The sequence below is a fragment of the Pseudomonas stagnisoli genome (assembly GCF_048595745.1).
In the GTDB taxonomy this organism is placed as follows: domain Bacteria; phylum Pseudomonadota; class Gammaproteobacteria; order Pseudomonadales; family Pseudomonadaceae; genus Aquipseudomonas; species Aquipseudomonas alcaligenes_A.
In genome coordinates, this window is sequence record NZ_CP184361.1 from 780,238 (window position 1) to 837,561 (window position 57,324).

At 66.7% G+C, this 57,324-nt stretch carries 45 protein-coding genes, 2 tRNA genes, 1 pseudogene and 1 riboswitch (2 of these 49 cut by a window edge); of the genes and pseudogenes, 24 read left to right on the plus strand and 24 right to left on the minus strand.

The window, feature by feature from the left end:
- On the minus strand, positions 1-699 hold the 5' portion of the coding sequence (gene dxs, locus ACOAPY_RS03755; RefSeq protein ID WP_465155058.1) for a 1-deoxy-D-xylulose-5-phosphate synthase. The gene continues 1,206 nt to the left of window position 1, outside the view; 699 of the gene's 1,905 nt are visible here — the first part of the coding sequence; it begins with the start codon at positions 697-699; its stop codon lies beyond the left edge, outside the window.
- Between the two features lie 81 nt (positions 700-780).
- Complete coding sequence (locus ACOAPY_RS03760) at positions 781-1,731, minus strand: alpha/beta fold hydrolase (RefSeq protein ID WP_465155059.1); 951 nt, start codon at positions 1,729-1,731, stop codon at positions 781-783.
- A 184-nt stretch (positions 1,732-1,915) separates the two neighbouring features.
- Between ACOAPY_RS03760 and ACOAPY_RS03765 the strand changes: the two genes are divergently transcribed.
- Entirely contained in the window at positions 1,916-2,815 is a 900-nt protein-coding gene (locus ACOAPY_RS03765; protein WP_465155060.1) for a phosphatase PAP2 family protein, read from the plus strand.
- 121 nt (positions 2,816-2,936) lie between these two features.
- Here ACOAPY_RS03765 and ispA read toward each other — a convergent pair whose 3' ends face one another.
- The 15 genes from ispA to ACOAPY_RS03840 form a co-directional block, all read right to left on the minus strand.
- A complete protein-coding gene (ispA, locus tag ACOAPY_RS03770; RefSeq protein ID WP_465155061.1) occupies positions 2,937-3,824 on the minus strand; it encodes a (2E,6E)-farnesyl diphosphate synthase in 888 nt (295 codons plus the stop codon).
- Positions 3,821-4,060 carry an exodeoxyribonuclease VII small subunit gene (locus ACOAPY_RS03775; RefSeq protein ID WP_465155062.1) on the minus strand — a complete coding sequence of 80 codons (240 nt, stop codon included), beginning with the start codon at positions 4,058-4,060 and terminating at the stop codon, positions 3,821-3,823. The genes ispA and ACOAPY_RS03775 overlap by 4 nt, the downstream gene beginning before the upstream one ends.
- A 94-nt stretch (positions 4,061-4,154) precedes the next feature.
- A complete protein-coding gene (locus ACOAPY_RS03780; RefSeq protein WP_142136453.1) occupies positions 4,155-4,865 on the minus strand; it encodes a PqiC family protein in 711 nt (236 codons plus the stop codon).
- 85 nt (positions 4,866-4,950) lie between these two features.
- A complete protein-coding gene (locus ACOAPY_RS03785) occupies positions 4,951-5,526 on the minus strand; it encodes a PqiC family protein (RefSeq protein WP_465155063.1) in 576 nt (191 codons plus the stop codon).
- The gene (locus ACOAPY_RS03790) at positions 5,523-6,473 is read right to left on the minus strand and encodes an MlaD family protein (RefSeq protein ID WP_076580150.1); all 951 of its coding nucleotides are present in this window, start codon (positions 6,471-6,473) and stop codon (positions 5,523-5,525) included. The genes ACOAPY_RS03785 and ACOAPY_RS03790 overlap by 4 nt, the downstream gene beginning before the upstream one ends.
- A complete protein-coding gene (locus ACOAPY_RS03795) occupies positions 6,470-7,237 on the minus strand; it encodes an ABC transporter ATP-binding protein (protein WP_076580152.1) in 768 nt (255 codons plus the stop codon). Before ACOAPY_RS03795 ends, ACOAPY_RS03790 begins: the two co-directional genes overlap by 4 nt.
- 1 nt (position 7,238) lies before the next feature.
- On the minus strand, positions 7,239-8,357 hold the full coding sequence (locus ACOAPY_RS03800) for an MlaE family ABC transporter permease (protein WP_465155064.1): 1,119 nt from the start codon (positions 8,355-8,357) through the stop codon (positions 7,239-7,241).
- A 26-nt stretch (positions 8,358-8,383) separates the two neighbouring features.
- Entirely contained in the window at positions 8,384-10,645 is a 2,262-nt protein-coding gene (gene parC / locus ACOAPY_RS03805; protein WP_465155065.1) for a DNA topoisomerase IV subunit A, read from the minus strand.
- Between the two features lie 10 nt (positions 10,646-10,655).
- Complete coding sequence (locus ACOAPY_RS03810) at positions 10,656-11,177, minus strand: retropepsin-like aspartic protease family protein (protein ID WP_465155066.1); 522 nt, start codon at positions 11,175-11,177, stop codon at positions 10,656-10,658.
- Positions 11,174-12,166, minus strand: a complete 993-nt coding sequence (locus tag ACOAPY_RS03815; RefSeq protein ID WP_465155067.1) for an esterase-like activity of phytase family protein — start codon at positions 12,164-12,166, stop codon at positions 11,174-11,176. Before ACOAPY_RS03815 ends, ACOAPY_RS03810 begins: the two co-directional genes overlap by 4 nt.
- Positions 12,163-14,058: a DNA topoisomerase IV subunit B gene (gene parE, locus ACOAPY_RS03820; protein ID WP_280001870.1), complete on the minus strand. Its 1,896-nt coding sequence runs from the start codon at positions 14,056-14,058 to the stop codon at positions 12,163-12,165. The genes ACOAPY_RS03815 and parE overlap by 4 nt, the downstream gene beginning before the upstream one ends.
- A 281-nt stretch (positions 14,059-14,339) precedes the next feature.
- The gene (locus ACOAPY_RS03825; RefSeq protein WP_169921619.1) at positions 14,340-14,948 is read right to left on the minus strand and encodes a YqiA/YcfP family alpha/beta fold hydrolase; all 609 of its coding nucleotides are present in this window, start codon (positions 14,946-14,948) and stop codon (positions 14,340-14,342) included.
- 62 nt (positions 14,949-15,010) lie between these two features.
- The gene (gene cpdA, locus ACOAPY_RS03830) at positions 15,011-15,826 is read right to left on the minus strand and encodes a 3',5'-cyclic-AMP phosphodiesterase (RefSeq protein ID WP_465155068.1); all 816 of its coding nucleotides are present in this window, start codon (positions 15,824-15,826) and stop codon (positions 15,011-15,013) included.
- A 96-nt stretch (positions 15,827-15,922) separates the two neighbouring features.
- The gene (locus ACOAPY_RS03835) at positions 15,923-16,375 is read right to left on the minus strand and encodes a DUF1249 domain-containing protein (protein WP_465155069.1); all 453 of its coding nucleotides are present in this window, start codon (positions 16,373-16,375) and stop codon (positions 15,923-15,925) included.
- Entirely contained in the window at positions 16,366-16,965 is a 600-nt protein-coding gene (locus tag ACOAPY_RS03840; RefSeq protein WP_465155070.1) for an NUDIX domain-containing protein, read from the minus strand. Before ACOAPY_RS03840 ends, ACOAPY_RS03835 begins: the two co-directional genes overlap by 10 nt.
- A 220-nt stretch (positions 16,966-17,185) precedes the next feature.
- Between ACOAPY_RS03840 and ACOAPY_RS03845 the strand changes: the two genes are divergently transcribed.
- From ACOAPY_RS03845 to ACOAPY_RS03880, 8 genes are all read left to right on the plus strand, one after another.
- On the plus strand, positions 17,186-18,064 hold the full coding sequence (locus tag ACOAPY_RS03845) for a PAS domain S-box protein (protein ID WP_061905467.1): 879 nt from the start codon (positions 17,186-17,188) through the stop codon (positions 18,062-18,064).
- A 223-nt stretch (positions 18,065-18,287) separates the two neighbouring features.
- Positions 18,288-20,027: a HesA/MoeB/ThiF family protein gene (locus ACOAPY_RS03850; RefSeq protein WP_465155071.1), complete on the plus strand. Its 1,740-nt coding sequence runs from the start codon at positions 18,288-18,290 to the stop codon at positions 20,025-20,027.
- 2 nt (positions 20,028-20,029) lie between these two features.
- Entirely contained in the window at positions 20,030-21,244 is a 1,215-nt protein-coding gene (locus ACOAPY_RS03855) for an acyl-CoA dehydrogenase family protein (RefSeq protein ID WP_465155072.1), read from the plus strand.
- A complete protein-coding gene (locus tag ACOAPY_RS03860) occupies positions 21,241-23,766 on the plus strand; it encodes an efflux RND transporter permease subunit (protein WP_465155073.1) in 2,526 nt (841 codons plus the stop codon). Before ACOAPY_RS03855 ends, ACOAPY_RS03860 begins: the two co-directional genes overlap by 4 nt.
- A complete protein-coding gene (locus ACOAPY_RS03865; protein ID WP_465155074.1) occupies positions 23,759-24,646 on the plus strand; it encodes a hypothetical protein in 888 nt (295 codons plus the stop codon). Before ACOAPY_RS03860 ends, ACOAPY_RS03865 begins: the two co-directional genes overlap by 8 nt.
- Before the next feature lie 10 nt (positions 24,647-24,656).
- The gene (locus tag ACOAPY_RS03870; protein ID WP_465155075.1) at positions 24,657-25,439 is read left to right on the plus strand and encodes an outer membrane lipoprotein-sorting protein; all 783 of its coding nucleotides are present in this window, start codon (positions 24,657-24,659) and stop codon (positions 25,437-25,439) included.
- On the plus strand, positions 25,439-26,641 hold the full coding sequence (locus ACOAPY_RS03875) for a DUF1302 family protein (RefSeq protein WP_465155076.1): 1,203 nt from the start codon (positions 25,439-25,441) through the stop codon (positions 26,639-26,641). Before ACOAPY_RS03870 ends, ACOAPY_RS03875 begins: the two co-directional genes overlap by 1 nt.
- A gap of 112 nt (positions 26,642-26,753) precedes the next feature.
- Positions 26,754-27,503, plus strand: a complete 750-nt coding sequence (locus ACOAPY_RS03880) for an RsiV family protein (protein WP_465155077.1) — start codon at positions 26,754-26,756, stop codon at positions 27,501-27,503.
- Positions 27,504-27,558: 55 nt separating this feature from the next.
- Here ACOAPY_RS03880 and thiC read toward each other — a convergent pair whose 3' ends face one another.
- Positions 27,559-29,442: a phosphomethylpyrimidine synthase ThiC gene (gene thiC / locus ACOAPY_RS03885; RefSeq protein WP_465155078.1), complete on the minus strand. Its 1,884-nt coding sequence runs from the start codon at positions 29,440-29,442 to the stop codon at positions 27,559-27,561.
- Positions 29,443-29,525: 83 nt separating this feature from the next.
- A riboswitch (TPP riboswitch) is annotated at positions 29,526-29,632 on the minus strand.
- Positions 29,633-29,840: 208 nt separating this feature from the next.
- Between thiC and ACOAPY_RS03890 the strand changes: the two genes are divergently transcribed.
- From ACOAPY_RS03890 to ACOAPY_RS03900, 3 genes and pseudogenes are all read left to right on the plus strand, one after another.
- On the plus strand, positions 29,841-31,283 hold the full coding sequence (locus ACOAPY_RS03890; protein WP_465155079.1) for a TolC family outer membrane protein: 1,443 nt from the start codon (positions 29,841-29,843) through the stop codon (positions 31,281-31,283).
- 952 nt (positions 31,284-32,235) lie between these two features.
- Positions 32,236-32,496, plus strand: a pseudogene (locus ACOAPY_RS03895) (HAMP domain-containing protein); the annotation flags it as partial.
- Complete coding sequence (locus tag ACOAPY_RS03900) at positions 32,470-33,354, plus strand: methyl-accepting chemotaxis protein (RefSeq protein WP_465156702.1); 885 nt, start codon at positions 32,470-32,472, stop codon at positions 33,352-33,354. The pseudogene ACOAPY_RS03895 and the gene ACOAPY_RS03900, both read left to right, overlap by 27 nt.
- Positions 33,355-33,460: 106 nt before the next feature.
- On the opposite strand, the gene ACOAPY_RS03905 is transcribed toward ACOAPY_RS03900, so the two are convergent.
- A tRNA-Leu gene (locus tag ACOAPY_RS03905) sits at positions 33,461-33,547 on the minus strand.
- 108 nt (positions 33,548-33,655) lie between these two features.
- A tRNA-Leu gene (locus ACOAPY_RS03910) sits at positions 33,656-33,742 on the minus strand.
- Between the two features lie 433 nt (positions 33,743-34,175).
- Between ACOAPY_RS03910 and rnr the strand changes: the two genes are divergently transcribed.
- The 8 genes from rnr (at position 34,176) to alr (ending at position 42,352) form a co-directional block, all read left to right on the plus strand.
- A complete protein-coding gene (rnr, locus tag ACOAPY_RS03915) occupies positions 34,176-36,680 on the plus strand; it encodes a ribonuclease R (RefSeq protein WP_465155081.1) in 2,505 nt (834 codons plus the stop codon).
- Positions 36,677-37,429: a 23S rRNA (guanosine(2251)-2'-O)-methyltransferase RlmB gene (gene rlmB, locus ACOAPY_RS03920; RefSeq protein ID WP_280001849.1), complete on the plus strand. Its 753-nt coding sequence runs from the start codon at positions 36,677-36,679 to the stop codon at positions 37,427-37,429. The genes rnr and rlmB overlap by 4 nt, the downstream gene beginning before the upstream one ends.
- A gap of 169 nt (positions 37,430-37,598) precedes the next feature.
- Complete coding sequence (rpsF, locus tag ACOAPY_RS03925) at positions 37,599-38,012, plus strand: 30S ribosomal protein S6 (RefSeq protein WP_021701046.1); 414 nt, start codon at positions 37,599-37,601, stop codon at positions 38,010-38,012.
- A gap of 28 nt (positions 38,013-38,040) precedes the next feature.
- A complete protein-coding gene (rpsR, locus tag ACOAPY_RS03930; RefSeq protein WP_021701047.1) occupies positions 38,041-38,271 on the plus strand; it encodes a 30S ribosomal protein S18 in 231 nt (76 codons plus the stop codon).
- A gap of 36 nt (positions 38,272-38,307) precedes the next feature.
- Positions 38,308-39,177, plus strand: coding sequence for a hypothetical protein (locus ACOAPY_RS03935; protein ID WP_076426836.1), 870 nt, complete (start codon positions 38,308-38,310; stop codon positions 39,175-39,177).
- Between the two features lie 21 nt (positions 39,178-39,198).
- Positions 39,199-39,645 (plus strand): 50S ribosomal protein L9, encoded by a 447-nt coding sequence (gene rplI / locus ACOAPY_RS03940; protein ID WP_076580192.1) that lies wholly within the window; start codon positions 39,199-39,201, stop codon positions 39,643-39,645.
- A 152-nt stretch (positions 39,646-39,797) separates the two neighbouring features.
- Positions 39,798-41,192: a replicative DNA helicase gene (gene dnaB / locus ACOAPY_RS03945; RefSeq protein ID WP_280001845.1), complete on the plus strand. Its 1,395-nt coding sequence runs from the start codon at positions 39,798-39,800 to the stop codon at positions 41,190-41,192.
- Between the two features lie 83 nt (positions 41,193-41,275).
- On the plus strand, positions 41,276-42,352 hold the full coding sequence (gene alr, locus ACOAPY_RS03950; protein ID WP_465155083.1) for an alanine racemase: 1,077 nt from the start codon (positions 41,276-41,278) through the stop codon (positions 42,350-42,352).
- Between the two features lie 6 nt (positions 42,353-42,358).
- Here the strand turns inward: alr and ACOAPY_RS03955 are convergent, their stop codons facing one another.
- Positions 42,359-44,275 (minus strand): diguanylate cyclase domain-containing protein, encoded by a 1,917-nt coding sequence (locus tag ACOAPY_RS03955; protein ID WP_465155085.1) that lies wholly within the window; start codon positions 44,273-44,275, stop codon positions 42,359-42,361.
- Positions 44,276-44,460: 185 nt separating this feature from the next.
- On the opposite strand from ACOAPY_RS03955, the gene ACOAPY_RS03960 reads away from it, so the two are divergent.
- Complete coding sequence (locus tag ACOAPY_RS03960) at positions 44,461-46,764, plus strand: YgiQ family radical SAM protein (RefSeq protein ID WP_465155087.1); 2,304 nt, start codon at positions 44,461-44,463, stop codon at positions 46,762-46,764.
- Positions 46,765-46,806: 42 nt separating this feature from the next.
- On the opposite strand, the gene ACOAPY_RS03965 is transcribed toward ACOAPY_RS03960, so the two are convergent.
- On the minus strand, positions 46,807-47,211 hold the full coding sequence (locus ACOAPY_RS03965) for a bacteriohemerythrin (RefSeq protein ID WP_465155089.1): 405 nt from the start codon (positions 47,209-47,211) through the stop codon (positions 46,807-46,809).
- Between the two features lie 130 nt (positions 47,212-47,341).
- Between ACOAPY_RS03965 and ACOAPY_RS03970 the strand changes: the two genes are divergently transcribed.
- From ACOAPY_RS03970 to ACOAPY_RS03980, 3 genes are all read left to right on the plus strand, one after another.
- Positions 47,342-50,653 (plus strand): transglutaminase family protein, encoded by a 3,312-nt coding sequence (locus tag ACOAPY_RS03970; RefSeq protein WP_465155091.1) that lies wholly within the window; start codon positions 47,342-47,344, stop codon positions 50,651-50,653.
- Positions 50,654-50,765: 112 nt separating this feature from the next.
- Positions 50,766-53,261, plus strand: a complete 2,496-nt coding sequence (locus tag ACOAPY_RS03975) for a circularly permuted type 2 ATP-grasp protein (RefSeq protein WP_061905449.1) — start codon at positions 50,766-50,768, stop codon at positions 53,259-53,261.
- Positions 53,258-54,172, plus strand: a complete 915-nt coding sequence (locus ACOAPY_RS03980; protein ID WP_465155094.1) for a transglutaminase family protein — start codon at positions 53,258-53,260, stop codon at positions 54,170-54,172. The genes ACOAPY_RS03975 and ACOAPY_RS03980 overlap by 4 nt, the downstream gene beginning before the upstream one ends.
- A 436-nt stretch (positions 54,173-54,608) precedes the next feature.
- Here ACOAPY_RS03980 and ACOAPY_RS03985 read toward each other — a convergent pair whose 3' ends face one another.
- Both ACOAPY_RS03985 and ACOAPY_RS03990 read right to left on the minus strand, forming a co-directional pair.
- Positions 54,609-55,520, minus strand: coding sequence for an FAD:protein FMN transferase (locus ACOAPY_RS03985; RefSeq protein WP_465155096.1), 912 nt, complete (start codon positions 55,518-55,520; stop codon positions 54,609-54,611).
- Positions 55,510-57,324, minus strand: the 3' portion of a protein-coding gene (locus ACOAPY_RS03990) for a PepSY domain-containing protein (protein WP_465155098.1). Its footprint extends 366 nt past the window's final position; 1,815 of the gene's 2,181 nt are visible here — the last part of the coding sequence; the start codon falls outside the window, past its right edge; the stop codon is at positions 55,510-55,512. Before ACOAPY_RS03990 ends, ACOAPY_RS03985 begins: the two co-directional genes overlap by 11 nt.

A 57,324-nucleotide genomic window follows, 5' to 3' on the forward strand; every position in this document is an offset into this window, starting at 1 on the left:
CGCGATCTCCCAGGCGCCGGGCAGACGCGAGAGGATCTTCTTGCTGCCCTCGCGCATGCTCGAATAGGTGCGACTGGAAATGATCTTGGCCAGGTAGTTGGACAGGCCGCCGACGTTCTTGGAGATCGACATGTCGTTGTCGTTGAGCACGACCAGCATGTTGGCCTTGACGTCGGAGGCGTGGTTGAGCGCCTCGAAGGCCATGCCGGCGGTCAGCGCGCCGTCGCCGATCACCGCCACCGCCTTGCGCTTGCTGCCCTGCAGGCGCGCGGCGATGGCCATGCCCAGCGCGGCGCTGATGCTGGTGCTGGAGTGGCCGACGCCAAAGGTGTCGTACTCGCTCTCGCTGCGGCGCGGGAAGGCGGCCAGGCCGTCCTTCTGGCGCAGACTGCCCATGCGCTCGCGACGGCCGGTGAGGATCTTGTGCGGGTAGGCCTGGTGGCCCACGTCCCACACCAGGCGGTCATCCGGCGTATCGAAGATGTAGTGCAGGGCGATGGTCAGCTCGACCACGCCGAGGCCTGCACCGAAGTGCCCCCCAGTCTGCCCGACGCTATACAGCAGGTACTGGCGCAGCTCGTCGGCAAGGCTTTCCAGCTCGCCTTCCGCCAGGCGACGCAGGCCTTCCGGGGTGTCGGCGCGGTCAAGCAGCGGCGTGGCGGGCCGCTCGCGAGGAATTTCGTGGAAGGTGGTCGGCATCAGGCTGATCGTTATAGGTGTACAAGAGATGCGGCAGTTTACCCGAAGCGCCGGGAACAGCCCAAACGACCTGTAAGGTGATCAGGCTGTGGGGTAATGGCGGCCGAGGAAATCCAGCAGCAGTGCATTGACTCCAGGGCCGTCCTCGCTCTGTAGCCAGTGACCGCAACCGGGTAGCAGGTGCTGCTCCAGCTGGGGCACCTTGGCCGCCATGCGTGCCAGGGTCGGCGCCTCGAAGCGGCCGACCGGGTCGTGCTCGCCGAGCAGGAACAGGGTCGGCTGGTGCACCTGCAGCTCTGCCAGCGCTTCGGTGCGCTGCCAGTTGCGCTCGAAGTTGCGGTACCAGTTGAGGGCGCCATGGAAGCCGCGACCGGCGAAGGTGCGTTCGTACACGGCGAACAGTTCGGGCGAGCACCAGCTCGGTAGCGGGACGTCGGTGAGACCGTCGAACAGCCTGGCGTCTGCCGCCTTGTCGGCCAGCAGCGCGCCGCCCAGGCCGCCGAGCAGCAGGCGCAGGCTGCGGCCGATGTCGGCGTCCAGCTCGGTCTCGGCCAGGCCCGGCTGCTGGAAATAGAGGATGTAATGGAAGCGCCCGGCGTAGGCCGTGCGCATCATCTCGATGGCCGGGCGTTTCGGGCGCCCGCCGAAGGGCACCGACAGCGCGCCGAGCGCCTGCACCCGCTCGGGCTCCAGCAGGGCCAGGTGCCAGGCCACCGGTGCGCCCCAATCGTGGCCTACCACGGCGACGCGGGTGTGGCCGAGGGCGTCCATGGCGCCCTGGATATCGCCGCACAGGGTCAGCAGGTCGTAGGCGGCAGGGTCGCGCGGCGCGCTGCTCTGACCGTAGCCACGCATCTCCGGGGCGAATACCCGGTAACCAGCCCGGCTCAATGCCTCGATCTGCGGCTGCCAGGCATACCAGCACTCGGGAAAGCCATGCAGCAGCCAGACTGGACGGCCATCGGCCGGTCCGGCGCTGTAGAGGCTGAGATCAATGCCGTTGACGACCAGCAGTTGATGTTCCAGGTCCATGCTCGTGCGCCTTGAAGGGTGGGGATAACAGGCAGCTTAGGGGCTGTCTGCAGCCCGTGCAGCCAACAGTCTCAGGCCGAATACCCGGTACTCAGATCGGTGAATCATTTGTCCGAATCGGCCCTTGCCGGCAATCCCTGCGGGCATTATCAGTAACCTTTCGCCGCGTATCGCAAGGACCGTCATGAACGAATTGCTCCACAGCCTGGATTGGGTGCTGCCGCTGCGCAGCGATGAGCTGACCCCGCTGATGCGTTTCTTCACCCTGCTGGGCTACGAGAAGTTCATTCTGTTCTTCCTGCCGCTGGGCTACTGGGCCTGGCATCGCGGCGTATTCCTGCGCCTGCTGGTGCTGGTGGCGTTCACCGCCCTGCTCAATGCCTGGCTCAAGGACTTCTGGCAGGACCCGCGGCCGCCTGTCGCCCTGCGCATGGATCATCAGGTGGGCGACAGTTTCGGCCTGCCCAGCGGGCATGCGCAGATCGCCATCGTCATCTGGCTGTGGCTGGCCTGGGAGCTGCGCCGGGCCTGGGCCTGGCTGGTCGCCGGAGTGATTGCGGCGGGTATCATTTTCAGCCGTCTGTACCTGGGCGCCCATGATGTCGAGGACGTACTCGGCGGCGCGCTGCTGGGTATCGCCACGCTGCTGGTGTTCGAGTGTGTGCGCCGCTGGGACTGGTGGCGCGAGGCCCATGCCGGTTGGCACCTGGTGCTGATCCTGCTGGCGTTCTCCTGCGCCTGGCTGAGCTGGCCGGGCGCGGCGCCCGGTTACGTGCCGCTGCTGGCGGGCATGCTGCTCGGCGTGCTGTTTGGCTATCGCCAACTGGCCTTTTCCGCCGAGGTGGTGCTGTGGCGCCGGCTGGCGGCCGCGGTGCTCGGCGCGCTGGCGTTTATCCTGCTGCAGAAGGGCTTGAAGCTGGCCGGAGCCGCCTGGCCGTGGGAGTCGCTGGCCTGGCAGGGCCTGCGTGGCCTGGCGATGGGGCTGTTCGTGGCCTGGCTGATGCCCTGGCTGCTGGTGCGACTGGGGCTGCTGGTGGCGGTGCGGCGGGATGCGTCGGCGCTGCCGGTCGGGGCCGCCGTCTGATATTCGTGGGGCGGATGAACCCCTCGTTTTCTGTCGCGCGGACTGCAGCCGCCCTACGCTGTGTTTTCGCCGGACCATGAAAAACGCCGGGTCGATGCCCGGCGTTTTTCATGGCGGCGGCTTAGCTGCGCCGTTCGACGATGTAGCGGGCCAGTTCGCGCAGCGGCTCGGCGCTGTCGCCGAACGGGCGCAGGGCATGCAGGGCCTGATCGCGCAGTTCCAGGGCGTAGGCCTTGGCCGCCTCCATGCCGAGCAGGGCGGGGTAGGTGGGCTTGTCGTTGGCCTCGTCCTTGCCCTGGGTTTTGCCCAGGGTGGCGGTGTCGCTTTCCACGTCGAGGATGTCGTCCTGCACCTGAAAGGCCAGGCCGATAGCCCTGGCGTACTGTTGCAGTGAGCGCAGTGCCTGTTCATCGGCGTTGCCGCTGGCGAGCGCACCAAGCTGCACGCTGGCCTCGATCAGGGCCCCGGTCTTGTGCCGGTGCATGGTTTCCAGGGCCTGCTGGTCGAGCTGGCGACCAACCGACTCGAGGTCGATGGCCTGGCCGCCGACCATGCCGGCCGGGCCGGCGGCGCGGGCCAGGCCCATGACCATGGACAGGCGCAGGTGGGCATCCGCCGGGTTGCGCCGGGCATCGGCCAACACCGCGAAGGCCAGGCTCTGCAGGCCGTCACCGGCGAGAATGGCGCAGGCCTCGTCGTAGGCGATGTGGGTGGTCGGCTGGCCGCGGCGCAGGTCATCGTCGTCCATCGCCGGCAGGTCGTCGTGCACCAGCGAATAGGCATGAATCAGCTCCACCGCGCAGGCGGCGCCATCGGCGCGGTCGAGGTCGCCATCCAGCGCCTCGCAGGCGGCGTAGACCAGCAACGGGCGCACACGCTTGCCACCGTTGACCACGCTGTAGCGCATGGCCTGGTACAGGCGCGCCAGCTCGTCGCGCGGGGCCTCGAACAGTTCAGCCAGGAGCGCGTCGACGCGCGCGGCGCAGCGCTGCTGGTACTCGCCGATCATGCCTGGTCTTCCGCGTCGAACGGGACTTCCTGCAGCTCGCCGTCGCGTTCGAGCAGTTGCTGCACCTTCTGCTCGGCCTGGGCCAGAGAGGCCTGGCAGTCGCGGGTCAGGCGGATGCCCTGTTCGAAGGCGCCAAGGGAGTCTTCCAGCGACAGCTCGCCGCTCTCCAGGCGCTCGACCAGGGTTTGCAGCTCGGCGAGGGAGGTTTCGAAGTCGGCGGCTTTCTTGCGGGCCATGTGCAGGGTCTCGGCGGGGTTGGAACGGGCGCGACACTAGCAGAGCGGCGCGCGGCGGGGCAAATGGACGGCCCCGCGATGGCGGGGCCGGTGATCAGAAGCGCAGCACTTCGCCGCCGCCCGGCGTCGGGCCGACCATGGGGATTTTCGGCCCCGGCTGCTGCGGTGCGCGCGCCGGGCGCTTGGGCGTTGGCGCCGGTTTGCTCGCTTCGGCTATCGGCTGGTCGCGCAGCGGTTCGATGGCCGCGGCCAGTTGCTGGGTCAGCTGGCGCAGCAGGCGGCTCTGTGCCTGTACCTGGTCGGCGACGGTGCCGCTGTGCGCCTCTTCCAGGCGCAGCAGACGGCTGTCGCGCAGCTGGCCGTTGCGGTCGAGCAGGCGCCATTGCGCTTCCAGCACCGCCGGCAGCTGCGGGCCGGAGTCCAGGCGGATGATGTTCAGCAGCACCTGCACGTCGGCCTTGAACTCGGCATTGGTCGGGGCCAGCACGGTGCGCTGGCTGTCCAGGCGCGAGGCCAGCTGGCGCAGCAGCACCTGGTCGATGTCGGTGGCCAGGCTGCCGGCCCAGCGCGCGTCGTCGGCGACCAGCAGGCTGCCGTCGGTCTGGCGCTGCAGGAAGGCTTCGCGCTGCAGGTAGTCGGCGATCGACACCGGGCCGAGCAGCACGGCCACGCCCTGGGCCTGCGTCGGCAGCGGCGCGTTGCCGTTGTCCAGCTGGTACAGCGGCACCGGCTGGTGCACGGTACAGCCCGTCAGCCCGAGCAGGCCGGACAGCAGCAGGACGGAAACGAGGTACAGCGGTTTCATTCTCTCTACCCTGGGCCGCCGGGGCGGCCGGAAACGTGTGCGAAACGGCCGCGTATCATCCGTCAAAGCGCGTGTGGACTCCAGCTCAGCTGCCGGCTGGCAGCTTCCGTACGGCGTCGGCCAGGCGCTGGCCGAGGCGTTCGACCAGGCGGCCCTGGGCGGCGACCTGGCTCTCCAGGCTGCCGTCGTGCTCTTCGCGCAGCTGCAGCAGGTCGCCGGCACGCTGCTGGCCCCGGGTATCGAGCAGACGCCAGCGCGCTTCCAGTACCGCCGGCTGTTGCGGGCCGGAGTCCAGGCGGGAAATGTTGAGGATGATCTGCGCCTGGGCGCTGAAGCCGACGCGGTCGGGGTAGAGCGCCAGGTCGCTGCTGCGCAGGTGCGTGGCCAGGGTGGCGAGCAGCAGGTTGCCGATGTCGTCCTGCAGGCTGCCGGCCCAGCGTCCGCTGGCGCTGACGCTGAGCCGCTGATCGCTCTGCCGCTGCATCAGGTTCTCGCGCTGCAGGTAGTCGGCCAGCTGCAGCGGGCCGAGCAGCACCGCCGGGCCGGCGGCGTTGGCCGGCAGCTGGGCGGCGGGCGCGGGCAGCTGGTAGAACGCCTGCGGCGTGCTGGCGGCGCAGCCGCCCAGCAGCAGAAGGGCGAGAGGTAGCAGGTAGCGGCTCATGGTTTGGGCTTCCCGAAGATCAGCGATTGTGGCTGCTGTTCCAGGCTTTCGGCGGTGCGTTGCAGCGCCTTGCTGGCGCGGCTGAGTTCCTGCAGCGCGCTGCCCAGCTGGTATTGCAGCTCGGATTCCGGTCCCAGGCTGCGGCGGCTGTCACCGAGCAGGGCGTTGGTCTGCTCCAGCGTTTGGCGCAGGCCGGCGGAGGCCTGGCGGATCTCGCCGAGGGTGGCATCGAGTTCGCCGCTGCTGCGCTGCGCCGAGGCGAGCAGCGCCGGCAGTTGGGCGTCCAGGCGCTGGCTGAGACGGTCGAGGTTGGCCAGGGTGGCTGCCAGGCTGTGCAGGCCGTTGTTCAGGTCGTCGGAGCGGCTCAGGCGCTCGATGCCGCGCATGGCCTGGGTGGCCGAGTCGATCAGTTCGAGCAAGGGCAGTTCGCGGATTTCGGCGACCAGGTCGTTGAGCAGGTTTGCCGCCTGGTCGATACGCGAGGGTACGCTGGGGATGGCCGGCAGCTCGATATCGTTGGGTTCGCGCACGTAACCCGGGGTGTCGGGGAACATGTCCAGCGCGACGATGGCCTTGCCGGTGAGCAGGCTGGGTGTCTGCAACTGGGCGCGCAGGCCGCGCTGCACCAGTTGCTCCAGTACCTGGTCGACACTTCGCTTGCTGCTGGCCTGCTGCGGGTCGATGCGCAGGATCACCGGCATCACCACGTCCTTGATGTCGCGGTCGTAGGACAGGCGGATTTCGCGCACGCTGCCGACCTTGACTCCGCGGTAGGTGACGTCGGCGCCGACGTCGAGGCCGTCTAGCGCGCCCTTGAAGTACACCACGTACTCGCTGGGCTGGCTGAACCAGCTGTCACGCGACAGCAACAGGGTGCCGGCGACCAGCAGGAACAGGCCGCCGAGCAGGAAGCTGCCGATCAGCAGCGGCTTGCGGGATTCACTCATGGGGCCTCCTTGGCCGGGTGCCGGCTGCGGCCGAGGAAGCGGCGTACCGCCTCCGGGCCATGGGCGAGCAATTCGTCTGGCGGGCCGAGGGCCAGCTGGGTGCCGGCCTGGCCGTCGAGGAACAGGCAGGTGTCGGCGACGGTGAAGATGCTCGGCAGCTCGTGGGTGACCAGCACGATACTGGAGCCGAGGCTGTCGCGCAGCTGCAGGATCAGTTCGTCCAGGGCCATCGAGCTGATCGGGTCGAGGCCGGCCGAGGGCTCGTCGAAAAACAGTACCTGCGGGTCCAGCGCCAGCGCGCGGGCCAGCGCGGCGCGCTTGCGCATGCCGCCGGACAGCTCGGCCGGGTACAGCTCGTCGCAGCCGCCAAGGCCGACCAGCGCCAGTTTGAGTGCGGCCAGCTCGTCCAGCTCGGCACGGCCGAGGTTGGGGCGGTAGGTTTCCAGCGGCAGGCAGATATTCTCGCGCAGGGTCATCGAGCCCCACAGCGCGCCGTTCTGGTAGAGCACGCCGAACTCCTGCTGCAGCTCGGCGCGGCGCGCCTCGGACTGCGCCCAGAACTCTTCGCCGTTGAACAGCATGCGCCCGGCCAGCGGCGCCTGCAGGCCGATCAGGTGGCGCAGCAGGGTGCTCTTGCCACAGCCGCTGCCGCCCATGATGACGAACACCTCGCCGCGCGCGATGCGGAAGTTCAGGTCGCGCTGGATCACCCGCTTGCCGTAGCCGGCGGCGAGGTTTTCGGCGATCAGCACGGCATCACTCATCTCAGATTCCCAGCTGTGTGCAGATCAGCGTGATCAGCGCATCGCTCACCACCAGCGCGACGATGATGCTGACCACCGCGCGGGTCGTCGCCTGGCCCACGGCCTGCGCATTGCGGCCGCAGGCCAGGCCGTAGTGGCAGCCGATCAGGCCGATCAGCACGGCGAATACCAGGCTCTTGAAGATACCGAGGAAAAAGTCAGTGAGGTTGAGCATCTCCAGGCTCTGGTTGAGGTACTGCGCGGCGGAGATGTCGAACAGGCCGGCGCCGATGATGAAGCCGCCGAGGATGCCGAGGGCATCGGCGAACACGCACAGCAGCGGCATGGCCACCAGCAGTGCCAGCAGGCGCGGCAGCACGAGGAATTCCAGCGGCGGGAAGCCGAAGGTTTTCAGCGCATCGATTTCCTCGTTGGCCTGCATGCTGCCCAGCTCGGCGGCATAGGCGGCGCCGGTGCGCCCGGCCATGATCACTGCGGTCATCAGCGCGCCCATCTCGCGGGTCATGCCGATGGCCACCATGTTGGCGATGTACAGCTGGGCGCCGAAAGCCTCCAGCTGGGCGGCGCCGACGAAGGCGAGGATCAGGCCGACCAGGGTGGCGATCAGCGCGACGATGGGCAGGGCACCGGGGCCGCACTGCTGCAGGGCCAGCCAGAAGTCGCCACCACGCAGGCGCGCGCGACCGCGCAACAGGTTGAGCAGTGCCAGGCAGACTTCGCCGAGGAAGGTGGCCGCAGTGGTCAGGCTGGCCAGGGTCGCCATGACCATCAGTCCCAGGCGGATCAGCGGCCCGCCGCGCGCCTGGGCGCTGCTGCCGGGCTGGATCGGATGGGCGCTGCCCATCTGCAGCAGGCGCTCGACGCCGTCCGGCAGTTCCAGCCAGCGCAGTTGCAGCTGGCGTTCCGTGGCCAGGCGTTGCAGGCGCCGCAGCAGGGCCAGCAGGCTGCTGTCCCAGGCCGCGACCGTTACCCGTACCGGCAGCTCGGCGTTGTGGCTGGCGAAAGCCTCGAACACCGCCTGCAGGTCCGGCTTGCGCGTGGCCAGGGTCCAGTGGCCGCTGACGCAGAGATGCGTGCGGCCCTGGGTGTCCTGTTGCCAGCGCAGTTCGGCGGCGTCCATGGTGCGTCTCCTTGCCGGCCGCGCGGTCAGGCGCCAGGCACCTCGACCAGCAGCTGGTCGACCCGCTGGAAGCCACGCGGCAGCTTGTTGCCACGGCGGCCACGCTCACCCTTGTAGTGTTCCAGGTCGTCGGCCTTGAGCGTCAGGGTGCGCTTGCCGGCCTGCAGCACCAGCGCCGCGCCGCTGGGCAGCACGGCCAGATCGGTGAGGTATTCCTCGCGGCTGGCCACGCGCTCACCGGGGATGCCGATGATCTTGTTGCCCTTGCCTTTGCCCAGTTGCGGCAGGTCGCGCACCGGGAACAGCAGCAGGCGGCCCTCGGTGGTCACTGCCGCCAGCCAGTTGTCCTCGACGCTGGCCACCGGCTTGGGCGGCACCACCAGCGAGCCGTTGGGCAGGGTCAGCAGGGCCTTGCCGGCCTTGTTCTTGGCCTGCAGGTCCTCACCCTTGACCACGAAACCGTAGCCGGCGTCCGAGGCGATCACGTACAGGGCGCTGTCGTCCGGCAGCAGCACGCAATCGAAGGTCGCGCCCGGTGGCGGGGTCAGGCGGCCGGTGAGCGGCTCGCCCTGGCCACGTGCCGACGGAAGGCTATGGGCGGCGAGGGAATAACTCCTGCCTGTCGAGTCGATAAAGACCGCGTACTGATTCGAGCGGCCCGGCGCGGCGGCCTTGAAGCCGTCGCCGGCCTTGTACGACAGGCCGGTGGCGTCGATATCGTGACCCTTGGCGCAGCGTACCCAGCCTTTTTCCGAGAGCACCACGGTGACCGGCTCGGTCGGCATCAGCTCGGTTTCCGACAGGGCGCGGGCTTCGGCGCGGGCGACGATCGGCGAGCGGCGGTTGTCGCCGTATTTCTCTGCGTCGTCGAGGATTTCCTGGCGTACCAGTTTTTTCAGCTTGGCTTCGCTGCCGAGCAGGGCCAGCAGCTTGTCGCGCTCCTTGGCCAGTTCGTCCTGCTCGCCGCGGATCTTCATCTCTTCCAGACGCGCCAGCTGACGCAGGCGGGTGTCGAGGATGTAGTCGGCCTGCACCTCGGTCAGACCGAAGCGCGCCATCAGCACCGGCTTGGGCTGGTCCTCGGTACGGATGATATGGATCACTTCGTCCAGGTTGAGGAAGGCAACCAGCAAGCCTTCCAACAGGTGCAGGCGCTTCTCCACCTTGTCCAGGCGGAACTGCAGACGGCGGCGCACGGTGCCGACGCGGTACTGCAGCCACTCGGTGAGCAGGGTGCGCAGGTCTTTCACCTGCGGCTTGCCGTCCAGACCGATGACGTTGGTGTTGACCCGGTAGGAGCTTTCCAGATCGGTGGTGGCGAACAGGTGAGTCATCAGCTCGTCGGCATCCACGCGGTTGGAACGCGGGATGATTACGATGCGGCAGGGGTTCTCGTGGTCCGACTCGTCGCGCAGGTCGGCAACCATCGGCAGCTTCTTGGCCTGCATCTGCGCGGCGATCTGCTCCAGCACCTTGGCTCCGGAGACCTGATGCGGCAGGGCGGTGACCACGATATCGCCGTCCTCGACGCGGTACACGGCGCGCATGCGCACCGAGCCACGGCCGGTTTCGTAGATTTTCAGCAGGTCGGCCTTGGGCGTGATCACCTCGGCTTCGGTGGGGAAGTCCGGGCCCTGGATGTGCTCGCACAGCTGCTCGACCGTGGCGCCCGGCTCGTCCAGCAGGCGGACGCAGGCGCTGGCGACTTCGCGCAGGTTGTGCGGCGGCACGTCGGTGGCCATGCCCACGGCGATGCCGGTGGTGCCATTCAACAACAGGTTGGGCAGGCGTGCCGGCAGGGTCGCCGGCTCGTCCAGGGTGCCGTCGAAGTTCGGCACCCAGTCCACCGTACCCTGGCCCAGTTCGGACAGCAGCACTTCCGAATAGCGCGACAGGCGCGCCTCGGTGTAACGCATGGCGGCGAAGGACTTGGGATCGTCCGGCGCACCCCAGTTGCCCTGGCCGTCGACCAGGGTGTAGCGGTAGCTGAACGGCTGCGCCATCAGCACCATGGCCTCGTAGCAGGCGCTGTCACCGTGCGGGTGGAACTTGCCGAGCACGTCACCGACGGTACGCGCCGACTTCTTGTGCTTGGCGTCGGCATCCAGGCCCAGCTCGCTCATGGCATAGACGATGCGCCGTTGCACCGGTTTCAAGCCATCGCCGATATGCGGCAGGGCGCGGTCCATGATTACGTACATGGAGTAGTTGAGATAAGCCTGCTCGGTGAAGTCCGCGAGGGAACGGCGTTCCACGCCTTCCAGGCTCAAATCGAGGGAGTCGCTCATGCGTGCCTCATTATCGTGTTGATTGGCGCAGCACCAGGGTGCCGCCCTTCTGAGTGAATTCGAGTTGCTTGAGGGCGCTCATGCCGAGCAGCACCTCGTGGCCTTCCATGCCGGGGGTGATCAGTGCCGCCACCTCGCGCAGCTGGATATCGCCGAGCTGCAGCAGGCCGAGGCGGGTGCGCCAGCCGGTCACGGTGCCGTTGGCGGTGCGGATCTGTACGGGAGCGCCGGGCTGCAGGCCGAGTTCCTTGGCCAGCTGCTGCGGAATGGCCACGGCGCTGGCGCCGGTATCGAGGAGGAAGGTCACGGTGTGGCCGTCGATCTTGCCGTCCAGCAGGTAGTGGCCGCCGCGGCTGCTGGCCAGGCTGACTTCGATGTAGCCGTTGCCATGCACCGACTGTGGCTGGCGATTGGGATTGGCCTGTTGCTCTTCCCAGTTGCCGAACCAGTGGGTGGCCAGGGCCAGGGCGGCGACCCAGGCCAGGATCAGCATGACACGGGCGGCGCGCTGGCCGGCGGGGCGCTCGCTCATGGCGCGCTCCAGCCGCCGGCCGGGGCCTTGAACTGCCAGAGCAGCGGGCGGCGCTCGCCGTCGGCGCGCGCCAGGTCGTTGTTGTCCAGGCCCAGCCAGGCACCCTCCTGATCCAGCCACAGGGCTTCGGCGACGCCGTAGGGTTCGGGGTAGGCGCGTCCCTCGGCCAGGGCGGCGGCGACGAACGACCAGCATTTTTCTTCCGCACCGGTCGTCGGGTTGCGGCGGCAGATACGGTGCTCCAGGCGTTCCAGGCTGAACAGCTTGCCGTCGAAGTAGGCCAGGTCGCCAAAGCTGCGCGGGTAGCGCGCATCGCTCTGCGGGGTGAGCGGTGAGCGTCGCTGGCCAGCCTCGGACATCAGGATGCAGCCGCCGGTGCACCGCCAGCGGCCCTTCTCCAGGTGCAGCACCAGCAGGCCACGGCGCTCACGCTCGGCAGCCAGCCACAGGCGTGTGCCGCTCGGGTCGATGGCCAGGCCCTCGAGCAGGGCGTTGTGGCGCAGCAGCATGCCGCTGGCGCGGGCCTGGCGGATCAGGCCATCCGGCAGCGCCAGCCATTCGGCCATGCCGCTGGGACCCACCTGCAGCAGGGCGACATGCGCCTCGCTGAGCAGGTAGCGGTTGCCCTTGGCATCGCAGCTGATGCTTTCGAAGTCGAGCTTGCCGCCGCGCACCAGGTTGGCGGCCCAGGTGCGCATGCGCAGGCCCCAGGGCAGGGCGCTGGGCGGCACTGGCGGGGCATCGAAGGTCTCGGCCTCGGCCTGCCAGGCGCCATCGCCCGGCTGCAGGCGGTACAGGCGGTCGTCCTCGCGGTCGGACAGCGCCAGCCATTCACTGCCGCAGCGGGTCAGGCCGGACAGGTTGCCGGCGGCCATGCCGGCTACCGGGTGCTCGGCGAGCAGCTCCAGTTCCGCCAGCGCGGCAGGCTGGTCGGCGGCAGCGGCCGTACCGGCCAGCAGCAGGCCGGCCAGGGCGAGGCTCAGCCTCACGCCAGCACCTCGGCCAGGTTGCCCTTGCTTTCCAGCCAGCTCTTGCGGTCGCCAGCGCGCTTCTTCGCCAGCAGCATGTCCATCACCTCGTGGGTGGCCTGGAAGTCGTCCAGGCTCAGCTGCACCAGGCGGCGGGTGTTGGGGTCCATGGTGGTTTCGCGCAGCTGCGGCGGGTTCATCTCGCCAAGGCCCTTGAAGCGGGTGACCTGCGGCTTGCCACGGCGCTTCTCGGCCACCAGGCGATCGAGGATGCCGTCGCGCTCGGCCTCGTCGAGGGCGTAGAAGACTTCCTTGCCCAGGTCGATGCGGTACAGCGGCGGCATCGCCACGTAGACGTGGCCGGCTTCCACCAGCGGGCGGAAGTGACGAACGAACAGGGCGCAAAGCAGGGTGGCGATATGCAGGCCGTCGGAGTCGGCGTCGGCGAGGATGCAGATCTTGCCGTAGCGCAGCTGCGACAGGTCGCTGGAGCCCGGGTCGATACCGATGGCCACGGCGATGTCGTGGACTTCCTGCGAGGCCAGCACTTCGCCGCCGTCCACTTCCCAGGTGTTCAGGATCTTGCCGCGCAGCGGCATGATCGCCTGGAACTCCTTGTCGCGCGCCTGCTTGGCCGAGCCGCCAGCGGAGTCACCTTCCACCAGGAACAGCTCGGCGCGCATCGGGTCCTGCCCCGCGCAGTCGGCCAGCTTGCCGGGCAGCGCCGGGCCCTGGGTGATCTTCTTGCGCTCGACTTTCTTGCCGGCTTTCAGGCGGCGACCGGCGTTGCCAATGGCCTGCTCGGCCAGCAGCAGACCGGTTTCCGGGTGGGCATTGAGCCACAGGCTGAAGGCGTCCTTGACCACGCCCGAAACGAAGGCGGCTGCCTCGCGCGAGGACAGGCGCTCCTTGGTCTGCCCGGAGAACTGCGCTTCCTGCATCTTCATCGAGAGGACAAAGGCGATGCGTTCCCAGACGTCTTCCGGGGCGAGCTTGACCCCGCGCGGCAGCAGGTTGCGGAATTCGCAGAACTCGCGCATGGCGTCCAGCAGGCCCTGGCGCAGGCCGTTGACGTGGGTGCCGCCCTGCGCGGTGGGGATCAGGTTGACGTAGCTTTCCTGCAGCGACTCGCCGCCTTCCGGCAGCCACAGCAGGGCCCAGTCCACCGCTTCCTGGTTGCCGGCCAGCGAGCCGCAGAACGGCTCGTCGGGCAGGCGCACGTACTCGCTCACCGCATCGGTGAGGTAGGAGCGCAGGCCGTCCTCGAAGTACCAGCGGGTGGTCTCGTCGAGGTTCTTGTCGGTGAAGGTGACTTCCAGCCCCGGGCAGAGTACGGCCTTGGCCTTGAGCACATGCTTGAGGCGGCTGATGGAGAACTTCGGCGAGTCGAAGTACTGCGGATCGGGCCAGAAGCGCACGCTGGTGCCGGTGTTGCGCTTGCCGACCGTGCCGATCACTTCCAGGTCGGTGGCCTTGAAGCCGTCGGCGAAGGTCATGCGGTGCTCGTTGCCATCACGCTTGACCTTGACCTCGACTTGGTTGGACAGGGCGTTGACCACCGAGATGCCCACGCCGTGCAGGCCGCCGGAGAACTGGTAGTTCTTGTTGGAGAACTTGCCGCCGGCGTGCAGCTTGGTGAGGATCAGCTCGACGCCGGGGATGCCTTCTTCCGGGTGGATGTCCACCGGCATGCCGCGGCCGTCGTCGATCACTTCCAGCGAGTTGTCGGCGTGGAGGATCACCTGGATGGTCTTGGCGTGGCCGGCCAGCGCCTCGTCGACGCTGTTGTCGATGACTTCCTGGGCCAGGTGGTTGGGCCGCGCCGTGTCGGTGTACATGCCCGGGCGCTTGCGCACCGGGTCCAGACCGGACAGTACTTCGATGGCATCGGCGTTATAAGAGCTTGCGCTCATACCCATTTCTCCCCCGCGTTGCAGCCAGAAATTTCGCCAGGCAAGGCGCGGGACGCTGGCAATGGCATTCCCTTGGCAAGTCCCGCAACACCGCATGGCGAAATTTCTGGCGCAAACCTTAGGGACGAGGCCATTTCGCTACGGCGCGGTGTCAGTCGTCGTTCATTTGGAGCACCAAACCTCACTCCTCCTTCCTTGCTCCGTAGCGAAATGGCCTCCGTCGCGGGGGGGAAATGGGTATGAGCGCAAGCTGTCTGCTGGGCCATGGTGTCTCTTGTCGATTAAAGGGTGGAAAAGTCGAAGTCTGCCCACAGGGCCGGATCGAAGCCGGCCAGCGTGAGGATTTCCGGTATGCGTCGGGCAAAGCCCTGGTAGCTGTGGTCGCCGCCTTCCTGGATGTCCAGGCTGCAGCCGGCGTAGAAGGCCTCGGCCTGGCGGTAGTCGAGGGTCTCGTCGGCCGTCTGCAGCCATACCCGGTAGCGCTTGGCGTCACGCGGCTCGGGCATTTCCAGCTCGGCCAGGGCGGCGGCATGGTCGTGGGTCAGCAGCCAGGTTTCGCCGGTGTAGTAGTTGGTCTGCAGCTCTTCCTTGCCGCCGAACAACCGGTGCGGGCGCACGGCCGGGTTGATCAGCAGGGCATCGAGGCCATGCTGCTCGGCGAGGTAGGTGGCGTAGAAGCCGCCGAGAGAGCTGCCGACCAGCAACGGCCGGCCCAGCTCGGCGACGGCTGCCTGCAGCTGAGCCATGGCCTGGCGCGGGTGATGGTGCAGGGCCGGCACGCGCAGCTGTTGGGCGATGCCACAGTGTTCGGCCACCTTGAACAGCTGGCTGGCCTTGGTCGAGGTCGGCGAGCTGTTTAGACCGTGGATATAGAGGATGCTGGGAGTCATGGAGCGGGAGGCTACAAGCTAGGCGGCGCCAGCCGCAAGCATTGACATCCGGCGGTGCGGAGTTAGTAGCCTTTGACGCTGTAGTCGACTTCGAAGTGGATGCCGGTGACCCGCGACACGCCGGTCTCCAGCCGTCCGTCGGCGTGCAGGCGCAGCCAGCGGTAGCCAGGGGCTGTGGTATCGACCTGGAATTCCTCGCTGCCGGGGGCGAACTGCACGCAGGTCGAGGGCGAGGCGAGCAGGCGAATGCCGCCGCGCTGCTGGTCGAATTCCTGATGGATATGGCCCCAGAGCACCGCGCGCACCTGCGGATGGCGCTCCAGCACGGCGAACAGGGCTTCCGGGTTGCGCAGGCCGATCGGCTCCATCCAGCGGCAGCCGATGGAGACCGGGTGGTGGTGGAAGCACACCAGATGGTGGCGTTCGGGCGCTTCGCTCAGCGCGCGCTCCAGCAGCTCAAGCTGGTCGTCAGCCAGGTAGCCGGGCACGGCGCCGGGAATCGAAGAGTCGAGCAGGATGATGCGCCAGTGGCCCAGATCCACGACTGGCTGCAGCAGATCGCTGCCGGCGCAGGCCTGCTGCATGGCCGGTAGTTCGTCGTGATTGCCGGGGAACCAGCGCGTCGGCGCGTTGAGCTGCGCGCTGAGGTCGCGAAAACGCTGGTAGGAAGCCAGGCTGCCGTCTTGCGAGAGGTCGCCGCTGGCGAGGATTAGGTCGATCTGCGGCTGTTCCGTCTGCACCCGCTCGATGACCTTGGTCAGGCTGTCGCAGGTGTCCATGCCGAGCAACTTGCCGTCTTCCTCGGCAAATAGGTGACTGTCCGAGAGCTGAACCAGCAGCACCGGGCGATCGGAGGCAAGAGACGACGGGCGCGACAAGGGCCAACTCCTGAACAGGGTTTCAGGATTATGGTGGGTGAAATGCGATTCGGTAAACCCGGCAAACGTGAACCCGTCACATTTGCGAGGTTGTGATCACAACACCGGCGTCAGCTCGTGGCCGCAGGCGATGCAGTGGCTCAGCCACTCACCGAGGAACAGGTTGAGCTGGGTCTTCTCGTCCGGCTGGTGCATGGCGGCATTGGGGTAGGGATAGATGCCGCGAAAACGTCGCGCGTTCTCCGCGCCAGTGACCTCGGCCATGCGGGCGTCGTGGTAGGCGCGCACTTCCAGGCGCGGTACCGGCAGCCACGGCAGGCTGTGTTCCTGGCGCACTTCCAGGGTGGTGGTGTAGGGGCAGTTCTCGGTCACGCGGATCAGCAGCACGCCGAGCAGCAGGTCGCCCTGGCTCAGCGCCACGCGCCGCTCGCCCTGGGCCTCGCGCATATCCGGCAGCAGGCGCAGCAGGCGCGCGTAGTTAGCTTCGCAAGCGGCCTGCAGTTCGACCAGGTCGACCCGGTAGCGCTCGCGCAGCAGGTTCATGACCACAACCCCCGCACTTCGGCACGGTTCAGCGCCAGCCATTGCAGGGCGATGATGCTGGCGGCGTTGTCGATGCGACCGTCCTTCACCGCCTGCAACGCGTCCTCCAGCGGCCAGACATGCACGCGGATATCCTCGCCTTCCTCGGCCAGACCATGCACGCCGCCGGCGCCCTCGCTGTCGCAACGGCCGATATAGAGGTGCACGCGCTCGTCAGAGCCGCCGGGGGAGGGGTAGTACTGGGTGATCGGCCACAGTGCGGTCAACTCCAGATCGGCCTCTTCCACGGCCTCGCGACGCGCCACTTCCTCGGGTTTCTCGTCCTTGTCGATCAGCCCGGCAACCAGCTCCAGCAGCCAGGGGTTGCTGCTCTTGTCCATGGCGCCGATGCGGAACTGCTCGATCAGCACCACGCTGTCGCGTTGCGGGTCGTACGGCAGTACGCACACCGCATCGTGGCGCACGAACAGTTCGCGGCTGAGCTGCGGGCCCATGCCGCCGGCAAACTGGCGATGGCGCAGCTGCAGGCGATCCAGGCGGTAGAAACCCTTGAAGCAGGTTTCCCGCTGCAGCACTTCGACATCGGTCTGTGACATGCAATCCCCCTCGTGGCGCGGCAAAGCTCCGCGCAGAATCCGTTGTGGTGTTGATGAATGTGCGCGTCGCCGCCTTGCTTTGGCAAGCGCTGGCGCCCGTCCCGGAGAGGTTGGCGCCGTCGCTGTGCGACGTTATCTATCCTAAATAGCAGCCTATTTCATTGGCTGCCGCTGAGTATACTCGGCACGTCTGTTACGACTTAACAGGGAGGTAGGGTGGATGCGCGCTGCAGAGCTGATCGATCTGCTTCGGCAGTATGACCCGGACACGGATATCCCGGTGGCCTACACCGACGCCGATTTCGGCGGCCAGCCCGGCGTGCAGGTAGCCAGCTGCTATAGCACGGGCGACACGCGCTGTTACCAGAATCTGGTCGAGCAGGCGCAGGAGGGGCTGGTGGTGCTCGACCCGCGCGGGCGCATTACCTACATGAATCCGTTCATGCAGCATTTTCTTGGCTATGCGCCGGCTGAAGCCCTGGGCCGGCCGCTGGCTCAGGTGATCTCCGCCGACCTGGTGGAAGTCGTGCTCAAGCAGCGCTGCCAGGGCCCGACGGCCGAGCGCTACCCAATGCGCATCCAGGCCCGCGATGGCCAGGTGCGCTGGGTGCAGATGAGCGCCGCGCCAATTCCCAGTATCGACGGCAGCGACCGTGGCAGCCTGCTGACCATCACCGACATCTCCCACCGCGAGACCCATGCGCACAAGCTCGCTGACCAGGAGAGCCTGGGGCAGAAGGTCTGGCGCATCTCCGAGCAGCTGGACAGCCTCAAGTCGCTGCGGGTCAACCTGCTGGCCGAATTCGAGGTGCTGCAGGATTCCCCGCGTATCGCCGCCACGCCTTACTGGCACCAGCAGCGCTACCTCTACCTGGTGCGCCCGCAAAAGGATGGCAAGCGCGTGCGCGAATACATCGGCGCCCAGCCGGAGCGGATCAACGAGGCGCTGGCTGCCGTGCGTCGCGAGCAACGCTACCAGGAAGTGTGTCGCGAGCTGCAGGACATCGAGGAGAAGATCCGCACCTCCACGTTCAAACTCGACAGCTTTCTCTGGGAGCTGGCCAGGGTGCCGCAGGACCAGCGCAAACTGGTGGGCTAGAGCCGTCAACAGGCTTTTCCCAATGACAATTCCATGACAGGCCGCCCCATTTCGGGGCGGTTTGCATTTGAGAACTCACTGGTCTGTGATCACATATAAAAAATATATGGAAATCAAATAGTTATAGTTGCTTTGATTAATGGCAGCGAGGCCGGATTGGTCCTTGTTGTGCCATTAAAGCGCTGAATAGGATGCCCGCCTCCCTACTCAGCAGGACGCAACCATGACGCCTCCCCAGGATCACGATCAGTTTTATCGCGAACTCACCCTGCGCAATGCCGGGTTCATCAGCAACGACGACCAGTGCGGCCTGCGCGAGGCGGTGATACTCATCGCCGGCTGCGGCTCTACCGGCGGCAGCGTGATCGAGCTGCTGGTGCGCAGTGGCGCCGAACACCTGATCCTGGCTGATAACGGCAGCTACGAGCTGAACAACGCCAACCGGCAGAACATGGTGGTCAGCGATGTCGGCCGGGCCAAGGTGGATGTATTTGCCGAGCGCGTACGGCAGATCAACCCCTATATCAAGCTGGAGCTGCACGGCCACGGCGTCACCCCGGACAACGTCGAGGCCATGGTTGCCCAGGCCGACGTGGTGGTGGACGCCATCGACGTCACCGGCCGCGCCGGCCTGGAGATGAAGTACCTGCTGCACCGTGTCTGTCAGCGCCAATACAAGCCGGTGGTGTGCGGCTACGACATGGCCGCCGCGCAATACATTCCGGTCTTCGACTACCGCAACCCCGATCTGCAGGTGCTGGAAGGCCAGCTCAGTGCCGAGCAGGTCGCCACCCTTGATCCGATGCAGGCCTGCTCCTACCTGATCCCGGTGGAGTGCGTGCCGCTGGAAATGTACGCCGAACTGGACCGCCACCTGGCCGGCAAGGACTACACCTCGCAGCTGGGCATCGCCGCGCACCTGTTCGGCACCCTGGCCACTGCGCTGATTATTGACCTGGTCAATGGCCGCCCGGTGCGCGACGCCGTCTATGTCGATGTCTGGGAACTGACCCGGCGCCGTGACGCCCAGGCCGAGCGCGAACACCAGCGGCTGCTCGATCAGGGGCGTCAGGCCCTGGCGCAGTGGCGCCAGCTGCCGCCGGAGCGGCCCGATGCGTTCTTCCTCGAGCGTTCGGTGAAGCACTACCAGGCGCCGTTGCTGAATGGTCTGCAGGGCTACCAGCAGTTTTGTATCGACCGCCGCGCCGACGTCGCTACCTACGCGATTGCCAACTACCAGCTGGACAACAACCTGACCCGTCAGCTGCTGCGTTTCGCCTTCGTGCATTACGCCAAGGTTGGCTTCATCAATCCGCAGACCGCGGCAATGCGCCAGTTGCACGCCGAACCGCTGGAGCATCTGGCCCCGGAAGACGTGCACATCGTCCTGGTGCGCGACAGCGACCAGCAGTTGCTGGCCTATTCCACCCTCAAGGCGCCGATCGCCCGCGGCAAGCGCTTCGACGACAGCCAGCGGCCGTCCTTCGGCGTGGAAACCGCCTTCGGTCGTGACCTTTACGCGCAGATAGGCGAACTGCAGGACCTGCCGGTGGAGCAGGTGCGCGAGATCGGCCGGGTGACCAAGGCGCAGATCGGCGATCCGGTACTCGAGGCCAAGGCCGGCATGCTCCTGCTCAGCGCCTACGGCCGCCTGCTGTGCCAGGCCGACAGCGGCGTGGCGGCGATGGTCGGCGACGGCGAGCGGCAGGTCACCCTGCGCAACCTCAGCTTTTTCGGCTTCCGCCCGCAGATCCTGCCGGCGCGTATCGCCTGTATCCCGCCCCAGCACCTCTATGCCAATCGCTACCAGGGCCGCGAGGTGCATCCGTTCTGGCTGCGCCTGGACGCCATCGACCACGAGCGGGTGGCGCAGATCGAGGCGCTGATAGAGCTCGACGGCGACGAACTCCTTTCCCGGCTGCGTGACGCCAAGCAGCAGAACACCCTGCACATAGGAGCATGAACATGAACGGTATCTGGAACCAACAGCAGCAAGCGATCCGTGCCCACTACCTGGCCGTCGGCCGCGACCTGGTGCGCCCGACCTCGGCTGAGCGCGACCAGGCGCTGGGCTTCGACCGCGAGCTGTGGCGCGCCCTGGGCGCAACCGGGCTGTTCGGCGTGCACATGCCTGAGCGCTTCGGCGGCCAGGGGCTTGGCGTGTGGGAGTTCTCCGCTGCGCTGGAGGGGTTCTCCGAGGGCTGCCAGGACATGGGCGTGCTGGTCTCCTTCGTCGCCCAGGTGGCGCTGGTGCAGGCCGCGCTGCTCAGCTACGGCAGCGAGGAGCAGCTGCAGCGCTGGCTACCGCCGCTGATCAGCGGCGAGAAGATCGGCTGCTTCGCCATCACCGAGCAGGGCTGCGGCTCCGACGTGCGCTCGCTGAAGCTGGCGGCCAGCCGCGATGGCAGCGGCTACCGCCTCAACGGCATGAAATGGAACATCACCAACGCCCCGGTGGCGGACATCTGCATGACCTTCGCCCGCCTGGAGGAGGCCGGCCCCAACGCCATTTCCTGCTTCATCACTGAAACCGCTGCACCCGGCCTCACCCAGTCGGTGCCGTTCGACCTGATGGGCAACCGCGGTACGCCGATCGGCAGCCTGACCTTCGACAATGTGGCGCTGGCCGCCGACAGCCTGGTCGGTGCCGAGGGGCAAGGCCTGCGCGTGCTGTACTTTGGCTTCCTGGTCGAGCGCATCTTCACCGGCGTGTCCATCGTCGGCTGCATGCAGCCGGTGATCGACGAGTGCTTGCAGTACAGCCTCAAGCGCGAGGCCTTCGGCCGGCCGATCAGTGACAACCAGTACGTCCAGGGCCACATCGTCCAGGCCTACACCCAGCTGGAGCTGCTGCGCAGCGTGGTGGTGCGCGGCCTGGCCGCCCTGGAAAAAGGGCAGGACTGCTCGACCCTGGCGTCGATCATCAAGATGCTCGCCAGCGAGGCGATGCACGAGGCCTGTCTCAACGCCATGCGCATCCACGGCAACTATGGCTACCGCCGTGACTTCCACTTCGAGCGCCTGCTGCGCGACTCCATCGGCCTGTTCTTCGCCGGTGGCACCAGTGAGATCCACAAGACGGTGATCTGGGCCAACCTGGTGGCCGAGGCGCAGAACCGCAGCAAGGCCAAGGACGACCTGCGTCTGGACGCCTACACCGGCGCGGGAGCCGCCGCATGAAGCCCCGCGCCGTCGCGCTGCTCTCCTGGATGCTGCATCGGCCCTGGCTGATGCTCGCCCTCCTGCTGCTGATTACCGCCGCGGCGGTGGTCGCGCTGGGCCGCCTGGAGATCAACAGCACCCCCTACATGATCGACAAGAGCCACCCCAGCCGGATGGCCGATGCCGACAACAAACGGCTGTTTTCCAACACCGGCGAGCAGGCCTTCGTCGCCCTGGAAAACCCCCAGGGCAATATCTTCAACCCGGGCAGCCTGCAGCGGGTGGCCGAGCTGACCCGTGCCTTCCAGGCCATCGAGATGGTCCTGCCGGGAGACAGCGACAAGCTGCGCACCCTGGCCGAAGACCCGCGCCTGCAGGCCGACGTCGAGGCCATCCTCGAAGGCGACCTGACCCCCGCCGACCAGCCGCGCCTCGCCGCGCTGAAGCAGCGCCTGGCTGAGCTTGGCGAACTCAGCCATACCCGCGAAGCCTGGCTGGACAGCCTGCACACGCGCCTGGTGCCGATCCGCAAGGTGCGCAGCCTGGTGACCATCGAGAACCTGCTGACTATCGACGAGGCGCTCGACGTGCACGCGCTGATGCCGCAGGTGCCGACCGACCAGGCCGGGCTCGACGCCCTGCGTGCCGAGGCCATGGGCAACCCGCTGTTCCTCGACAGCCTGGTCTCGCGTGATGGCAGCGCCACCACCATCCAGGTCGAGTTCAACATCGCCCAGGATGATTCGCCGGCCATGCTGCAGGTGTACCAGGCCATCGTCGACATCACCGACAAGGTGCAGGGCGACGACCGCATCTACCTCAGCGGCCCGCCCATGATCGCCGCGCAGACCGCGTCGAACATGGAGCAGGATAACCAGACCCTGCTGCCGGCGGTGTTGCTGGTGATCCTGCTGGTACTGTTCGTCAGCTTCGGTCGTGTACAGGGCGTGGTGGCGCCGCTGCTGATCGCCATCTTCAGCCTGATCTGGACCCTGGGCCTGATGGCCGCCTGCGGGGTAAAGCAGAACATCATCACCTCGATCATGCCGGTGTTCATCATCTCCATCGCGGTGTGCGACGCCATCCACTTCCTCGCCGACTACTACCGCAACCTGCCGCCGAACCCGGATCGCCAGGCGCGCATCGACACCGCCTTCACGGTGATGCAGCAGCTGTTCTGGCCGATGTTCGTGACCTGCATGACCACCCTGGTCGGCTTCTTCTCGCTGATCTGGACCGACGTCACCTTCATCCGCGAGTTCGGCATATTCACCGGCTTCGGCATCTTCTTCGCCTGGCTGATCACCATCGTCTTCCTGCCGGCCATCGTCATCCTGTGGAAGGCCGAGCCGCCGCGCCACGGCCTGCTGGTCAGTGACCGCCTGGACCGCATGATCGCCGCCCTCGGCCACTTCGCCCGCTACGGCAGGCGCCTGGCCTTCGGCATGCTGGTGGCCATCGTGCTGTGCAGCTGGTACGTGGTGGAGAACCTCAGCATCGACAACCAGGTGATCGGCTACTTCGAGGAGGACAGCCGCATCCGCCAGGACGACGCGGCGATCAACGCCAAGTTCGGCGGCACCACGCCGATCAGCATCATGATCGAGAGCGACAGGGCCGACGCCTTCAAGGACCCGGCGGTGATCCAGGGTGTGGCCAGGCTGCAGGAGCATCTGCGCCAGCAGCAGCTGGTCGGCTTCACCTACTCGCCGGCCGACTTCGTCAAGCGCCTGCACCAGGTGACCCGGGATCAGTTCGCCGCCGAGCAGTACCGCCTGCCGGACGACATCAGCGCCAGCCTGCTGGCGCAGTATTACCTGCTGTACGAGAACGCCAACGGCCGCGATCTGTTCGATGTGGTCGACCGCCGCTTCCAGAACGGCCGGGTCCTGGCCATCTTGCACACCGACCGCTCCTCGGAAGTCGGCGCACTGATGCGTGATGCTCTGGACTATGCCCGTGAGGTGCTGCCGGTCGGCATGACCGTGCGTGTTTCCGGCTATGGCGAAGTGCTGGTGGCCACCACCGACGCGGTGGTGTGGGGCCAGGTCAACAGCATCCTGTCGTCGCCGGCGCTGATCGTGCTGATGGTCATGGCCATGTTCCACTCGGTGCGCCTGGGCTTCGTCGCCCTGCTGCCGCTGCTGTTCACCCTGGTGGGCATCAGCGCGCTGATGGCGCTGAGCGGTACCGACCTGGATATCGGCACCTCGATTATCGCGGCGATCTCCTTCGGCATCGGCATCGACTACGCGATTCATGTGATCGCCGCCATGCGCCACAGTCCGGGCACGGCCCAGCAGGCCACCCAGTACGCCCTGCGGCATACCGGCAAGCCGATCCTGATCAATACCCTGGCGCTGGGGCTGGGCTTCCTGGTGCTGTGCCTGTCGGGCTACCAGTCGCTGGTCAACCTGGGCATCTTCATCTCGCTGACCATGCTGTTCTCCGCGCTGTTCGCCCTGCTGGTGCTGCCGGTATTCGTGCGCACCCGCCAGCAGCCAGAGGCCGCCGCGCAGCTGGAGCCGGCCAATGCGTAAGCACCTGCTCTGGCTGCTCTGCGTGGCCCTGCCGGTCAGTGCCCAGGACTGGCTGGCGCTGACCCTCTACCCGGGCGGCGAGCTTTACCAGGCCGAGCACCTGCAACGTCTGGTCGGCGCCACGCAGAATCTGTGGCAAGTGAAGGATGGCCAGGGGCGCACGCCGATCCAGTCCCTGGACAGCCTGGCCAGCACCAATGCCATTGCCGTCCAGGGTGACGACGTGCGCTTCCGCCGGCTGATCGAGACCCGCGAGCTCACGCCTGCGGGCCTGCAGACCCTGGCCGTGCTGGTCGAGCGGCACCCGCTGCTTGGCCCGCGCCTGGTCACCGCTGCCGGCGACGGCACGCACTTCTGGCTGCGCCTGGCGCGGCCCTACGCGGAAGCCGACAAGGCCGAACTGCTGCTGAGCTATGCCAAGCGCCTGGCCGTCGATTTCGCTCCCGGCTGCCAGGTAGCCAGCGGCGCCCAGGGCGCATTGCAGGGATACACCCTGCAGGAGTGGACGCTGCAGGCCAGCGGTCCGGTGCCGCCGCGTACCACCACCCTGCAGGGCCTGCAGCAGGCCGCCGCGACGCTGCGCCAGCGCACCCTGCAGGCCTATTCGGCCGCCGACATCCTGGTCTACCTGCGCCACGTACTCAACGGCGAGTCCGGTCTGCCGGCCAGCGATGACGAAGTGGCTCAGCTCTACCTGATCGCCGAGAGCCTGCGCAGTCGCGACCTGCAGGATCTGGCACGGCCCGACTTCCAGCGCCTCAAGTTGGTCGCCCTGGGGCGCCAGCGCAGCAGCGCGCCGAATCTGCCCGGCTACCGCCTGGAGACCACCGCGCAGTGGTCATCCACCCCGAACAGCTACCTGACAGTCGACTGTCGTTAAGGAGTTTCCCATGCGTATTTCCCTGCTTGCTCTCGGCCTGCTGCTCAGTTTCCCGGCTCTCGCCGAGGCTCTCGACCCCGCCGCCATCATGCGCGCCGTGCGCGACCGCGACGAAGGCCAGGACCGCCGCTCCGAAGTGACCCTGGTGCAGACCATGGCCGATGGTTTCGTCCGCGAGCGCAAGCTGCTGATGCTGGAGAAGGAGTACGGCGAGGAGCGCAAGGCCACCCTGTACTTCACCGCGCCCAGCGACACCGCCGGCACCGGCATCCTCATGCACAGCTACGCCGAGGCCGCTGCCCGCGAGGACGACCAGTGGCTGTACCTGCCGGCTCTGCGCAAGACCCGGCGCATCGCCACCAACTCCAAGGAGGGCCCGTTCCTTGGCACCGACTTCTCCTTCGCTGACATCGAGCGCATGCGCGTCGACGACTACCAGTACCGGCTGCTGCGCGAGGAGGAGTACAAGGGGCGCCCGGTCTACGTGATCGAGGCGCGCACCGTCAACGGTCTGGAGAATCCGCGCACTGGCTACAGCCAGCGCCTGGTCTATGTCGACCGCGAGCGCCAGCTGATCCTGCGTGACGAGTTCTTCCGGGGCGGCCGGCAGATCAAGACCTTCGAAGTGGTGGATGTGAGTCAGGTGGAAGGCTTCTGGACGGTCAACGAGTCGCTGATGAGCAACCTGGTCGAGGGTGGCCAGACCCGCCTGCTGCGCACCGCCGCTGACTACAACCTGGACCTGGGTGACCAGAACTTCAGCGAGCGCGCCCTGCGCAACGGGATTCGCTGATGCGTGCAGTGCTTATCGGCCTGCTGGGCCTGACCAGCCTGCCGCTGGCCGCGGCGACCCTCAGCAGTCGCGGTCACGTGGAGGACGGCTACCACCACGACACCACCGGCGCCAGCAGCTCCGGCCATCGCGTCGAAGCACTGCTGGAGAGCCGCATCAGCCAGGGCAACTGGACCCTCGACAGCGTGCTGCTAGGCCGCTACCGCAGCCAGTACGACGATGCCGGCGGCAAGCTGGAGGATCGCATGGAATCCGACCAGGACCTGCGCGAGCTCTATCTCACCTGGGCCGGCGACAACTGGCAATGGCGCCTCGGTCAGCAGCAGATCGCCTGGGGGCGCGGCGACTACTTCCGCCTGGTCGACGTGCTCAACCCGCTGGACCTGCGCGAGTTCCTGCTGCCCTACATCGACGACTACTCCCTCGGCCGGCAAACCCGGCCGATGGCGGTGGTGGAAATCTATGGCGACAGTCTGGAGCAGCAGTTCGTCGTCGCGCCCAAGGCCAAGACCACCCGCTACGCGCCGGCCGGCGCCGATTTCGCCGTGGCCGGGCGACCGGAGGGGCTGGGCGAGGACGACGAGCACGAGCGCCCGGATATTGGCTGGCGCGGCAAGATGCTGGTCGACGGCACCGACCTGGACTTCTACCTGTTCGACGGCCTCAGCCCCGATCCGCTGTACGTGGTGGAGGAGGGGCAGATGGTCGAACAACAGCGCCGGCGCAGCCTGGTCGGCGCCTCGTTCGCCCGCCCGGCCGGTGACTGGGTGGTGCGTGGCGACCTGGTGCACCTGTTCAACGAGCCGCTGCAGACCCCGGAAGGTGCGGAAAACGTACCCAAGTCGGCGGCGCTGCTCGGCCTCGATCTGACCCGCAACGAATGGACGGTCAACCTGCAGGCCACGGTCAGCCATCGCCACGGCGCACCGGACAGCCTGCCGCGCGAGACCGGCTGGGAGGCGTCGGTGGCGCTGCTCAAGGACTGGTCCAAGCAGCGCCTCAATGCCGGCGTCCTCTGGCTGTACAACCGCGAGGTGCAGAGCAGCCACATGGTCAAGGCCAACCTCGGCTACCGGCCCTGGAACCAGTGGTACCTGGAGGGTGGCTACATCGCCTTCAGCGGCGGGCAGAGCACCCAGTACGGCCAGTTCGACAACCGCGACCGTCTCTACCTGCAGGTGCGCCGCGACTTCAGCCTGTGATTCGGCCCACTTGGATGGCGCCGCGCGGGCGGCGACAATGGCCGCCGCCGCACCCGGGAACGCCCGGGGCGGCGCGCAGTCGAAACGCCCGTCGCCGTCCCGAGGAGAATCCATGCGTGCCATCGCCGTTGCCGGCCTGCTGTCCCTGTCGCTACTGCTCAGTGGTTGCCAGGCCTTGCTGCTCGCCGCCAAGCCCGAATCGGGGCTGGCCGTCAGTCGCCAGGCCTGGGAACATCGCGCGCCGGGCTGTGAGGGCAAGGACTGCGCGCTGATCAATATCGACCTGCAGACCTTCGACGAGCTGCCGGAGCTGAATGCGCGCCTTGAGCAGGAGCTGCTCAAACTGACCATCGAGCTGCCGGGCGATCCGCCGCCACCCTCGTTGGCGGTCTACGAGCGGGAATTCCTGGCCGGCGCCCAGCCGGGCTGGATGAGCTACCTGCAGTCCAAGGTGCTGCAGCAGCACGGCCGCCTGGCGGTGATCGAACTGTCCAGCTATCGCTTCAGTGGCGGCGCCCACGGCGTTCCCGGACGTGCCTATCTGAACTACGACCGCGACAAAGGGCGCCTGCTGAGCCTGGACGACCTGCTGCTGCCGGATGGCGAGACCGCCTTCTGGCAGCAGGCCGAGCTGGCCTACCAGGCCTGGCTCAAGGCCAATGGCCTGGATCAGGATCTGCAGTACCAGGCCGAGTGGCCGTTCGTGCGCACCGCCAATGTCGCCCTGCTGCGCGACTCGGTCATGCTCAAGTACGAGGTCGGGCGTATCGCCCCCTATGCCAGCGGCCACCCCGAGCTGCGCATTCCCTACGCGCGGCTGAACGGCATCCTCAAGTCCATCTACTTTCCCTCGTCGCGCTGAACGGCGCACATGAAAAAGCCGGGCATGCCCGGCTTTTTCAACTCTGCAGCGCGGCTCAGACCTGCTTGTAGATCACCGCGCCCTCTTCCTTGAAGCGCTCGGACTGCTCGGCGAAGCCGGCCTCGATGGCCTTCTGCTCGTCGGTCAGGCCATGCTCGGCGGCGTACTCGCGCACCTCCTGGGTGATCTTCATCGAGCAGAACTTCGGCCCGCACATGGAGCAGAAGTGCGCCACCTTGGCCGACTCCTTTGGCAGGGTCTCGTCGTGGTAGCTGCGCGCGGTATCCGGGTCGAGGCCGAGGTTGAACTGGTCTTCCCAGCGGAACTCGAAGCGTGCCTTGGACAGGGCGTTGTCGCGGATCTGCGCGCCCGGGTGGCCCTTGGCGAGGTCGGCGGCGTGCGCGGCGATCTTGTAGGTAATGATGCCGGTCTTCACGTCATCCTTGTTCGGCAGGCCCAGGTGCTCCTTCGGAGTCACGTAGCAGAGCATGGCGCAGCCGAACCAGCCGATCATCGCCGCGCCGATGCCGCTGGTGATGTGGTCGTAGCCCGGGGCAATGTCGGTGGTCAGCGGGCCGAGGGTGTAGAACGGCGCCTCGTCGCAGCATTCGAGCTGCTTGTCCATGTTCTCCTTGATCAGCTGCATCGGCACGTGGCCGGGGCCTTCGATCATGGTCTGTACGTCATGCTTCCAGGCGATCTTGGTCAGCTCGCCGAGGGTCTCCAGCTCGCCGAACTGCGCGGCGTCGTTGGCGTCGGCAATCGAGCCCGGACGCAGGCCGTCGCCCAGCGAGAAGCTGACGTCGTAGGCCTTCATGATTTCGCAAATTTCCTCGAAGTGCGTATAGAGGAAGTTCTCCTTGTGGTGCGCCAGGCACCACTTGGCCATGATCGAGCCGCCACGGCTGACGATGCCGGTGACGCGCTTGGCGGTCAGGGGCACATAGCGCAGCAGCACGCCGGCGTGGATGGTGAAGTAGTCCACGCCCTGCTCGGCCTGCTCGATGAGGGTGTCACGGAACAGCTCCCAGGTCAGGTCCTCGGCAATGCCGCCGACCTTCTCCAGCGCCTGGTACACCGGCACGGTGCCGATCGGCACCGGCGAGTTGCGGATGATCCACTCGCGGGTCTCGTGGATGTGCTTGCCGGTGGACAGGTCCATGACGGTATCCGAGCCCCAGCGGATGCCCCAGGTCAGCTTGGCCACTTCTTCTTCGATCGAAGAACCCAGCGCCGAGTTGCCGATGTTGCCGTTGATCTTCACCAGGAAGTTGCGGCCGATGATCATCGGCTCCAGCTCCACATGGTTGATGTTGGCCGGGATGATGGCGCGGCCGCGGGCGATCTCGCTGCGGACGAACTCGGGGGTGATCTCTTTCGGGATCGAGGCGCCGAAGCTCTGCCCCGCATGCTGTTCTTTCAGCAGACCGGCCTCGCGGGCCTCGGTGAGCTTCATGTTTTCGCGGATGGCAACGTATTCCATCTCGGGCGTGATGATGCCCTTCTTCGCGTAGTGCATCTGGCTGACGTTCTGCCCGGCCTTGGCGCGGCGCGGGTTGCGCACGTGGGCGAAGCGCATGGCGGACAGCTCGGCGTCGTTCAGGCGGCGCTGGCCGAACTCGGAGGACAGGCCCGGCAGCTTCTCGGTGTCGCCACGGTCATCGATCCAGGCGCTGCGCACGTCCGGCAGGCCCTGGCGCACGTCGATCTGCACGGTCGGGTCGGTGTAGGGGCCGGAGGTGTCGTAGACGGTGACCGGGGCGTTGATCTCGCCACCGAAGGCGGTGGGGGTGACGTCCAGGCTGATTTCGCGCATCGGCACGCGGATGTCCGGGCGCGAGCCCTGCACGTAGATCTTCTGCGAACGTGGGAAGGGCTGGATCGACTGCTGGTCGACCTGGGCGCTCTCACTGAGATTCTTCTGTTGTTTGACACTCATCGGCACGGCTCCTGGCTGAATGTCGGAGCGAACCTGATGGCGCAAGGTGCACCATGGCTGGTGCGAGAGGACTCGCCACAAGGAGGCGAGGACATCTTGTTCCCTACGCAGGCCTTAACCTGATCAGGTTCAACGGGATCCGGAACTCTCCGATCTCAGCCCACGACTCTGGGCACCCCGACAAGAACTGCCGGCAGTCTAATCAAGCGTGCCGAGGAACACCAAGCGCTATCCGGTGGTCGAGCGACGTTTCGTCGGGAATCTGTCCGGCACCGGGAATTGTTGCGGCGAAGAAACAAAGCTTGTCGCAGACTGACCCGTTGTTGCGCCGCGGCCGCCTTGACCGCTGCCGGTCGCAGCCTTAGCCTTGCCCGATTACCCCGCATCTAGGACTGATCATGCTACGCAGACTCTCTCTGGCGCTCGCAGTAGCTGCTGCCACCACAGGAATGGCCTGGGCCGAAGAAGCTCCCCTGGCAAGCAAGACCGATCTGGTCACCGTCTACAACGAAGCGGTGAAGAACAACGCCGACCTCGCTGCCGCGCGTGCCAACTACGCGGCGATTAAGGAAGTGGTGCCGCAGGCTCGAGCCGGACTGCTGCCGAACCTGTCGGCCGGCGCCGACAGCACCAATACCGATACCAAGGTGGACACCCGCACGGGTGACATCGACAGCTCGCGCAGCGGCCTGTCCTATCGTGCCAATCTGAGTCAGCCGCTGTTCCGTGCCGACCGCTGGTACCAGTTCCAGGCGGCCAAGGCCACTGATCAGCAGTATGCCCTGCAGCTCTCGGCCACCGAACAGAGCCTGATTCTGCAGAGCGCCGAAACCTACTTCGCCGTGCTGCGCGCTCAGGACACCCTGGCCTCGACCAAGGCCGAGGAAGCAGCGTTCAAACGCCAGCTGGACCAGGCCAACGAGCGTTTCGACGTGGGTCTGTCGGACAAGACCGACGTGCTCGAAGCCCAGGCCGGTTACGACACTGCGCGCGCCAACCGGATTCTTGCCGAGCGCGCCGTGGATGACGCGTTCCAGGCCCTGGTCACCCTGACCAACCGCGAGTACGCCTCCATCGAGGGCATTCTGCACAGCCTGCCGGTGCTGGAGCCGACGCCCAACGACGCCAAGGCCTGGGTCGATACCGCTGCCCAGCAGAACCTCAACCTGCAGGCCAGCAACTACGCGGTCAATGCGGCCGAGGAAACCCTGCGCCAGAATAAGGCCGGCCATGCGCCGACCCTGGATGCCGTCGCCCAATACCAGAAGGGTGACAACGACAACCTCGGCTTCTCCAATAACGATGCCCTGTCGCCCTATAACGGTGATGCCGAGCAGACCAGCATCGGCCTGCAGCTGAACATCCCGATCTACAGCGGCGGCCTGACCAGCTCGCAGGTGCGCGAGGCCTACCAGCGTCTGAATCAGAGCGAGCAGGAGCGTGAGAGCCTGCGCCGCAAGGTGGTGGAGAACACCCGTAACCTGCATCGCGCGGTGAACACCGACGTGGAAACCGTGCAGGCCCGTCGCCAGTCGATCATCTCCAACCAGAGTGCCCTGGAAGCCACCGAAATCGGCTATCAGGTTGGTACCCGCAACATCGTCGACGTGCTCGATGCCCAGCGTCAGCTGTACAGTTCGGTGCGCAACTACAACGATGCGCGCTATGACTACATCCTCAACAACCTGCGCCTGAAACAGGCCGCCGGTACGCTGGCGCCCAGCGACCTGGAAGCGCTGTCGCGCTTCCTCAAGCCGGACTACGACCCGGATCGTGACTTCCTGCCGCAGGACCTGGCCAAGGCCGCGGAAGCGCAGCTCAAGGGCAACTCGAACTTCTGAGTCGCTCGCCAAGAAAACCCCGCAGCTGCGGGGTTTTTTTTATGCCGGCAAATGACCTATACCTTGCTTAGCTACAGCTTTACGCCATGCGGCCGATGCACTGACACATGGTCGCCCGACCGGAAGGAGTTTCGTTGTGTCCGTCCTGTTTTCACTGCTGCGCAGCCGCCTGCTGCGCCCTGTCTTCATCGCTCTCGGCCTGGCCATGCTGGTTCAGGTCGGGCTTGCCGTCTGGCTGACGCGCGCTACCGTCGACGGTCTGGTCAACGACCTGACGCAGCGCCTTGGTGGCGAGAGCCAGCGTCTGGCGGCTGAGCTTGGCAGTGCCGAGGAGGAGATGAGCGCCGGTCTCGCCGCACTTTCCGCCAACACCCGTGAGCGCCTCTCCGGCGGCCTGACCGGCCAGCTCAAGGACGAGCAGGCTCAGCTGCGCAAAGTGCTGGAGGAGAATCTCAAGCAGTCCGGCAACTCCATGGCCCAGCTACTGGCCGGTGTGGCGCCCAAGGCCATCTGGGACAACGATACCCCGGCGCTGACGGCACTGACCCGCATCGTTCAGCGTGATCCGGCGGTGCTCTTCGCCGTGTTCTATGACGCCCAGGGCCAGCGCCTGACCCGCAACTTCAACCGCAGCAGCCCGCGGGTGCGTGAGCTGGTGGCCGCCGGCCAGGGCGATACGGCGCTGGCCAAACTGGTCGATGCCGCCTCGCGTGATCCGAAGGTGCACATGGTCGAGGTGGACATCAATCCGATGGGCGCCTCCATCGGCAAGGTGCAGCTGGGGATGTCGCTGGACGGCGTGGAGCAGAAGCTGGCCGCGCTGGACAGCCGCTTCGCCACTCTGGTCGGCAGCGCTGGCGAGCTGGTTGACAAGAGTCTGTCGGGGGCTGCACAGGAAAGCACCCAGGCCCTGCAGCAGCGTCTGCAAGTGGCCGAGCAGGCTACGGCCGATATGGCGCGCAATGGCAGCGAGACCGTGCAGCAGGCGGCCGACAGCCTGCGCTGGCAGATTGCCTCTGGTCTGCTGGTGGTCGGCCTGCTGACACTTGCAGTGGTGGCCCTGGTGCTCGGTTGGCGGGTGCTCAGCCGTCTGCAGCTGCTGATTGCCGCCCTGCAGGATCTGGCGGCGGGTGAAGGGGATCTGACACGGCGGGTGCAACTGGACAGCGACGACGAGGTCGGCGAGATGGCCGATGCGGTCAATCGCTTCATCGCCAAGCTGCAGCCGATCATTCGCGAGGCCGGTGAGGTGGCGCAGCGTACTGGCGAGGAGATTCGCAGCCTGGCCACGCGCAGTGCGGCGGCAGAGGCCGCGGCCGGCCGTCAGCGTGACGAGGTGGCTGGCAGCCTGCAGGCTCTGGAGGAAATGGCGGCGGCGGCCCAGGCGGAAAGCCAGGCCATGCATGACGCCCAGCAGCGAGTCACGGCCATCCGCCAGGCGGCGCACGAGAATGCGGCGATCGCCGCCAAGGTCGGCAGCCTGATCGAGGCGCTGGTGGCCAGGGTCGACAGCGGCTCGGCGGTGATCGAGAGGCTGGCCAAGCAGAGTGAGCAGATCGAGGTGGTCTTGACGGTGATCCAGTCGATCGCCGAGCAGACCAACCTGCTGGCACTGAACGCCGCCATCGAGGCGGCGCGGGCCGGGGAGAGCGGTCGCGGTTTCGCCGTGGTGGCCGACGAGGTGCGCGCCCTGGCCAGCAAGACCCAGCAGTCTACCGGTGACATCCAGGCCCACATCACCGCCCTGCAGCAGGGGGCGCGTGAGGCGGTGGCGGTGATCGGTCAGGCCGGTGGTCAGGCGGCCGAAGGGCTGCAGGCGCTGCGCGACAGTGCGCGCCTGCAGCAGTCCGTACAGGCTTCGGTGGACGAGGTGCATGGCGCCATCGATATCGCCACTCGCTCCGCCGCCCACCAGGCCGATGGCGCTTCGGCGGTGCGCGGTCGGGTCGAGGTGATTCACAACGAGGCCCAGCGCGCGGCGCAGGCGGTCAGCGAGACAGCGGCCAGTGGTCGCGTGGTCGATGGCCTGGTCAGTCAGCTCAAGGCCAGCTTCGCCCAGTTCAAGGTCTGACAGCCGGATGCGTCGACCGCAGCCCTATGGGCTGTGGTCGGGGCAAGGATTTTCGGAAACCAGAAAAGACAAAACCGAGCCATTGGCTCGGTTTTGTTTTGAAGAGTGGTGCCCAGGAGAAGACTCGAACTTCCACGGTGTTGCCACCGCTAGGACCTGAACCTAGTGCGTCTACCAATTCCGCCACCTGGGCACATTGCGACGATTGCTCGCCGACTTTTTGCAGCATTTACCGTTTTTGGCGGTACGGAAGCTGCTCCGTTAAAAGCGAAACCGAGCTTTCAGCTCGGTTTCTGAAGAGTGGTGCCCAGGAGAAGACTCGAACTTCCACGGTGTTGCCACCGCTAGGACCTGAACCTAGTGCGTCTACCAATTCCGCCACCTGGGCACGGGAAACAATGATGAATCAGTCGTTTCCGTGTTACAACGTCTCAGCAACGTTGTGGCCGCGAACTATACGGATGCGGTTTTTGCTTGTAAACCCCTGACGGCAAAAAAATTATTGTGCCGCTATCGGGTTGCTGACGTTCAGTTATGGCGGCTTCCAGCCGTCCGCCAAGGGGACAGTCTTCTGGCCGGCTGAGCAAAAACTGGCCCGTTCCTATGGGTTGCGTGCACAATCGCACCATGCGTCGTTGCGGGACTTGCCAGCGGATCTACTGTTGCCTGCATTTCGCGCCTAGCGGATCGCAGCCCGAACGGGTGCCACTGGGCACCTTGGCGTGGCACGAGAGCGAAACGGGAGCAGACCCAACCGCCGTTTCGCGCTTCAATAGGCATATGGCAAGCCGTCTATATATGAGTAAAGGTGATTTCACTTAATGGCCGATTGGCAATCCCTCGATCCTGAGGCCGCCCGCGAGGCGGAAAAATACGACAACCCCATCCCCAGCCGTGAGCTGATTCTGCAGCACCTGTCCGAGCGTGGTTCGCCCGCCGCTCGCGAGGAGCTGGTGGCCGAGTTCGGCCTGACTACCGATGAGCAACTCGAGGCGCTGCGGCGCCGCCTGCGCGCCATGGAGCGCGACGGTCAGCTCATCTACACCCGTCGTGGCACCTACGCTCCGGTGGACAAGCTCGACCTGATCCGCGGCCGCATCAGCGGTCACCGGGATGGCTTCGGCTTCATGGTGCCGGACGACGGTAGTGACGACCTGTTCCTCAGTCCGGCGCAGATGCGCCTGGTGTTCGACGGCGACCGTGTGCTCGCCCGCGTTTCCGGTCTCGATCGCCGTGGTCGCCGTGAAGGTGCCATCGTCGAGGTCATCGAGCGTGCCCACGAGACCATCGTCGGGCGCTATTTCGAGGAGGCCGGTATCGGCTTCGTCGAGGCCGACAACCCGAAGATCCAGCAGGAAGTACTGGTCACGCCGGGACGCACCGGTGGTGCCCGGGTCGGCCAGTTCGTCGCGATCAAGATCACCCACTGGCCCACTGCACGGTTCCAGCCGCAGGGCGATATCGTCGAGGTGATCGGCAACTACATGGCGCCGGGCATGGAGATCGACGTCGCCCTGCGCAGCTACGACATTCCGCATGTCTGGCCCGAGGCCGTGGTCAAGGAAGCGCGCAAGCTCAAGCCCGAGGTGGAGGAGAAGGACAAGGAGCACCGGGTCGACCTGCGCCACCTGCCGTTCGTTACCATCGATGGCGAGGATGCTCGCGACTTCGACGACGCCGTCTATTGCGAGAAGAACAGTGGTCGCTGGAAGCTGTTTTCCGGCGGCTGGAAACTCTATGTCGCCATCGCCGACGTGTCGCACTACGTCAAGGTTGGCTCGGCGCTGGACGAAGAGGCGCAGAAGCGCGGCAACTCGGTGTACTTCCCCGAGCGTGTGGTGCCGATGCTGCCGGAAGAGCTGTCCAATGGCCTGTGCTCGCTGAACCCGCATGTCGATCGCCTGGCCATGGTCTGCGAAATGAACATGTCCAAGTCCGGCGAGCTGCTCGACTACCAGTTCTACGAGGCGGTGATCCACTCCCATGCGCGCCTGACCTACAACAAGGTCAGCTACATGCTGGAGCAGCCCAAGAGCAGCGAGGGCAAGGCCCTGCGCGAGGAGTACAAGGAAGTCCTGCCACATCTGAAGCAGCTCTATGCGCTGTACCAGGCGCTGCTGGCGGCTCGTCACGAGCGTGGTGCCATCGACTTCGAGACCCAGGAGACGCGCATCGTCTTCGGCGCCGGGCGCAAGATCGCCGAGATCCGCCCGACCCAGCGCAACGACGCGCACAAGCTGATCGAGGAGTGCATGCTGGCGGCCAACGTGGCGACTGCGCGCTTCATGCTTGATCACGACATGCCGTCGCTGTACCGCGTGCACGATGGCCCGCCGGCCGAGCGGGTGGAGAAGCTCAAGGCCTTCCTCGGTGAACTAGGCCTGGCGCTACACAAGGGCAAGCTGGGGCCGGTGCCGAAGGATTACCAGAAGCTGCTGGCGAGCATCCAGGGGCGCCCGGACTTCCACCTGATCCAGACTGTGATGCTGCGCTCGCTGAGCCAGGCGGTCTACAGCGCCGAGAACAACGGCCACTTCGGCCTGAACTACGAGGCCTACACCCACTTCACCTCGCCGATCCGGCGTTATCCGGACCTGCTGGTGCATCGTGCCATCCGTAGCGTGATTCGCTCCAAGCGCGAGACCAAGCATGTGCAGCGTGCCGGTGCGGCGAGCATGCCCAAGGCGCGTATCTATCCCTACGATGAGGCGGCGCTGGAGAAGCTCGGCGAGCAGTGCTCGATGACCGAGCGGCGTGCCGACGAGGCTACTCGTGACGTGGTGAACTGGCTGAAGTGCGAGTTCATGCAGGATCGGGTCGGCGAGATTTTCGAGGGCGTGATCACCGCGGCAACCGGCTTTGGCATCTTCGTCGAGCTGAAGGACATCTATGTCGAGGGCCTGGTGCATGTCACCGCGCTGCCGGCTGACTATTACCACTTCGATCCGGTCCATCATCGCCTGGCTGGCGAGCGCAGCGGGCGCAGCTTCCGTCTGGGCGACAGCGTGGCGGTGAAGGTCATGCGCGTCGATCTCGACGAGCGCAAGATCGAGTTCGAGCTGAGCGAAGGCAAGGCCGATCAGGCTTCTACGGGGCGTGGACGTGGTGGCGACAGTCGCAAGAAGTCGCCTGCCAAGTCAGCCGGCCCTGGTAACACCGATGTGCGGAAGAGCCGCGATGTGAAAAAGGCTCTGCTCGACGGGGCCAAGAAGGGCGGCGGCAAGGCGCCGGCAGGCAAGAAGCCTTCTTCGCATCGCAAGGGCGCGCCCAAGTCCGGCTCTGCGCCGGCGGGCAGCAAGCCGAGCGGGCGTAAGGCCAAGCGATGAGTCAGCTGGAGAAGGTCTACGGCGTGCATGCCGTCGAGGCACTGTTGCGTCATCACCCCAAGCGGGTCAAGCAGCTGTGGCTGGCCGAAAGCCGGCAGGCTCCGCGGGTGCAGGCGTTGCTCGAGCTGGCTGCGCAGAACCGCGTTGCGGTCGGCCACAAGGAGCGCCAGGAGCTGGACGAGTGGGCCGAGGGCGTGCATCAGGGCGTGGTCGCCGAGGTCAGTCCCAGTCAGGTATGGGGCGAGAACATGCTCGACGAGCTGCTGGAGCGCAGCGAGGGGCCGGCGCTGTTGCTGGTGCTGGACGGTGTGACCGATCCGCATAACCTCGGCGCCTGCCTGCGCACCGCTGACGCCGCCGGCGCCCATGCGGTGATCGTGCCCAAGGACAAGTCCGCCACCCTCAATGCCACCGTGCGCAAGGTGGCCTGCGGCGCCGCCGAGGTGATTCCGCTGGTGGCGGTGACCAACCTGGCGCGCACCCTGGAAAAGCTGCAGAAGAAGGGCCTGTGGGTCGTCGGCACCGCCGGCGAGGTCGACCAGGAGCTGTATCAGCTGGATATGACCGGCCCCACGGTGCTGGTCATGGGAGCCGAAGGCAAGGGCATGCGCCGCCTGACCCGCGAGCACTGCGACTACCTGGTGAAGCTGCCCATGGGCGGCAGCGTCAGCAGCCTGAATGTCTCGGTCGCCACCGGCGTCTGCCTGTTCGAGGCGGTGCGCCAGCGCCGTGCGGCGGGCAAGGTCTGATCAAATAATCGCCAATTCGCCTTGCGTGCGGCCAGGGGCTTCTCTATGATGTCGCCCCTTGCTGTGACGGTAGGCGTATTCGCGCCTTCGCTTCGGCAAGCTCAAACGAGTCATTCACTCCTTGCCTGACCACTTTCCGTTGGCAGGCTGCAACCCGTAAGGAGCATTCATGCGTCATTACGAAATCATCTTCCTGGTTCACCCGGACCAGAGCGAGCAAGTCGGCGGCATGGTCGAGCGTTACACCAAGCTGATCGAAGAAGACGGCGGCAAAGTACACCGCCTGGAAGACTGGGGTCGTCGCCAGCTGGCCTACGCCATCAACAACGTTCACAAGGCTCACTACGTGATGCTGAACGTCGAGTGCAGCGGCAAAGCCCTGGCCGAGCTGGAAGACAACTTCCGCTACAACGACGCCGTGATCCGTAACCTGGTCATCCGTCGCGACGAAGCCGTTACCGGCCAGTCCGAGATGCTCAAGGCCGAAGAAAACCGCAGCGAGCGCCGCGAGCGCCGCGAGCGCGTTGAAACCGAATCCGCCGAAGGCGAAGACGGTGACAACAGCGACAACGCTGACGAGTAATCCACGGATCTATTGAGGAGCCACATTCATGGCACGTTTCTTCCGTCGTCGTAAATTCTGCCGTTTCACCGCTGAAGGCGTGAAAGAGATCGACTTCAAGGATCTCAACACCCTGAAGGCCTACATCTCCGAAACCGGCAAGATCGTTCCGAGCCGTATCACCGGTACCAAGGCCAAGTACCAGCGTCAGCTGGCCGTCGCCATCAAGCGCGCCCGCTACCTGGCCCTGCTGCCCTACACCGACAGCCACGGCCGTTGATAGCGGATTGTCGATAAGCGTTAAGAGATAGATCGCATGCGTGCCTTTGCCGAGTTTGTGATGCGCGGCCGCATGCAGGCCACTCTCGGGGTGGTCGGTTCGGCGGCGTTTCCGCTGTTGTGCTGGTTAAGTGCCGCAGGGGGCAGCCTGGTGCTGCTCCGGCGGGGGCTGGCAGATGCTTCGGGCATCCTTTTCTGGGCATCGTTGCCCGCCTTGCTCTGGTGGTATCTCGGTAACTCGAGTGTCTTCCTGATCATGGCCGGTACGGTGGTTCTGGCGCAGGTTCTGCGCTCGACCGCGTCCTGGACTTGGGTGCTGTTGTCCAGTGTGTTGCTGGGTGCAGTGTTCGTCTTGGTACTGAGCACGGTGTCTGGAGAGTTCATCGAACCGTTGGCCGAGCGTATTCGGTCATCGTTGCCGCAGTTGTTGGGCAACGCGTCGGCCGAGGAACTCGCTGCGGTGCAGGAGTCGCTGATACCGGCTCTGACAGGGGCGATGGCCTCCTCGTTGCAGGTGACCTCCCTGCTCTGTCTCGCACTCGCACGCTACTGGCAGGCGGCGCTGTACAACCCCGGAGGCTTCGGACAGGAGTTCCGGGCCATACGCCTGTCGCCAGTGGCGAGTGTGGCGCTGTTGCTCGGGATGCTGTTCGCTCCGAGCCTTGGCCCGCAGGCTGCGATGCTGGCGACCGTGTTCACGGTGCCGCTGCTGTTCGCAGGTGTGGCGCTCGGGCATGGGCTGATTGCCATGAAGCGGTTGTCCAGCTTCTGGGTGTTCGGCCTGTACGTGGCGGTGCTGCTGCTGGGGAACTTGATCTGTTTGTTGGCGGTTATCGACGGGCTGTTTGATTTTCGTGGTCGCCTGGCGCGTAAAAACGGCGCAGGCCCCGCGAACGGTGAAGGTTAAAAGTTAAGAGGTAAGACCCAAATGGAAGTTATCCTGCTGGAAAAAATCGCCAACCTGGGCAACCTGGGCGACAAGGTGAACGTCAAGGCCGGTTACGGCCGTAACTACCTGCTGCCGCAGGGCAAGGCCACCGCCGCTACCGCCGAGAACGTTGCTGCGTTCGAAGCTCGTCGCGCCGAGCTGGAAGCTGCCGCTGCCGCGAAGAAGGCCTCGGCCGAAGCGCGCGCTGCTCAGCTGGCCGAGCTGGAAGTCACCATCACTGCTGTGGCCGGTGACGAAGGCAAGCTGTTCGGTTCCATCGGTACTCACGACATCGCTGAAGCTCTGACTGCTTCCGGCGTCGAAGTGGCCAAGGCCGAAGTGCGTCTGCCGAACGGCACCATTCGCCAGGTTGGCGAGTTCGACGTAGCTGTGCACCTGCACACCGACGTCGAGACCACCGTCAAGGTGATCGTGGTAGCCGCCTAAGGGCAGCGACCTGCGGGCTTGCACGAAGGTGCGAGCCTGCCGACAATCGGGCACTCACCGTTTTGCGGTGCGTGCCCGTTGTTTTTTGTAGAGCCTTTGGCCAAGCCGCCAGGCTTCGCCAAGGCCTCTGAGCTTTCGGAATCACAGGTGCCATGAACGATATCAGCGTCCCTCAGCAATACGACCTGGAAACCGCCGCACTCAAGGTGCCGCCGCATTCCATCGAGGCCGAACAGGCCGTGCTGGGCGGCCTGATGCTCGACAACAACGCCTGGGAGCGGGTCTCCGACGCAGTCTCCGATGGCGACTTCTATCGCCATGATCACCGGCTGATCTTCCGCGCCATCTACACCCTGGCCGAGCGCAACTCGCCGTTCGACGTGGTGACCCTGTCCGAGCAGCTGGACAAGGAGGGGCACCTGAGCCAGGTCGGTGGTCTGGGCTATCTCGGCGAGCTGGCCAAGAACACCCCCTCGGTGGCCAACATCAAGGCCTATGCGCAGATCATTCGCGAGCGCGCCACCCTGCGCCAGCTGATCGGCATCAGCAACGACATCGCCGACATGGCCTACGCGCCGCAGGGCAAGAGCGCCGTGGAAGTGCTCGACGAGGCCGAGCGGCAGATCTTCCAGATCGCCGAGGCGCGGCCCAAGGCCGGTGGCCCGGTAGGGATCAACGAGATCCTGGTCAAGACCATCGACCGCATCGACGAGCTGTTCAATACCAACGAGGGCCTGACCGGCATCTCCACCGGCTTCACCGATCTGGACGGCATGACCAGCGGCCTGCAGCCGGCCGACCTGGTGATCGTCGCCGGCCGTCCGTCCATGGGTAAGACCACCTTCGCCATGAACCTGGTGGAAAACGCCGTGCTGCGTACCGAGAAGGTGGTGCTGGTGTTCTCCCTGGAAATGCCCAGCGACTCGATCGTGATGCGTATGCTCTCCTCGCTCGGCCGCATCGATCAGACCAAGGTGCGTTCCGGCAAGCTGGACGACGACGACTGGCCGCGCCTGACCTCGGCGGTCAACCTGCTCAACGAGCGCAAGCTGTTCATCGACGATACCGCCGGCATCAGCCCGACCGAGATGCGTGCGCGTGCGCGCCGCCTGGCCCGTGAACACGGCGAGATCGCCATGATCATGGTCGACTACCTGCAGCTGATGCGCATCCCGGGTTCTTCCGGCGACAACCGGACCAACGAGATCTCCGAGATCTCGCGCTCGCTCAAGGCGCTGGCCAAGGAGTTCAACTGCCCGGTGATCGCCCTGTCGCAGCTCAACCGCTCGCTGGAACAGCGCCCCAACAAGCGCCCGGTCAACTCCGACCTGCGTGAGTCCGGGGCGATCGAGCAGGACGCCGACATCATCATGTTCGTCTACCGCGACGAGGTCTATCACCCGGAGACCGAGTACAAGGGCGTGGCCGAGATCATCATCGGCAAGCAGCGTAACGGCCCCATCGGCACCTGCCGCCTGGCTTTCATCGGCAAGTACACGCGCTTCGACAACCTGGCGCCGGGGCTCTACAACTTCGAAGAGGATTAACCCCGTACCAGGCTGATCCTGCTCAATGAAAACGGGCGCCCAGCGGTTAAGATGGGCGCCCGTTTTCTATTCGGAAGCCTGTCATGCGTCCCCTCGTCGCCACCATCGATCTGGCCGCCATTCGCCACAACTATGCCGTTGCCAAGCGCTGCGCTCCAGGTCGCCAGGCCTTCGCGGTGGTCAAGGCGAATGCCTATGGGCATGGCGTACGCGAGGTGGTCAGTGCGCTGCATGAGGAGGCTGACGGTTTCGCCGTGGCCAGCCTGGAGGAGGCCGCCGAGGTTCGTGCCATGCATGGCGAGGCGCGCATCCTGCTGCTGGAGGGCTGCTTTGCCGCCGACGAGCTGCTGATGGCTGCGCACCTGGGCCTGGATCTGGTGGTGCAGGGTGCAGAGCAGGTCGAAGCGCTGCTCGCCGCCGAGCTGTCGCGGCCGCTGAATGTCTGGCTCAAGCTGGACTCCGGCATGCATCGGCTGGGCTTCGCCCCGGCGGCTGTGCGCGAGATTTTCCCGCGTCTGCATGGTGCGGCCCAGGTGGCCGAGCTGAACCTGCTCAGCCACTTCGCCTGCGCCGACGAGCGTGGCCACTCGCTGACCGAGTTGCAGCTGGAGTGCTTCCTTGATCTGCTCGACCTGGACTTCGATCAGCGCAGCCTGGCCAACTCGGCCGCCGTGCTGATGATTCCGGCGGCGCACATGGATTGGTTGCGCCCAGGCATCATGCTGTATGGCGCCAGCCCTTTCGCTGAGCTGGGTGCCGCCGAGCTGGGCCTGAAGCCGGCGATGACGCTGAGCGCGCAGCTGATCGCGGTGCGCGAAGTGGCGGTGGGGGAGAGTGTCGGTTATGGCGCCGGCTGGGTCGCGGCCCGACCATCGCGTATCGGTACCGTCAGCTGCGGCTATGCCGACGGCTATCCCCGGCATGCGCCGAGTGGAACGCCGCTGTGCGTCGGTGGCCGCCGCGCGCCGCTGGCCGGGCGCGTGTCGATGGACATGCTCAGCGTCGACCTGACCGATCTGCCCGAGGCTGCCGTGGGCGACGCCGTGGAGCTGTGGGGCGCCAACCTTCCGGTGGACGAGGTGGCTGCCGCTGCCGGCACCATCGGCTACGAGCTGCTGACCAAGGTCACGGCGCGTGTGCCACGCCGCTACAAGGCCTGATCGCGTTCAGCTCAGCCCGCTGGGTACCTTGAGCACATCCAGTATCAGGCAGGTCTGCGGGCTCAACTCGCCGTCGCAGCCCTGCAGCACGAAGCCCGAGCGGCCTTTTTGCTTGGCCCGGTACATGGCCTCGTCTGCAGCCTTGTAGAGACCGGCGAACTGCAGTGCGTGCTGGGGATAGAAGGCGGCGCCGATGCTGATGGTCACGGCCAGGCGGTTGGCGCCGTAGAGCACCGGTCGCGACAGCTCGGCGAGGAGGCGGTTGGCGATCTCCTGCGTGTGTTGCTGGGCGTCGGGGCCGCAGACCAGTACAGCGAATTCATCGCCCCCCAGGCGTGCCACCATGTCATTGGTGCGTACGTGTTCGCGCAGGCGATGGCCGATGGTGCGCAGCATCAGGTCGCCGGCATCGTGGCCATAGCGGTCGTTGATCGGCTTGAAGTGATCCAGGTCGACCAGCATCAGCGCCACCGACTCCCCTCGGCGTTGGGCATCGGCCAGTGCCACTTCGGCACGCTCGATCAGGTAGCGGCGGTTTGGCAGCTCGGTCAGCGGATCATGGAAGGCCGCATGCTGCAGGCGCTGTTCGCGTTCGCATAGCTGCTGGTTGGCCAGGGCCAGTTCGGCGGTGCGCAAACGTACCGCCTCCTGCAGGTCATCGGCGCTGGCCTGCATTTGTGCGAGGCGTGCACCTTTTTCGCGGTCTGCCTGCTGCAAGGCCTCGGCCTTCTCCTGTTTGAGCATCTGGATGCGGTAGGCCAGGGCGAAGGAGAACAGGATCGACTCGGCCGCCACGGCCAACGGGAAGACATAGGCATTCCAGGTGGCCGGCTGCACCAGGCCGGTAGAGCGCATCAGGGCCAGGCTGATGCTGCCGAGGATCAGGCCGTAGCCGCACAGGTAGAGCAGGGCGGGAAAGTAGCCCTGACGCCAGCGCACCAGTGCCGAGCCGAGTGCCGCCGGGATGCTGGTGAGTGACAGCAGGGCGATCAGCCAGGCGGCCAGGTTGCGCTGGCCGAGGCCTTCCAGGGTCACGGCGATGACATAGCAGACACAGGCAAAACTCAGCAGATGGTGCGCCCAGCGCACGTGCTGGCGGGTCTGCAGCAGCGTCTGGGTGAAGCGGCAGGCACAGAAGCCCCACAGCGAAGGCAGGGTGACGCGGTCCAGCCAGAACGGCACCGGGCCCTCCGGCCACAGGTACTGGAAGCCATGGCCGCTCATGCTGACGATCATCAGCAGGGCGCCGGCGGTGGTCAGTACGTACCAGAAGTAGGCGTTGTCGCGCAGGGTGAAGTAGATGAACAGGTTGTACAGCAGCAGGGCGGCGATGATGCCGTAGATCAGGCCCAGACCCAGGTTTTCGCTGATCGCCTGGTGATCCAGGTCTTCCAGTTGCCAGACCCGCAACGGAAAGGAGTTGCCGGCCGGGTCAAAGCTGCGCAGGTAAAAGGTGGTGGGTGTCGTGCCCAACTCCGGCAGCTCCAGCACTATGCGTCGATAGGGGTGGTCGCGCCCTTCGGCGAAGCTGACCCGTTCGCCGGACTGCCGCTGTATCCAGCCGCCCTGGCCGTCGGGGCTGTACAGCTGCAGGTCGAGCTGGGTCACTGCGCCGATTTCCAGCCACCAGCGCGCAGGCGCCTCGGCGCCGCGCTGCAACTGCAGCTTGATCCACCAGGGGTTGGGGTTCTGGCCGACGCTGGCGCGGCCGTTGGCCGGGGCGAAACGCTGCTGAATGGCCGGGTCGGCCATGTCGGCGATGCTCAGCGTGCCTTCAACATCCTCCAGCAGCTCGATGTGCCCGTTCAGCGATTGCCCGCTGGCGTCACTCCGCAGCTCTATTGGCGCGGCGCGTAGCTGGCCGGCGGCCAGGCTGATGCACAGCAGCACGAGCAGCGCACGCAGAACGGGGAAACGCACCATGGTGACTCCTTGTTGGCCCTGGTGGCTGGCAATTGGCAATCATGCTGGAGTATAGCCATGGAAGTGACTGTGATCACAAATATGCGGTGACTAACGTCGATAAACACCAGAGCGTTTCGGTCGGACTCTGTATATTTTTTGTGCTATATTCCGCGCCCCCGTGAGAGTCCGCCTGATCAAAAAATATGCAAGCCGCCAAGCCGCTGTTCGACTACCCGAAGTACTGGGCCGAGTGTTTCGGTCCCGCACCTTTCCTGCCGATGAGCCGGGAAGAGATGGATCAACTCGGCTGGGACAGTTGCGACATCATCATCGTCACCGGTGATGCCTACGTCGATCACCCGTCCTTCGGCATGGCCATCATTGGCCGCCTGCTGGAAGCCCAGGGCTTCCGCGTCGGCATCATCGCGCAGCCGGACTGGCGCTCGAAAGACGACTTCATGAAGCTCGGCCAGCCCAACCTGTTCTTCGGCGTGGCGGCGGGCAACATGGACTCGATGATCAACCGCTACACCGCGGACAAGAAGATCCGCAGCGACGACGCCTACACCCCGGGCGGCGTCGCCGGCAAACGCCCGGACCGCGCCAGCCTGGTGTACAGCCAGCGCTGCAAGGAAGCCTACAGCGAGACCCCGGTGATCCTCGGCGGCATCGAGGCCTCACTGCGCCGCATCGCCCACTATGACTACTGGCAGGACAAGGTGCGCCGATCGATCCTGATGGACGCCACCGCCGACATCCTGCTGTATGGCAACGCCGAACGCGCCGTGGTCGAGATCGCCCAGCGCCTGGCTTTCGGTGAGAAGGTCGAGCAGATCACCGACGTGCGCGGCACCGCCTTTATCCGCCGCGATACGCCGGAAGGCTGGTACGAGGTGGACTCCACCCGCATCGACCGTCCGGGCAAGGTCGACAAGATCATCAACCCCTATGTGAACACCCAGGACACCGCCGCCTGCGCCATCGAGCAGCAGAAGGGCGAGGCGGCGTTTGAGGATCCCAACGAGGCCAAGGTCGTCGAACTGCTGCCCAGCCCGAAGATGACCCGCGCCAAGACCGTGATCCGCCTGCCGTCCTTCGAGAAGGTACGCAACGACCCGGTGCTCTACGCCCACGCCAACCGCGTGCTGCACCTGGAGACCAACCCGGGCAACGCCCGCGCCCTGGTGCAGAAGCATGGCGAGGTGGACGTGTGGTTCAACCCGCCGCCCATCCCGATGACCACCGAGGAAATGGACTATGTGTTCGGCATGCCCTATGCGCGCGTGCCGCACCCGGCGTACGGCAAGGAGAAGATCCCGGCCTACGAGATGATCCGCTTCTCGGTCAACATCATGCGCGGCTGCTTCGGCGGCTGCACCTTCTGCTCGATCACCGAGCACGAGGGCCGCATCATCCAGAACCGCTCGCACGAATCGATCATCCGCGAGATCGAGGAGATGCGCGACAAGGTGCCCGGCTTTACCGGCGTGGTCTCCGACCTCGGCGGGCCGACCGCCAACATGTACCGCATCGCCTGCAAGAGCCCGGAAATCGAATCGGCGTGCCGCAAGCCATCGTGCGTGTTCCCCGGCATCTGCCCGAACCTGAACACCGACCACAGCTCACTGATCGAGTTGTACCGCAAGGCGCGCGCCCTGCCGGGCGTGAAGAAGATCCTGATCGCCTCCGGCCTGCGCTACGACCTCGCCGTGGAGTCGCCGGAGTACGTCAAGGAGCTGGTCACCCACCACGTCGGTGGTTACCTGAAGATCGCCCCGGAGCATACCGAGGAAGGCCCGCTGAATCAGATGATGAAGCCCGGTATCGGTAGCTATGACAAGTTCAAGCGCATGTTCGAGAAGTACTCCAAGGAGGCGGGCAAGGAGCAGTACCTGATCCCGTACTTTATCGCCGCCCATCCGGGGACGACCGACGAGGACATGATGAACCTCGCCCTGTGGCTCAAGCGCAACGACTTCCGCGCCGACCAGGTGCAGGCCTTCTATCCGTCGCCGATGGCGTCGGCCACCGCCATGTATCACTCGGGCAAGAACCCGCTGCGCAAGGTCACCTACAAGAGCGACGGCGTGACCATCGTCAAGAGCGAGCAGCAGCGCCGCCTGCACAAGGCCTTCCTGCGCTACCACGATCCGAAGAACTGGCCGCTGCTGCGTGAGGCGCTGGAGCGCATGGGGCGCAGTGACCTGATCGGCAATGGCAAACACCAGCTGATCCCGACCTACCAGCCGCAGACCGATGAGTACCAGAGCGCGCGGCGCAAGAACTCGACGCCAGCGGGCAGCAAGAAGGTCGGCGGCGACAAGGGCAAGACGGTCGGGCGCATCCTCACCCAGCACACCGGCCTGCCGCCGCGTGGCAGCGACGGCAGCAAGAGCTGGGACAAGCGCGAGCAGGCCAAGGCGGCCGCCGAGGCGCGGCGCAAGGCGGAGAAGGCCGGCGCCGGCAAGGACAAGAAACCGTCCAGGCGTCCGGTTGCCCCGCGCTGAGTCTGCGGGTGCTTGCGCGCACCTTTCTGGTGCGCGCGGCCCTCAGCCCAGGCCGTGGGCGCGGAAATGCGCCACGTAGGCCCTGTCCACCTTGAGGATGTGGTGGGTCAGCCAGTCCTTGAGCAGTTCCAGGGTTTCCGCACCGACCGTTTCGCCGCAGTCGTGGCGTGACAGCAGGCTCATCACCTGGCCGCTGAACAGGTTGTGCTGCGCCTGGTGGGCCTCGGTGTCCGGGTAGCCCAGGCGGATGAACAGGTGCTCCTCGACGATGAAGTGGTTCATCACGTAATCCATCAGCCCCTCCAGCAGCGCGCCCACCTGCTCCCGCGGAGCCTCGCCCTCCAGGGCCTGGTGCAGCGCGTTGGTCTGTTCCACCAGCCAGCGGTGCTGTTCGTCGATCTCTGCTATCCCCACCTCGAGCGCTTGCGTCCACGGCATGAAGGTCATGCGGTCCTGCTCCCTTCGTTGTTTTTGCCGATCTTGCCCGCCACGGTCGGGGCCTCGTTGATCCCGGTCAATGGCGGTGGCACAAGTCTTGCCCCTTGCAGGTATCGCCCTGGCTCGCAGGAGGCACGCCGTGTCGATTCATGTCGCACTGCAGCACGTCACGCATTACCGCTACGATCGCCCGATCAACCTTGGCCCGCAGGTGGTTCGCCTGCGCCCGGCGCCGCACAGCCGCACGCGCATCCTTTCCTATGCCCTGCAGGTCTGGCCTGGCGAGCACTTCGTCAACTGGCAGCAGGACCCGCAGGGCAACTACCTGGCGCGCCTGGTGTTCCCCGAGAAGACCGAAGAGCTCAAGGTCACGGTCGACCTGGTTGCCGAGATGGCGGTGTTCAACCCCTTCGACTTCTTTCTCGAGCCACATGCCGAGAAGATCCCCTTCGCCTATGTCGAGGCCGAGCAGCGCGAGCTGGCGCCCTACCTGGTCACGGAGGCCGGCGGGCCGCTGTTTGCCCGCTACCTGGCCGGGATCGATCGCAAGCCCACGCCCAGTGTCGATTTTCTGGTGGCGCTCAACCAGCGCGTGGCGCAGGACATCCGCTACCTGATCCGCATGGAGCCGGGCGTGCAGACCCCGGAAGAGACGCTGCAGCTCGCTTCCGGCTCGTGCCGCGATTCGGCCTGGCTGCTGGTGCAGCTACTGCGCCACCTGGGGCTGGCGGCGCGTTTCGTGTCCGGCTACCTGATCCAGCTCACGGCCGACGTCAAAGCCCTCGACGGTCCCAGCGGCACCGAGCAGGATTTCACCGACCTGCACGCCTGGTGCGAGGTCTACCTGCCCGGCGCTGGCTGGATCGGTCTCGACCCGACCTCCGGCCTGTTCGCCGGCGAAGGGCATGTGCCGCTGGCCTGCAGCCCTGAGCCGTCCTCGGCGGCGCCGATCAGCGGGGTGCTCGACGAATGCGAGTGCGAGTTCGAGCACGACATGCGCGTGCAGCGCATCTGGGAGGCGCCGCGGGTCACCAAGCCCTACAGCGACGAGCAGTGGCGCGACATCCTCAGCGTCGGTCGCCAGGTCGATGCCGAGCTGGCCTACGGCGATGTGCGCCTGACCATGGGTGGCGAGCCGACCTTCGTCGCGCTCGACTACCCGGATGACGCCGAGTGGAACACCGCCGCCATGGGGCCGAACAAGCGCCGCCTGGCTGCCGAGCTGTTCCATCGCCTGCGCGCGCACTATGCGCCCCACGCCCTGGTGCATTTCGGTCAGGGCAAGTGGTATCCGGGCGAGCAGCTGCCACGCTGGTCGCTCAACTGCTTCTGGCGCAAGGACGGCGAGCCGATCTGGCAGGACCCGGCGCTGTATGCCGACGAAACCCGCTACTACGGCGCCGACGCACGCCTGGCTGCGCGCTTCCTGGCCAGCCTCGCCGGGCGCCTGGGGCTGTCCGCCGAGCATGTGTTCCCGGCCTATGAGGACTGGCTCTATTACCTGTGGCGCGAGCGCCGCCTGCCGGCCAACGTCACCCCGGAGGATGCGCGTCTGAGTGACCCGCTGGAGCGTGAGCGCCTGCGCAAGGTGTTCTGCCGCGGTCTCGGCGAGGTGGTCGGACAGGTCCTGCCGCTGATGCGCAGCGCCGACGATGATGCCTGGCTGACCGGCCCCTGGTTCCTGCGCGACGAGCACTGCCGGCTGATCCCTGGCGATTCGCCGCTGGGCTACCGCCTGCCGCTGGACTCGCAACCCTGGGTCGGTGAGCTGGACTACCCCTACGTCACGCCGCAGGACCCGCACCAGCCTTTCCCGCCGCTACCGAGCCGGCAGAGCATCCAGCAGCAGCTGCGCACCCCGCTGCACCCGGACAATGGCCACGGCAAGCCGGCCGAGGGCGAGGGGTCGGCGGCGCCAGGGCTGTTCGAGTCGGCCGGTGGCGTGGTGCGTACCGCGCTGTGTGCCGAGCCACGCGACGGGCGCCTGTACCTGTTCATGCCGCCGCTGCAGCGCCTGGACGACTACCTGGAACTGGTCGCCGCCATCGAGGCCACTGCCCGCGAACTGCGCTGCCCGGTGCTGCTGGAGGGCTACGAGCCGCCGGCCGACCCGCGCCTGACCCATTTCCGCGTCACCCCGGACCCGGGCGTGATCGAGGTGAATATCCACCCGGCGGCGAGCTGGGACGAGCTGGTCGAACGTACCGAGTTTCTCTACGAGGCGGCGCGGCTGTCGCGCCTCTCCAGCGAGAAGTTCATGCTCGACGGCCGCCATACCGGCACCGGCGGTGGCAACCACTTCGTCCTCGGCGGCGCCACGCCGGCGGAGTCGCCGTTCCTGCGCCGTCCGGACCTGCTGCGCAGCCTGATCAGCTACTGGCACAACCACCCGTCGCTGTCCTACCTGTTCAGCGGCCTGTTTATCGGCCCGACCTCGCAGGCGCCACGGGTGGACGAGGCGCGCAACGACGCGCTCTACGAGTTGGAGATCGCTTTTGCGCAGATGCCCGAGCCGGGCCGCGAGTGCCCGCCCTGGCTGGTCGACCGCCTGCTGCGCCACCTGCTGGTGGACGTGACCGGTAATACCCACCGCGCCGAGTTCTGCATCGACAAGCTGTACTCGCCGGACAGCGCCAGCGGCCGCCTCGGCCTGCTCGAACTGCGCGCCTTCGAGATGCCGCCGCATGCACGCATGAGCCTGGCCCAGCAACTGCTGCTGCGCGCCCTGGTCGCGCGCTTCTGGCACGAGCCTTACCGTCCGCCGCGCCTGGCGCGCTGGGGCACCGAGCTGCACGACCGCTTCCTGCTGCCACATTTCGTCGAGCAGGACTTCGCCGACGTCATCCAGGAGTTGAATGCCGCCGGCTACCCGCTACGCGCCGAGTGGTTCGCCCCGCACCTGGAGTTCCGTTTCCCCAAGCTGGGCGACTACGCGGTGAAGGGCATCGACCTGGAGCTGCGCCAGGCCCTGGAACCCTGGCATGTGCTGGGCGAGGAGGGAGCCGTCGGCGGTACCGTGCGCTATGTGGATTCCTCGCTGGAGCGGGTGCAGGTGCGCCTCGCCGGCCTGGCCCCGGACCGCTACCTGCTCACCTGCAACGGCGTGCCGGTACCGCTGCGGCCCACCGGCAAGGTCGGCGAGTTCGTCGGCGGCGTACGCTACCGCGCCTGGCAGCCCGCCAGCTGCCTGCAGCCGACCATCGGCGTGCACGCGCCGCTGGTGTTCGACCTGGTGGATACCTGGATGCAGCGCTCGCTTGGCGGTTGCCAGTACCATGTGGCGCATCCCGGCGGGCGCAATTTCGAGGCGCTGCCGGTGAATGCCTACGCGGCCGAGAGCCGGCGCCTGGCGCGGTTCTTCCGCCACGGGCACAGCCCGGGCGAGCAGACGCTGAGCGAGCCGATCAACAATAATGAACTGCCCATGACTTTGGATTTGCGCCGCGTTTAGCTCCCTCTCCCGCTTGCGGGAGAGGGTTGGGGAGAGGGCTGTCGACCACCCTCTCCCCCGGCCCCTCTCCCATAAATGGGCGAGGGGAGTCCTGCGCCTGATAGAGCCTGCCATGCCTGACCTGCTTGCCGATTACCCGCGCCCCCACGCGGCCTACCACGAACTGCTCGATGCCCAGGGCCAGGTGCGTCCGCACTGGCGGCGCCTGCTCGACCAGCTGCAGCGCAGCACCCCGGCGCAGCTGCAGCAGCGCCAGGCCACGCTGGCGCGGCAGATTCAGGAAAACGGCGTGACCTACAACGTCTACGCCGACCCGGAGGGCGCCGACCGCCCCTGGGAGCTGGACTTGCTGCCCAACCTGATCCCCGCCGACGAGTGGCAGCAGATCGCCGCCGGCGTGGCCCAGCGTGCCGGCCTGCTCAACGCCGTGCTGGCCGACCTGTACGGCCCGCAGCAGCTGCTCGCCGACGGCCTGCTGCCGAGCGAGCTGGTGTTCGGCCACGACAACTTTCTCTGGCCCTGCCAGGGCGTGCAGCCGCCGGGCGGTACCTTCCTGCACCTGTATGCCGTGGACCTGGCCCGTGCGCCGGACGGCCGCTGGTGGGTCACCGCCGACCGTACCCAGGCGCCGTCGGGTGCCGGCTATGCGCTGGAGAACCGGCAGATCCTCTCGCGCGCCTTCCCCGAGCTGTACCGTGATCTGCGCGTGCAGTACCTGGCCGGTTTCTTCCGCACCCTGCAGGACACCCTGGCCCGCCAGGCGCCTGTAGATGGCGGCGAGACGCCGCTGGTGGTGCTGCTCACCCCCGGTCGCTTCAACGAGAGCTACTTCGAGCACCTGTACCTGGCGCGCCAGCTCGGCTATCCGCTGGTCGAGGGCAGCGACCTGACTGTGCGCGACGCCAAGCTCTACCTCAAAACCCTGGCTGGCCTGCGCCGCGTGCATGCCGTGCTGCGCCGGCTGGACGACGACTACTGCGACCCGCTGGAGCTGCGCACCGACTCCGCCCTCGGCGTGCCCGGCCTGCTGGAGGCGGTGCGCCAGGGCAACGTGCTGGTCGCCAATGCCCTCGGCAGCGGCGTGCTGGAATCGCCGGGCCTGCCTGGCTTCCTGCCGGCGATTGCCGAGAAACTGCTCGGCGAGGAGCTGCTGCTGCCCTCCATCGCCAGTTGGTGGTGCGGCGAGGCGCCGGTGCTGGACGAGGCGCTGGACAAGCTCGACGAGCTACTGGTGCGCCCCAGCTTCCCCTCGCAGAGCTTCGCCCCGGTATTCGCCCGCGACCTCGACGAGGCGCAGCGCAGCGCGCTGGCCGAGCGCATCCGCAGCCGTCCCTATGCTTACGTGGCACAGGCTCGCGCCCAGCTGTCGCAGGCACCGGTGTGGCTGGCCGAGGAGGGCGGCCTGGCGTCGCGCGCCATCGGCATGCGCGTGTTTGCCGTGGCCAGTGCCGAAGGTTACCGGGTGCTGCCCGGTGGCCTGACCCGCGTGGCGGCCGATGCCGATGCCGAGGTGGTATCGATGCAGCGCGGCGGCGCCAGCAAGGACACCTGGGTGCTCGGCGAGCGCCACCCCGGCGGCGAGCCCTGGCAATGGCTGCGTCCGCTCGGAGTGGCCGATCTGGTGCGCAGCGACCCCTACCTGCCATCGCGGGTAGTGGAGAACCTGTTCTGGTTCGGCCGCTACGGCGAGCGCTGCGAGGACAGCGCGCGCCTGCTGCGCATCCTGCTGGAGCGCTATGTCGACGATGACGATGATCCACAGGCCCTGCAGGCTGCGCTGGCCCTGGCCGAAGGCCTCGGCCTGCTGCCCGGCGCGGCCAGCGGCTCGCTGCAGGCCCGCCTGCAGCAGGCGTTGTTCGGTGCCGACTGGCCGACCAGCCTGCGCGCCAACCTGCAGCGCCTGCAGTGGGCGGCCGGCAGCGTGCGCGGCAAGCTGTCCCAGGCCAACTGGCAGGCGCTGGTGGAGCTGCAGCGCGAGGCCCAGGCCCTGGAAGGGCAGCCCGCCGACTTCGGCGAGCTGCTGGATTTTCTCGATCGCCTGCTGATGTCGCTGGCGGCGCTGTCCGGCTTCGCCCTGGATGACATGACCCGCGACGACGGCTGGCGCTTCCTCATGATCGGCCGCTGCATCGAGCGCCTGCAGTTCCTCTGCGAGAGCGTCGCCGGGCTGCTGCGCAGCCACGCGGCACAGGACCAGTCGGCGCTGGAGTGGCTGCTGGAGCTGGGCAACAGCATCATCACCTACCGCACCCGCTACCTGGCCGCGCCGCAGCTGATCCCGGTGCTCGACCTGCTGCTGCTCGACGAGCAGAACCCGCATGCGGTGCTGTTCCAGCTGCGCCAGTTGCTGCGCTCGCTGGAGCGCCTGGAGGAGGGCTTCGACTTCCGCGCCGGCCCCACCCTGGGCGAGCTGGCGAGCAAGCTAGCCGCTTTCCGCCTGGGCAGCCTGGAGAGCCCGCTGTTCGGCAGTTCCGGGCAGCGCGCGGTGCTCGGAGGCCTGGCCGACCTGCTGCTGCAGATCGCCGAGGTCTCCGGGCGGGTCTCCGACCAACTGGCGCTGCGCTTTTTCGTGCATGTCGATGCCAGCCGCGGGACACTTTCCTCATGAAACGCGCCCTGTACCAAGTCCTGCACGATACCCACTACCGCTACTCGGCGCCGGTGTCCCTGGCCCAGCAGCTGGCCCACCTGTGGCCGCGCGACTGCGCCCGGCAGCTGTGCCAGGAGCGGCACCTGACCGTCACCCCGCAGCCGACCGCGCGCCAGGACGGCCTCGATACGTTTGGCAATCCGCTGACCCGCCTGGTCTTCGAGCGCCCGCACGAGCAGTTGCGCGTGATTGCCAGCCTGCGCGTCGAGGTCCTGGCCCGCGACAGCCTGGTGCTGGACGACTCGCCGGCCTGGGAAAGCGTGGTTGCGGCGCTCGGCTACTCCGGCCAGCCGCTGGCCCCGGAGCTGCTGGAGGCCGCGCGCTACCGCTTCCAGTCGCCCTACGTGCACCTCAAGCGGCTGTTCGCCGACTACGCCGCCGACTGCTTCGCTCCCGGCCGGCCGCTGCTGCGTGCGGCGCAGCTGCTGATGCAGAAGATCTTCCGCGAATTCACCTTCGATGCCGCCGCCACCCAGGTGGCGACGCCGCTGGTGCAGGTGCTGGAACAGCGCCGTGGCGTGTGCCAGGACTTCGCCCACCTGATGCTCGCCTGCCTGCGCTCGCAGGGCCTGGCCGCGCGCTATGTCAGTGGCTACCTGCTGACCCAGCCACCACCCGGCCAGCCCCGCCTGATCGGCGCCGACGCCTCGCACGCGTGGATCTCGCTGTACTGCCCACGCCAGGGCTGGGTCGACTTCGACCCGACCAACAACCTGCTGCCCAACCTGGAACACATCACCCTCGGCTGGGGCCGCGACTTCGCCGATGTGTCGCCGCTGCGCGGGGTGATCCTCGGCGGCGGCAGCCACGACCCGGACGTGCGGGTGACGGTGACGCCGTTGGAGGCGCCTTTGCCGGCGGTGGGCTGACGGCACTTCGCGGGAGAGGGCGGGGTAGCCTCGGCCCTCTCCCTAGCCCTCTCCCATAAATGGGAGAGGGGATGTCAGTCGTCGCCCGAATTTCCTTCGGCGCCAAGGACCGCTACCGGCGGCAGATTTCGTATCGGCGTCACTGGAGGGCGATTCCTGTCGTGCTCCCCTCTCCCGCTTGCGGGAGAGGGGCCGGGGGAAAGGGTAATGCGCTGGAGCCGGCCCCATGTCGGCGGTACTCCTAATGGGACTGTCCTCTGTCCATGGCCAGAGGACAGTCCGTAGCCCGGATGCAATCCGGGACCGGAGTTGCCTGCTTCCCGGATTGCATCCGGGCTACCTGTTGAGCTACTGCAACGCACCCAGCCTGGCCACCGGCAAAGCAGGTCGCCGCCGCTGGGCGCCTCAGTCGAGCATCACGCCGGAGCGCCGCAGCTCAGAAGCCGACCAGCACCTCGCGCAGTGCATCGCCTTCACGCACCACGAAGATCGCGCTCAGGCCCCGCGCCCGCGCCATCCGCGAGCCGGCTTCGACGCCCAGCACCAATAGGGCGGTGGCCCAGGCGTCGGCATGCATGCAGCTGGTGCAGATGACCGAGACCGAGGTCAGCGGCGACAGCAGCGGTGCACCGCTGTGCGGGTCCATGGTGTGCGAGACGCTGGTGCCGTCGCGTTCGCGCCAGTGCCGGTAGTCGCCGGAGGTGGCAATCGAGGCATCCGTCAGCTCCAGGGCTCCGAGCACTTCGCGGCGGCCGCGCAGCGGCTTCTCCAGGGCTACCGCCCAGGCGCTGCCGTCGGGCTTGTGCCCGGCGGCACGCATCTCGCCGTCGATGCCCACCAGGAAGTCGTGCACGCCGTGTTCTCGCAGGCAGCGCGCCAGCTGGTCGACGGCGAAGCCCTTGGCGATACCGTTGAGGTCCAGGCTGATGCGGCTGTGCGTGCGCGCCGCGCGCCGTGGCACATCCAGCTCCAGCGCCTCACATGCGCGCGGTGGCCGCGGCGGTAGCTGCTCGGTGGCGGCCTGCGGACCGAAGCCGCAGGCGCTGACCAGAGCGCCGACGCCGATATCGAAGGCGCCGCCGGACTGTTCGCCAATCTGCAGGGCGGTTGCCAGCACCCACAGCAGCTCTTCCGGCAGCTCGACCCACTGGCCCGGCGGCGCGGCGTTGAGGCGCATCAGATCGGAGTCGGCCTGCCAGGTCGACATCTGCCGGTCGACGCGGTCGACCGCCTGTTGCAGCTCGGCCTGCAGGGTGCACTGGTCGATGCTCTCTGCGGCATAGAACACGGCGCTGTAGCGCGTGCCCATGGTCGCGCCGCTGAGGCTGTAGCGCTGTTCAGTAGACATCTTCGCGGTACCTGCCCTGTTGCTTCAATTGTTCGACGCTGCCGCCCTGGCCGGCCAGCAGCGTTTCCACCACGGTGCGCACGCCGGCCGCCATCTCTCTGGAGCCGCACACCAGTATCTGCGCGCCCTGGGCCAGCAGCCGCTGCAGTTCGGCAGCGTCCTGGCGCAGGCGATCCTGCACGTACATCGCCGCGGGGCCCTGGGAGAAGGCCAGGCCCAGCCGGGTCAAGCGGCCATCGGCCAGGCACTCCTGCAGTTCGGCCTGATAGGGGAAGCCCGCCTGTGCATGGCGACCACCCCAGTAGAGGTGCAACGGACGCTGCGCGAGGTTCTTGCGAGCGAAGCCGATCAGCGGTGCCAGGCCGGTGCCGGCCCCTACCAGGATCAGCGGATGCTGGCCGGCATCGGGGCGGAAGTCCGGGTGCGGCTGGAGGAAGCCCTGGACGCGCGCGCCGACCGGCAGCTCGTGCAGCAGCGTAGAACAGAGCCCCTGTGGCTGCCGGCGTACGCAGATTTCCACCGCGCCGTCTTCATCGGCGCTGGCGATCGAGTAGTAGCGTGGCGCCAGTCCGGGGCCCGGGCTAATGGCCAGCAGATCGCCGGGGGCAAAGTGTGCCGGCGGCTGCCCGGCATCGAGCGCAAAGCGCAGGATGGCAGCCGGCGCCTCGTCGGCTTCGCCAAAGACTTCGCGGCTCAGCAGGCGCAGCGGCTGCAGGGACGGGGTGGACTGCACCGCTATCAGCTTGAGGTCGATGTCCAGCGCGCGGCCCAGGCGCTGAGCCCACAGGTCGAGGTCACCAGGATTGCCGCGATCGACCTTGTGCAGCGCCAGGAGCGGCTTGATGCCCAGCGCGCACAGCTGTTCCTCGACCTGCGCGGCATAGCCGCAGAAGTGCTGGAAGCGGCTATCGCCAAGGCCCAGGACCGCCGCCTGCAACTCCGGCGCCAGCCGGCTCTGGGCCAGGCGCTGGAGGAATGCCGAGGCCGACTGCGGCGCCTGGCCGTCGCCATGGGTGGCAGTGAGGATCAGCAGGTATCTGGCCTGCGGGTAGCTGGGCTGCAGCTGGTTCATGCTGGCGCTGTGCACCGACATGCCGCTGGCCGCCAGTTGCTCATGCAGCTGGCGGGCGTAGTCCCAGGTGCTGCCGCTCTGGCTGCCGACCAGGAGGATGGCCTCGGCCTGTTGAGCCTGGCTGTTGCCGGCAACGCTCCGCGACTGACGCTGGCGCCGCCACCAGGCGAAGGTGCCGGTGATGCCGAGGAACAGGCATGCCAGGCTGGCGGCGCCGAGGATCAGTGACCACATCGGCGAGCCGGCGGCGGTATGCAGCTCGTACATCGTCTCGTACAGCTGGCGCGCCGGCCCATGGGGCTGGTAGCTGATCCAGTTGCCGCTGCCTGCGTTGACGAAGCCCTCGCCGGTCGCCGTGCGGACGGTGAAGTAGCTGGCCTGGTTGGCGCTGGGGAACTCCAGTTCGCGCAGGTCCTGCAGCGCCAGATTGCGCAGGGCCGACAGGGTGCCCGGCGCCGCCGCCGGCGCGGCGTCGACGCTCTCGGGGTAGGCCAGCTCCACGTCCTGGCCGTCGTTGATCCAGCCCTGGCTACTGCCGGCGAGATAGAGGCCGCTGCCGGCGCTGACCAGCAGCACCGGCAGCGCCCAGCGCGCCACCACGCTGTGCCAGTGCGCCAGGCCCTGGCCCGGCTTGATCGGCAGCAGCAACCGATGCCAGCCGCCCAGGCGCCGGGCCAGCAGCCAGGCGCCGCTCACGGCCAGCGCCAGCAGGGCCAGCGCGGCTAGACCGCT

Bases quoted from the DNA above. Each gene is read 5' to 3' on its own strand.
- ACOAPY_RS03760 (WP_465155059.1), bottom strand. From the start codon at position 1,731: ATGGACCTGGAACATCAACTGCTGGTCGTCAACGGCATTGATCTCAGC.
- ACOAPY_RS03765 (WP_465155060.1), top strand. From the start codon at position 1,916: ATGAACGAATTGCTCCACAGCCTGGATTGGGTGCTGCCGCTGCGCAGC.
- ispA (WP_465155061.1), bottom strand. From the start codon at position 3,824: ATGATCGGCGAGTACCAGCAGCGCTGCGCCGCGCGCGTCGACGCGCTC.
- ACOAPY_RS03775 (WP_465155062.1), bottom strand. From the start codon at position 4,060: ATGGCCCGCAAGAAAGCCGCCGACTTCGAAACCTCCCTCGCCGAGCTG.
- ACOAPY_RS03780 (WP_142136453.1), bottom strand. From the start codon at position 4,865: ATGAAACCGCTGTACCTCGTTTCCGTCCTGCTGCTGTCCGGCCTGCTC.
- ACOAPY_RS03785 (WP_465155063.1), bottom strand. From the start codon at position 5,526: ATGAGCCGCTACCTGCTACCTCTCGCCCTTCTGCTGCTGGGCGGCTGC.
- ACOAPY_RS03790 (WP_076580150.1), bottom strand. From the start codon at position 6,473: ATGAGTGAATCCCGCAAGCCGCTGCTGATCGGCAGCTTCCTGCTCGGC.
- ACOAPY_RS03795 (WP_076580152.1), bottom strand. From the start codon at position 7,237: ATGAGTGATGCCGTGCTGATCGCCGAAAACCTCGCCGCCGGCTACGGC.
- ACOAPY_RS03800 (WP_465155064.1), bottom strand. From the start codon at position 8,357: ATGGACGCCGCCGAACTGCGCTGGCAACAGGACACCCAGGGCCGCACG.
- parC (WP_465155065.1), bottom strand. From the start codon at position 10,645: ATGAGCGACTCCCTCGATTTGAGCCTGGAAGGCGTGGAACGCCGTTCC.
- ACOAPY_RS03810 (WP_465155066.1), bottom strand. From the start codon at position 11,177: ATGAGCGAGCGCCCCGCCGGCCAGCGCGCCGCCCGTGTCATGCTGATC.
- parE (WP_280001870.1), bottom strand. From the start codon at position 14,058: ATGAGCGCAAGCTCTTATAACGCCGATGCCATCGAAGTACTGTCCGGT.
- ACOAPY_RS03825 (WP_169921619.1), bottom strand. From the start codon at position 14,948: ATGACTCCCAGCATCCTCTATATCCACGGTCTAAACAGCTCGCCGACC.
- ACOAPY_RS03840 (WP_465155070.1), bottom strand. From the start codon at position 16,965: ATGTCACAGACCGATGTCGAAGTGCTGCAGCGGGAAACCTGCTTCAAG.
- ACOAPY_RS03845 (WP_061905467.1), top strand. From the start codon at position 17,186: ATGCGCGCTGCAGAGCTGATCGATCTGCTTCGGCAGTATGACCCGGAC.
- ACOAPY_RS03850 (WP_465155071.1), top strand. From the start codon at position 18,288: ATGACGCCTCCCCAGGATCACGATCAGTTTTATCGCGAACTCACCCTG.
- ACOAPY_RS03855 (WP_465155072.1), top strand. From the start codon at position 20,030: ATGAACGGTATCTGGAACCAACAGCAGCAAGCGATCCGTGCCCACTAC.
- ACOAPY_RS03860 (WP_465155073.1), top strand. From the start codon at position 21,241: ATGAAGCCCCGCGCCGTCGCGCTGCTCTCCTGGATGCTGCATCGGCCC.
- ACOAPY_RS03865 (WP_465155074.1), top strand. From the start codon at position 23,759: ATGCGTAAGCACCTGCTCTGGCTGCTCTGCGTGGCCCTGCCGGTCAGT.
- ACOAPY_RS03870 (WP_465155075.1), top strand. From the start codon at position 24,657: ATGCGTATTTCCCTGCTTGCTCTCGGCCTGCTGCTCAGTTTCCCGGCT.
- ACOAPY_RS03875 (WP_465155076.1), top strand. From the start codon at position 25,439: ATGCGTGCAGTGCTTATCGGCCTGCTGGGCCTGACCAGCCTGCCGCTG.
- ACOAPY_RS03880 (WP_465155077.1), top strand. From the start codon at position 26,754: ATGCGTGCCATCGCCGTTGCCGGCCTGCTGTCCCTGTCGCTACTGCTC.
- thiC (WP_465155078.1), bottom strand. From the start codon at position 29,442: ATGAGTGTCAAACAACAGAAGAATCTCAGTGAGAGCGCCCAGGTCGAC.
- ACOAPY_RS03890 (WP_465155079.1), top strand. From the start codon at position 29,841: ATGCTACGCAGACTCTCTCTGGCGCTCGCAGTAGCTGCTGCCACCACA.
- ACOAPY_RS03900 (WP_465156702.1), top strand. From the start codon at position 32,470: ATGGCCGATGCGGTCAATCGCTTCATCGCCAAGCTGCAGCCGATCATT.
- rnr (WP_465155081.1), top strand. From the start codon at position 34,176: ATGGCCGATTGGCAATCCCTCGATCCTGAGGCCGCCCGCGAGGCGGAA.
- rlmB (WP_280001849.1), top strand. From the start codon at position 36,677: ATGAGTCAGCTGGAGAAGGTCTACGGCGTGCATGCCGTCGAGGCACTG.
- rpsF (WP_021701046.1), top strand. From the start codon at position 37,599: ATGCGTCATTACGAAATCATCTTCCTGGTTCACCCGGACCAGAGCGAG.
- rpsR (WP_021701047.1), top strand. From the start codon at position 38,041: ATGGCACGTTTCTTCCGTCGTCGTAAATTCTGCCGTTTCACCGCTGAA.
- ACOAPY_RS03935 (WP_076426836.1), top strand. From the start codon at position 38,308: ATGCGTGCCTTTGCCGAGTTTGTGATGCGCGGCCGCATGCAGGCCACT.
- rplI (WP_076580192.1), top strand. From the start codon at position 39,199: ATGGAAGTTATCCTGCTGGAAAAAATCGCCAACCTGGGCAACCTGGGC.
- dnaB (WP_280001845.1), top strand. From the start codon at position 39,798: ATGAACGATATCAGCGTCCCTCAGCAATACGACCTGGAAACCGCCGCA.
- alr (WP_465155083.1), top strand. From the start codon at position 41,276: ATGCGTCCCCTCGTCGCCACCATCGATCTGGCCGCCATTCGCCACAAC.
- ACOAPY_RS03955 (WP_465155085.1), bottom strand. From the start codon at position 44,275: ATGGTGCGTTTCCCCGTTCTGCGTGCGCTGCTCGTGCTGCTGTGCATC.
- ACOAPY_RS03960 (WP_465155087.1), top strand. From the start codon at position 44,461: ATGCAAGCCGCCAAGCCGCTGTTCGACTACCCGAAGTACTGGGCCGAG.
- ACOAPY_RS03965 (WP_465155089.1), bottom strand. From the start codon at position 47,211: ATGACCTTCATGCCGTGGACGCAAGCGCTCGAGGTGGGGATAGCAGAG.
- ACOAPY_RS03975 (WP_061905449.1), top strand. From the start codon at position 50,766: ATGCCTGACCTGCTTGCCGATTACCCGCGCCCCCACGCGGCCTACCAC.
- ACOAPY_RS03980 (WP_465155094.1), top strand. From the start codon at position 53,258: ATGAAACGCGCCCTGTACCAAGTCCTGCACGATACCCACTACCGCTAC.
- ACOAPY_RS03985 (WP_465155096.1), bottom strand. From the start codon at position 55,520: ATGTCTACTGAACAGCGCTACAGCCTCAGCGGCGCGACCATGGGCACG.